We start from the raw sequence: 57,671 nt of genomic DNA, 5'->3' as shown, positions 1-57,671 counted from the left end.
ACTACTGCGGGATCGACCGCGTCCGAAAAAGCGACAACACCCGCTGCCGCGCCGAGCGTACCGGACGCCATTTTCCCCACAGGATCCGACACCGAGGCGACAGCCGCACCGGCCACCCAGCACTCGCCACAGCCCGGAATACTGAAGCTTCCCTCAACAGACAGCACTCAAACGCACTAATTTACGCCTTTCATCATGCTGTGATGAGCACGTGTCTGTGTGTACTGCGACGGCCTCAGTTAGGAAAAGTGCATCCTTTTTGTAAAACGACTGTTTCCATATTTTCTATTATCCAGAGAAACCTATGCCTCCCATAAGGCCGCCCGTTTCGCCACGGTTTCGTAAAAGGGCTTCTTGGAACCACATGGAGGATTCGAAGAACCGTTAGTTGATGTTCCTTGTTTCTGATCTTTAGTTTTAGCGATTTGATTGACGGTTCTTTGTGTCACTTTCGCTCTGCGTTCTGAACAGATCGGGGGCTGTTATCCGCTTGATAGCTGCGCTGTGGCGCTGATCCGCTCCAGGCAGAGGACGCGGCGAATGTTGTAGACGATATTGGCCAGCCCGATTTTTATGGTGACCTGAATGATACCGACAATTTGGATGAACCAGAACTTCCGGTCGATGGAAATATGGGATTTGTAGCCAGAGAACGGAATGGCAAGATCCGTTGACGGGATCGTCCCATCATCCTGCCGTTTTGCTTTGGTGAACTTCAGTGTCCAGCGCGCATGGCGCTCCTTGTGGGACAGCTTTGCCGAATTGTCTTGCCAGACTTGCGAGATCCGTCCCTCTCGAAGATTCGCTTTCCCGGTGATCGTGTTGCGCTGCTTTGGCGTGGCTATCAGTGTGACATCGAGGATCTGTCCAGAGATTAGCAGATAGCCCGCGTTTCGCAGGGACGCGTCAAAGCAGTCAAACAATCTTTCAATGGTCGCTGACCAGATACTCCGTCTGTTCATTGGACAGATTGTTCAGCGTCTGGATCGTCAGGCTCCTGAACATCGGCACCTGATCAAAACGGCAGCCGCCCGCCTTTACTGCCGTCTGAATAGGTCAAATCCTTCTCCAGAGCAGGGCGAAACACTTCAAAAATCCACATGCAGGGAAAAGGCTTCGAGCTGATCACTAAGCCCACTCAATCACGCAAGCCGCTCTTCAGCATCAAAAAAAAACGAGCCTGCTTCATGAGTTCCGCTGTTCTGCACGGCACACAGAAACTGACCGACAACGTCCTGCACGCTATCAGTCACAAAACAACCGATCACCAGATTACCAATATCGTGACTTTCATCCGCCATGCCAGGGGCAACACACCTCTCCTGTTTCAGCAGAATCCGTCAAACAGTTCAGCAAGACCATGCCCACCAGATATGGCAGATAATGCCGTCTCAGGGCAGGAAACGATAAAGCACACAGCCCTGATACCCAGCCCCACCATTGGAAGACACACCCTCAGCCGTCGCCGAATAGGAGCCGCCGCCGCCTGCGCCGTACCGCGTTGCAAGGCGCCCCCCCTGGTTGCCACAACGTCCCGCCCCCCCCCAGGGGCCATCCCCACCATATCCGGAGAACGTATAGGCGTTACACTGCCCGTCCCCACCAGAGGTTCCGCTCTGGTTCCAGATCGTGCCGCCAGAAGCATTGCCACCCACACCGCCCGCAGATCCGATCGTGGAATAAAAGGCTCCGCCCTGTCCACCTTCGGCCTGTAGTAGCGTCTGCCCGTTGTAACTCACCAGGGAGGTTCCGCCCGTTTGCTCGGACCCACCGCCACTTCCGACAGTAATCGCCAGACCATTCCCCTGTGTAGGGCTGACGGCATAGATACCCCAGGCATCCCCCCCACCGCCGCCACCGGCACCAGAAAACGCACCGGCGGTCGTCATCGACTGAGAAGCAGCCCCACCGCCGCCACCGCCAATAACACGCAGTTCTACTCGGGATGCCCATGCCGGAACAGGCACCGAGCCATTGACTGTCACCAGCGTCATGGGTTCTGTGCAGGCCTTGAGGAGAGCCTGGGTCGCCAATTCCGGGATGGTCGGCCAGAAAACCTGTCCCGGCTGAACAGTCACACCTGACAGGCTGCTCGCCCCCTGTGGAACCGCAATCGTGTAAAGCGCCACAACACATCCGCCAGAAGGAGCGGAAGGCGGATTGGCCGCGGCCACCAGAGAAAGCACACCTGCCCGTCGCACGGGCAGCGCGCCACCGTCATTCTGGATTCCTGCCTGCGTCTGCGACGGATTGCTGGCATTGAAAAACGGCAACACGGTTGGATCAACATCCTGCTCGGAGCAGACTGCATAAACAGTATAGGTATTTCCACTCCCCGGAATCGTAACGATCTGCGACTCCGTGCTGATATACTGGCATGTGAGAGCCGTTGTATCCGCCGCAAGCCCCCCGCCATTGCCGCCCAGACTGGTGGCGTCGATGACGCCCGGTGCCAGAATCGAACCCGCCTCAACCGTGAGGCTCAGATCGCTGGAGGATGCAGAATATCCCAGTCCTGACGCAGCCATGACATTCGGACCGTACAGCATAGACGCCAGGTTTCCGAAAGCGGCCTTGGTATAACGCCCGGCCTGCAGAAGATCCGTGTCGAGCGGGATGGATCCCGCATAAACGATTGCCCGGTCCATTAATTTTTCACCTTGATCCAGCCGGTAACGCCCATGGCCGCCGTCTGATCGACAGCGCGGCAGACTGTCGCCAGATCTGCAGCCTTTCCCAACTGTGTTTCCACAAAGAACTGACCACCCTGGAGACTGCCGTAACGCAAGCCCCCCGCACCATAACCGTACCCCCCACCCAGAGCAGGTGTCGTCGCGCAGCCAAGGGCATGGCAGTCAGAAGCATTCAGGGTTTCAATGATAATCGGCTGCACACCGGTCACCGCAACAATCGCATTCGTCACAGCCTGACGTGTGTTGCGTTCGGCAAACAACGAGGCACTGATGCGTTTGCGATAGACAGTATCTGTTTCGGAAGCTTGGCGGACCAGACCGCTTGCACCGAAATAATCGTCCGCAGCCATGTCCAGAAACGCGCCGCTCATCGTCGCAAGACGCATCTGGGGGGAACACTCCAGCATCAGTTGCCAGATGCCAGCCAAGACAGTGCCAAACCCGCGCAGAAGAGCCGCCAGTACTGGTGCGGCTTCCTCATCCAGCCCCTGAGGGTCCGCAGGAAACCATCCCTTGGGCAAAAGCCGCCGGAGCCGGCCTGCGAAATCATCTATCGAACCGGGAACCGGTCCCGTATCGAAAAGGATGCTTCCATCCGATGCCCGGAGAATATCCCGACCTTCGTCATAGAGAATACCCATCCGATCATCCCCCAGCCTGGCTAGGACTCATCAGCGGAATACGATAATCGGCACCATTGACGTTAATATGAAGAAAACCACCATCTGCCACAGTCGGCATCGTACCTCCGGCTCCCGTGACCGGCGACGTGATCTGAATTTCGCCCCCGTTTGCGGGGAAAAGTCCTAGGTTTCCGGAACCTCCCGTCCCTTCCTGCACATACAGACCCGCTGCCTGCGTCCCGGCTCCCGCCTGAACCTGAAGAGCATTGGTCGGGCTGGCCATGCCGGCAATCGAGAAGAGTGTTTCGCCCTCGATATTACCAAACAGGATTCCGTCATTGGTAAATTCCTGTCGCGTGCCACTGGTGCGTTCCGTCACCGTGGAACGGACAAATGCTCCCACATTGGCACCTGCCACACCAGAAACACTCTCAGGCGTATGCCATTCGACAGCATGATTTCGCGCCAGCGACACAGCAGACGCATATCCCGAGTCCTTCCCATCCGTTCCCGTCAGAGACTGAGCGCCAAAAACGATACCCGTCTGCCAAGAGTTCGGATTGGCAACAAATACTATTCCTGCTGCAGCATCGGACGTCCCAGACGTCTGCCCCCCACCTGCGCCAAGTTGGATTCCATATACGCCACCACCGACATTGGGCGCATAAGGGGTGGATTGACCCACCGCAAGGCCACCGAAGTTGACTGCCTCAAGCTCCATTCCGAAAGTCGGCTGGTAATTCACCCCTGCCATTCGCCACGCTTCACCATAATAGGCATAGGCGGTCGTGGTAGTAGGGTTGGACGTATCGTCGGAAATTCCCCAGGATGCCACTCCGATGGAGCTTGGCTGGAACCCCAGAACCGAAGAGCCGATCACCGCATCAGACGTCCGCGACCCCGCAACAAACGCACTGTTACCGAACTGCGCAACCGACGCGCACTGGGCATCCTGCAATGCCCATGGACCAATGGACGTCGCCGCCATGGCTTCCGACAACCAGTCATTTTCCGAAGAACTGGCCCGGTCACTTAGAGCAGGATTTTCCGCCGCAACACCAACCAGAAGCCGGTCCGCAAAACGTTTTACCTGCGCTCCCTTGTCAGCATAGAATTGACCACTGGCCGAAACGCTGACAGGAGCCTCAATTACCTGCGCTACAGTCGCCGTCACTGTCCGTGTTCCGCTGGCATCCGCCAGAACAAGGACCTCTTCTCCCGTCAGAGATTCGAGTTTCGGATATGTATTAAATACCGCCATGAAAATTCCTCATCCCTGCCGATAGATCCAGCTTCGGGATCCTCAGCCCTGGGTGACATTGATCTGAATGCTTCCAACCACGAGCGCCTGATTGCCATTGGCGGGAATATCGGCCTGCCCTCCATTAAGACGGACATTCAGAACTGACGTCACGGAGATCCCCCCGCCCGCATAGGCCAGGTAGGAAAGACGACTATACGGATATCCGGCCCCGACGGTCATCGCGGCAATATCTTTCGAAACGACAGACTGAATGGCGCTTGCCGCCGCCAGAACCGAAACGGAAGACGGCACCACAACATCCATGGAAACATCCACCGTCAGAACCTGTGGCGCTTGCACACCAAACCCAACCCCCAGGGCCCGAACAGAATCAATGACCCCATAGACATTCGACAACAGCTGATCCGAAGGCACCCCACTTCCGTCATTGACCACAGCAATAAAGTATCCGCTACGCACAACACCCGCCGCATCCAAACCATCCCGGAGCGCATAACTCAGATCCGTCTGTACGTTAGCAATGGCATTCCCCACTGCGGCCCGACTGGCAGACGCCTTCGCCGCCAGCCAGAGCGGAAAACGTGCCCTCAGCTGACTATCCGTCTCCTGTTCGGAACCATTCAGGAAAGGAGCCGTATTAGTCACGGTATCCAGCCCTGAAACCGCCGTGCCCATCAGGCAGATCGCACCGACCGAGACATTTCCGACTGTTCCCGCCACCTGACATGAAACAGGCACAGACAGCGTCGTCGCACCGGCTTCACGAACATATCCACCGGCAGATGCGGACCATGTCGACAAGGACTGATCCTGCGTCACAACAAAGGATATTCCCCCCACAGTCCGCACGATCACTCCCGGCGGAACAACCGCCGACTGCTCGTTGGCCGTAAAGGACGTAAACGTCACAAGCCCCGTCGCTGGCGTTCCAGGCAGACGGATCATACCAAAATCATTGACGAAACTGTCACAGTCCGACCCCGTCGATGTCGCCAGACGAGTCCGCAACAACGACTGCAATACCAAATACTGCAACCACAATCCTACACCGCCGACACCTTCCATAAGCGCCCGCACAGGCGATCCGATGGAAACGTCCAACAGTTGAGAACATGAGGACTGCGCTGTTGTCACTGCTGCCGAAACAGTCGTGGAGAAAGAACGTAAGGAGAGAGACATCGCATCCTCTTGGAGCGGTTCAATACTGTGCCGCTCTCATCATTTCAGTAGGAAAAAGACAGGCTCTGCTGCTGACTGGATGCCGCATCGACATAGGACACATCACATCTGCAGACACCACCGCTCTCATCCGTCACAGTCACTGTTACAGCCTGTGATGAATCCACCCCGGCATCTGCCTGAACCTGCGCCCGGATGACAGATTCCATCGCTTCCGGTGTAATGATCTGACCGACCATGAGTGGCAGCCCCACCCCATAATCCAGCTGCCAGATATAATTCCCGGGAACAGTCAGCAAACGCCTCAACAGACTCTGTCTCGTCAACTCCGTGCCAGAGACCGTCTGCAGCGTACCGGAGGTCAGCACCAGATCGTTCCCGAAAATATGTGAAAGAGCGATCATCCAAGCGGTCCTTCCGTCTTCTGACTTCCCAGCAGATGAACATGCTCATTCAGCGAATGCTGATCCGTACGCACATCCCCCCCCGAAACCGTCAACCCGGAAGATGTCAGAGTCATGTTTGTCCCAGCAACAGAAAGACTGATTTCCCCATCCTTCAGAACAATCCGTGCATTTCCCGCACCAACTGCCACACCAACAGGTCCGACATGCAACCAGCCAGCCTTCGAAGACGTCGCCCCGGAAGCACCTGACGAGGAAAGCGGCGGATAACCACACCCTCCTTTGACCAGAAGTTCGCCAGGCTGCGCGACGTCTCCCGTCAGAGGAGACACAGGCGCCATCACCACCGTGTCAAACACACATCCCGTCACAACAAGATGCTCTCCATCTCCCTCAACAGGCTGAAGAACAACATGCGTGCCGAGAGAAGACGGACACGCAATCCGCAGATCTCCCGCATGCACCCCACCAGCATCCGGAAGCCAGCCAGTTTCCACGTTTTCAGGCTGGATCCGGACCTTTACGGCATGATTAACGGGGTCGACAGCTGAGACGATTCCAAACATCGTATGCGCCGTCCTGCCTTGAAGGGCCGCCGCATCAAAACGGGCATCACTCATGTCCCACCTCCGCGATCCCTCAGAACAACCTGCTGAACAAATCCCTGCTCCACGGAAAACCGGGAGATCACCTGCTCAATCCCCAGGGTCTTTTCTCCATTTCCCGTTACGACAGTCATGTAATTTCTTGGCGCAATACCCGGCACACCCGGAATCCTGATCCGCACAGACAACGCATGCGCAACAATACGTGCATGCTTACCACGCGCCAGCCTTTGCAACTCGTCCAGCCGACGACCTGGCACACGAAAGGTATGGATACTGGCATTTTCCGACGGGGCATCCTGAGAAAATGAAACGCCATCATAATAAATCTGCGTCATACTTCTCTGACGGGAATCCCACGACGCCATGTGCACAACCACACCAGACAGAAGCTGTAGATCCCGCGCAACACTGGTTTCAAGAACAGCGTTCCGCACGTCTGTCACCTGCACACCCGCATCGGAAGAGGAGCCCAGTGGCTGGCAAACAAGAGATGCTCCACTTGCGTAAAGATCGCAAAAGGAATCCCGGGCAATGGTGAACGCAAGATCCGCGGCCGTCTGAAAACGATGCTGCCCCATGAGAGCACCGCGCTTATGCTCGATCTGCCAGAACTGACCCGCCATAAGCGGCGCCTGATCAGAGGGGAGCGCAATCACCGCATCCAAACCTGCGGCCTGCGCCATGATTTCGAGCAATTCCTGCTGGGTATGGTTGAGCCACGCATCCTGAATCCGCAGATCCATCAACGCCGCCAACGCATCCCGGCATTCCATTTCCAGAACGGCATGCTCGGCCGCATATTCAATATGGTCGATCTGCCCCTCAAACAGCGTAATCCACGAAGACGAAACACCCTGCGCATCGCGCATCTGAAGGATTACCCATTTCCGAGCGGGCTGCTCCGTTTCAAACCACAAAACCTGCTGCGCCTGCCCCCTGACGGCAAAACGAAGTGATGCGACATCACAGGCTTCATACCGGTTCGCATCAATCTCGAACTGCAGAAGCGCCAGAACCGGATCAACCTGCCCATCAAAAAAAACCTGGACTTCCAGTTTTCTGACACTCATTCCGACACTCCGTCAGGCAAGCCCGATATCAAATCGCTCTCGACCGCCGGCACCTTGAGCATAACAGTTTCAGAAATCCATCCCAGATCCGGATCCGTCATTCCGTTGACCTGCGCAATCCTCCACCATTGAGAAGCATTCCCAAGTTCCCGCGCGGCCACATGAAACAGGGAAATATCCGCAGCACTGACAATAATATCCTGCATCATGTCCTCACGCGATAACGGACGGCAGAGACGTCGATTGCCCCTGCGCCACAGCAACATTCGCCGCAGAACGATTCACCAGACTGCCCGCATCGGCCGCAGCGCTCAGCAGCGCCGCGTTCTGCCCCAAAACGTTCAGTGAAAAACTGTTGACCGGCTGAATGGCTTCAACATTCTGCCCGGCTCCGGTCAGAATGGATTGCAATCCACTTCCCGCATTTTCCAGCCCTCCGGCAACAGAGGTCAGCGCAGAAGGCACGGTAGCGAGATTCATACCACTCTGCGCCACGCCGTTGACCGTCCCCAGAGCATCCGTCACCTTCGAAGCAACCCCCCCAGCACCCACCAGCGTCGCAAGCGGCATGACCTGTCCGACAACCGAAGACACCTGTCCCACAGCCGTAAAAACCCCTTCGGAAACATCCGAAACCACGCTGGAAAAACTGTCGAGAGCGCTTCCGACATCATCTCCCAGAATTCCGGACAAGGTACGGGAAGTCTGTACGGCCGTTGTTTCCTGTGGTCGCTCAAGAACCAGCGTATAGGAACAGACGGCACCTTTTGCCTGATAGACATAATAGAACTGAGCGATCCAGACCTGAACAGAAAGACCCGCCGCTGAAAAGGCGACCTGCTGGCCTGCCATCCGTATGCGTTCAACGGCCTGCGCCCGCATCTGCGCATCCGGACCAAGAAAACGCCCCTTCAGCTCCAGACGCCCCGGATCGTTACCCAGCGCATCAACAACACGCCTGCCCCCCGGAAGACGATGCACAACCAGCATCTGCCGGCCGCCAACCTGCAGCGTATCGGGAACTTCAATTCCCGTCAGAACCAGATTTCCCAGTATGACAGGAGATGATGATCCCAGCCGTCCTACGGCACCAATGGCATTTTCGATATCGGAAAAACCAATACCCATCGGGGAACATCTCCTCTGTCAGAAAAATCCAATACTTCGGCCCGGATACTGAGGCTGCATGATTTCATCCACGCCACCGCCAGAACGTCGCGCCGCCAGACGGGACTTGCGATTACCGAACGAAAAATCATCGCAGCGCATCTCGTGATCCGCATCACCACTCACAGTGTTTCTGTCGTGATAATTCCGGAGCGCCGGAAAGGCTGGAAGCGCATCATGTCCCCGTCCGGCTCTTTTAGATGATGACGCGTGCACAGTCTGCCTCGAAACTGGCGGAATACAGATTGAACTTTCATCCGCCCGTACTGCTGTCCAGCGAACAACAGGAGACATCCCCGCCGTACCAAGCCTGCTACGACCCACAGGAGATATGCGTTCGATGATTCCCCTCCGACCGAGGGATATCGTCACTCGTCCGACATCAGCAGAAGCCCGTTTCCGCGCTTCCACAGTCCGCCCCAATTTTACATCCAGTCGCCCAAATCGTTTTTTAAAAGAAATAAATTTATGCACACCCACACGTATTCCCGCTGTTTCTGCACCCTCGGAAAAAGGCTTCAACAGCGGAAGATCTGGTCGCAGGATCCGCACCACCCGCTCTTTTTTCCGCACAGGAAACAACACCGAACGAAATACTGCATCCGATTTTCGAACAGGTGCAATTTCCTGGATGCCCTCTTTTCTTTGAAAGCCGCCACCCCGTACCGTACTCTCAGACACCACAAGCTTCCTGATGGGAGATGGCACAATCCCAACCGGTTTTTTCAACCGAGGCACAGCTGCAACCGGAAACGACCGATGCGTCCACGCCAGCCCTCTGGAAGAAGAGACAAAAAAAGTCCCGGCCGAGAGAAGAGACCGCCAGATGTCCTCTCGCATCATATCTCTCCCCGATAACCCATCATGTCCCAGTCAAAACAGTGCCCTTCCCGCTCTGCGGTAATGACACACGCGGCCAGACGCCGCGCGCTCGACCACCCCCGCAATACGTCCCACGGCACCCCGTGATCCAGCAGATACAGCATCTCCTGAAACCCGGAGTGCCGACTCAGTTTTTTGCGACGTCCCGCAGGCCTTCATCCGCATCACGCTCGAACAACGGCGTCAGCGCGGCAATCCCGACCTTCCCGACCCGACGCGCCAGATCACGGATCTCGTCCTTGCTCTGCGGCATCTGAACCGGAACGCCATCAATTGCCGTCACCGAACAAATCATTTCCGCATAACCAAGCCAGGCGGCTGCCGATGCGCCATTAATCGCACTGCCCGCCGCCTCGATCAGGTCCAACATATCCGCCGGATCGATCTCACGCAGCGTCAGGCGCCGATTATCAGCCAACACAATTTCTTGCGGAAAATCACTCACGAAATCTTCGTCCTCGTAGAAGCAAAGAACTGAACCGTCTGATGGATCATGTGATCCGCCTGCCAGGGATCACTCTTCAGCTGCATGGAGACATTGCTGAATTCCCAGGTACTGGTCGATCCATCCGGTTCAGTCACGTACTGATAGATCGTCCCGCTCCCGACCGTACCGGCATTCCAGTAAGCAGCCTCAACAGCAGCCACCAGATTATCCAGTGCCGCACTGGCACGGGCAATCTGGAACGCACCCCGCCAGCCATTCGGAACATTGAACTCCAGCGGCACCCCGTTCAGCGGATTAGCACGCAGGGCCTGCGTTTCCTGAGCTGCACTGAAGGACGTGACATCCCTCAAATCAACCCGTTGACCATTCCACAAAACGGTAATCCGGCAATCCCGGCCAATGCTGTATGGATTTGCCATTTAGCCAACACTCCCCGACGCAGAAGACACAGTAACCGACGCGCCGCCCTGCAGATTGACGATGAATTTCTCGTTGATGCCCTGGTAGCGAACCGCCACATCCGCCTGCACATAGCCCAGCGCCGTTCGGGACTGCGGATTGTTACTCGAATCACAGACCACGCTGTACGGCAGCTCACCATTCTGAACACCCAGAATACCCTGCGACAGCAGCGACGACAGAAAGCCCAGAAGCGTCGACCGGATATCACTGAACAGCGTGTCGTTGATCACCTCACCAACATAACCGCCCATGCCACCGGCAAGAGAAGACGCAATGTAGTTCGTCAAGCGTGTGTAATTGTCACCATTCATGGTGCTTTTGCTGGACGAATTATGCCCACACCGCACCGCCCAGTACGTCCCACCCGGCGCTGGATTGCAGATCACGTCAATTCCGGCCGTGAACAGCACGGACAGTTCAGCCGTGGAATAGGTCGCGCTGCTCCCCGTCAGCCCGGCCTTCTGGCTCCCCACAATCCCCGACAACGCCTTGTTCAGGCTGGACTGCTCCGGCGAAAGGGCTACCAACCGGCCACCCACAAAAGCCTGCGGACTAACCAGCATCATACCATTGCTGTCATCATTCCACCACAGCCAGTCACCAAACATAAGCTTGACCGAAGGCGCATCCAGACCACTCGCAGCCTTAACCGCAATCGCATTCGTCACCGTATCGGAGGCCGGACCGACAGCGATCATATAGACCCCTTCGGACGTCCCAAAAGCCGCCTGCGCCGTATAGGACGTGCTATCCGTCACACCATGCAGCAACGCCACCGCACAACCCTGCCCGCGCAGCGCATACATGCCATTCCGCACCGTGCTGTCCTGCCCCAGGAACTGCGCCGTCGTCGGCACACCACCATCCGTACCCCCAGCAAGCGTCACACTAGCAGCAGCCACAGCCGGCACCGTCTTCGGCAGGACGACCTTCACCAGCGCACCCAGATCCTGCGTCACAGCCGCGGCAATGGTAGACCAGTCCGCCCCCGCATACGTCGCGGCCCCAAGCTCCGCATGCGTGACAGCCAGCGCATAGCCAGAACCCGTCGCCGTCACCGCAGCCACGATCCCGTTGCCAGCGCTGCCGGTGCAGGCAGCCTGAACCGTCACCCCATCCAGCGTGCCGGAAGCCGCCACGTCCGTCCCATCCGTCACACGGACAACAACGAAAGCCGAAGCCCCCTGCATCACTGCAATATTAACGGCCAGACCCGCATCCGTCGTTTTGTTCTGTTTGGCACCGAACGCCGAGACATAATCGCTCATACCTCCGATCGGCAGTGGCATCCCTACAGGGCCCCAACCCGCAGTTCCCACAACACCCAGTTGCGACGACGATGCTCCCGCGAGGGCCAACGTCTGCGGCTGGGCAATCTGCACATAAAGATTTGGCACGGTCAGTGCCGTGGTATTCAACGTTCCCGCCTGATAGACCAGAGACATCCCCGGATCGCTCTCCAAAATGCAGAAAGCGGGCGCCTCCTGTAGAAGCAGCCCGCTTTCCTGATAAAATTTCAGCCCCTTGACTCAACTTCTGCCTCAGGCAGCGGCGACCACTGTCCCGAACTGATCAACCCCCAGCCCTGGATAAGCGGTTCTGGCAGCCTGAGCCGCAACCACAGCCTGCATGGCATCCAGAGCCGCCGTCACCGTCTGGTTCGCGGCGCCAGGAGCCAGAACACCAAAAGACGCTGCAACCTCATCCTCTCCGGACAGATCCCCGATGCCACACAGCATTTCGGACGCCCACTGCACCTGAAGGGTGTCAAAAACCAGCTCATAGAAATAATCCCGCCGATACAACGCCTCGTTCTGCATCGTGTCGACATCTTCCACGCTCTGGAACCGAAGCTGAGCCTCCCGCCCATCCAAAGTACTGATCCAGCTCTGCTCCGCCAGCGCCGTATCCAGAACGGACGCCAAGATTTCTCGCGCCGTCGCATCCGCAGTCCAGATCGAAACCCGATAAAGCTGCGCCTGCCGCCGCGTCACCCGAACTGACTGCCCATATCCACCGGCATGAGCATTCAGGACCCGACCCGGCACACTGACAATCGCACCATTCGCCATCCCCCCCGTCAGCGCAACCGCCAGAGCCGCGGCAACCGTCGCGGGCGTATCCTGCGCCGTCACCGCATAAGCTGCGGAAGGAGCGCCCCCACGCGGCATATCATCCAGCCAGACCGCCACCACACCCGTAGGCGTGGATGTTCCGGAAAAGACGATCTCAACCGTCCCATCCGTAACCACAACACCGACCGTAGGCTCGACTTTCTGCTGCACACGCCAGGGCCGCCCCAGAGGTTCCGCCCATTCCGGCATCTTCCGGGGCGCCATGGTGACCGTGACAAAATCGATGTTGTTACGGATGTTCTGCGCCGCGAAAAGATCGCTCGGCAACAGCCACCCCCGCCGCAGCACCACCTGCCGTCCCGTCACCGAAGCTCCCGAAAGACCATCCGGATAAAGGACCTGCACACAGTTATAGGCCAGCGCCAGCCCGACCCTGGAGGCATCTGTCATTCCTGTCCTCCCTCAGACCTGCTGAAGCGACATAGTGCACCGGACACCAAATCCGGAAACCTCCACCGCATTGACCGTATAAGTCGTTCCCAGATCAGTCGTGACTGTCATGTAAGGCGTCAGCACCACGCCGGGTAGAAGCGGAAGATACATCACCGACTGTCCCGGCCGCGTCGCCCCCGGAACACCGCTGCCCGAAGATTCCCCCTTCGCCCGCATGATAATGGCCGCCGGACACTCCGAAACCAGCGTCTGCACGGTTCCCGTAACACCGCTGACCGACACCATCCGACTGCACACCACACACAAAGGCGGCCGCAAAGGCTCCACGGACGCCACGAAATACGTCCGCCCGCTCGCCACCAGAATATCGGCAACCTGCGTATCCTCCCGACGGTCGGTCAGAACATATTCGGTCGGTATGCCCCAGCCGATCGGCCGCACGAACGAAAATTCAGCGTCCACATCAAAAGCCAGCATGGGCTGCTCATAAAGGGTTCCCATCGGCAACAGACCGCCCGAAGGACGATACTGCTCCCCCGAAGCCCCCAGAACAGCCGCAGCCCTCGCATATCCCCTGGAGAGCCTGGCCGCGATCATTGCCTGCTGCACATAGCCCTCCTCAGACCACGATCGCCCGACCGTCCTGCAACTCCAGGCCGCCGGCCACACCCAGAAACGCACACAGCCGCCGCCGCCACAACGTAAACAGCATCACCCGGTCCTGCACTTCCCGACCATTGTGATACCAACTCGCCGCCTGCGCCGTATCCAGATTGTCCGAAGCCCCCGCAATCGCAGTTTCCAGCGGATACAGCTGCGACAAATAAAGCCTGATCTGCTGAAGCTCTGCCCCGGACAAACAGTTCATCCGCCACTCCAGCGCCCCTTCCACCTGAAAGAAGCGCCAGGATTCCTGGTTTCCTTCCCGCGATCCAATGGCGGGATAACCGCAAAACCGGCGAATATCCATTTTCTCTCCTTCCGAGAGAATATCCGTCGATAAGCCAACCGTTCCGGACATATCATTCTCCCCCAAGAGAGGCCCCCGCCTCATGGACAGGGGCCGTAAAAAGGTCAGAACGTCAGACCGAGAGCATCCGTGCCAAGGCTCTCGATCACGACACCACGCTTGAGATAGCTGTTTGTGGCCGTCGGAATAACGGTCATGTCCGCCGTCACGTCCGTCGGCAGAGCGAAACCGCCAATCCAGTACCAGGACTGAGCAATGATCTGGCGCAGACGATCCAGCGGCTCACGCGTCACCATCGCCACACTGTCCACCATCTCGATCAGCGCACGCTCGGAATCCGGAATATCAGAATGCCCCGTCAGCGCGCAGTCACCCTCAATCAGCGCCCCCTGGCCCAGCAACAACGCACGATGAATGGACCCAGCACCCAGAGAGGCCTGCTGCGGTGCTTCCGTCGTCGGGATGAAACGCACACCCAGAAGTTCTATTACTTGACCGGAACGATACTCTTCCGAACCATAAGCACCCCGATACAGATGCTTGAAATCCGGATCACGGAAGAGCGAAAGAAGCTGCAGATCATCAAGATAGCAGTGATACGCACCGTTAATCATCGGCACGTTATTACGTCGCAGCGTCGCCACACCAGCCAGAACCTGCTGAATTCCCAACGTATCCGCCAGACCGCTCGTGCTTGCCGTCTGCAACGCCGCAGTCGTCAGACGACCATTCGGACGGATCACCAGCGGCGCCGTGGACGCTACAACGGCCTGACCTTCTGTGCCATCTGCAACCGAAACAGTCGCAGAAAACGTCATCTGCCCCGAAACACCGCCCGGCGCCGTGGACACATTCGTCGCATCAGCCGTCACACTGACGAGTGTGTAAACATCCCCGCCCACCGTCACGGTCATGCCATTGGTCGCGCTGATCGGCGTCACCTGACCATTCACGATCACGGACTGGAAACCACGAATATCGTCCACCGCGATGGTGTCTCCAGCGCTCCCCAGCGTCGCCGTCACACGCGTGTTGCCACCCAGATAACCGCCCACACCATTCTGCGCACCACCGAACAGCGTATTGCGTGCCAAACGGTCAAGGGACTGCATGGCCTGCACACCATTGGTATTGGCATTGGCCAGGAACTGCGACGCAATCCCCACACCACTGGTGACCATGTTCAGATCGATCGTATCGCCATACTGGTTGATGGACAGCGTATATTGTTCAACCGACCAGCCGGACGGGCTCAGACCATTATCAAAATTCGTATTACCCGTCGGGTTCAGCGGCGTAGTCACCGGCGCTTTGAGGCTCTTGCGGGTTTTCGTCAGCGTCTCACCGATGGCATTCGGGAACACTTCACGATCAGCAACCTGACGGAAGCCCAACCGGGATTTCAGGCCATTCTCAAATTCACGGGCCAGAAAACCCTGCTGAATGGCGGCCTGAAGCTGAACAGGAAAATTATCAATGCTCATGTGTTTTTTCCGTAAATGTGTTTTCTGAACCCGGCCTGCCATCAGACCCGCTCAAATATCGTCCCGGGCTTTAGCCCTGGGCCAGAAACTGCCATTTGCGCGTTTCGTAATCCGCCTCACTGGCGGCGCGCGCATTGAACGGTTCGATCCCACCCGGCCGCGGCGCTGCCTGCCCAACAGTAGTGCCGCTCGAATATCCGGGCCGGAGCGCCTCGCCGAACAGATAGGCCCGCTCCTGACGGGCCTGCTGCAAAGCCTCAACCACACCGACCACTGAGCCGTCCTCGCCCCGATCGATCCCCTTCAGGTCAATCAGCCGCACAACATCATCAGGATTATGCGCGCCATTACGGATCGCCTCCGCCCGAAGCGCCGACACAATAACCTCCCGGTCACTGTCTTCCCGCACCCGGGCCAACGCCTCCTCATGACTGCGCTGAAGCGTCTCCTGTCGCGTCACAACATCCGTCATTTCCTGACGGACCGCCTCAACCTCACTCCGCGCTTCATTCAACGCCCGACGCAGAGCCTCTACATCCTCAATGGTGTCATCAGTTCCGGACATCATTCCCCCGTCAACACTCATGCTTGTTCAGAAGCACACCATTGCTCCAGCATTTTCCATTCCGTATTCGGATCAGAATTTCCCGATGCCATCGCAAACATCCGAACCGCCGTTTCGCGGCTCAGAATTCCATTGGAAACAGCCGTCACCAGACCCTGCGTCAGCGACAGAAGCTCCGGATCCGTGGACGGAAACCACGCCGGCCACAGCAAACTCATGCGGCAGTACGGCAGGTCCTTGACCAGCGTTCCCCCGATCCGAAGTCCGTTTTCCAGAACACAGGAAAACCGGCAGGCCATCCGGTAAATCGAAATCAGCGCGCCTTCGCCGTAGGAATGACGCAAACGATCTACCAACCAGATCAGAGGCTGACACATCATCTCCATGGCCTTGCCCGACTGCGCGCCGCCCACCCGGTCACCATGGGCCCGGTTGCCATGCAACTGCTCCAACACCACCAGACGCAGTTCCCGATAATGATCGAGCACCGCCCCCGCTGCGTTCCCGTTGATTTCCAGCAGTTTGGCATCACCCTCGGGCGGAAGCGTCAGTGCCGAAGCGGCGCCCCCCTGATGCGCAATCCCGTCGGAAAATCCACCTGTCTTCAGAACCAGCGTCGGATCTGAGCCATATTTCAGCCCCCGACCTGCCTGTGACAGCAGATAATCCGCCTCGATCACCGTATCGATGGCCCGCTCGAACGTGCACTCACCTTCCGGATCACGTCCACAAGGTCCACCCAGATTGCGTATCCACACAATGGGCACGAACCCCAGCCCATGGCGAACGGAGCGGCTCTCGTCCCGAACCCCGCCATCCATTCCCACCAGCCAGGGCACGGAAACCGCACAATCCAGCGGCGTCCAGACCCGCTGCCACCAGAACTGCGCGCCCAGCAGCTCATCTGCAATCGGATAACCCTGCGCCGCCAGATCCCGGCCCCGGACCAGAAACCGCTCCTCAACCCGAAGCAGCTCCCCCGTCGCATCATCCCAGAACGGCGTCAGATATGCCGTTTCCAGCACGGACAACTTCGGAACCCCGGCCGAGACCTCGAACAGGATCGCAACCGACCCCACCGACCCCAGCCGCGCCGCTTCCATCAGCAACGACGCTAGCCGGGCCTGCGAAGCAAACGCACTCAAAGCATGCGCCACCCGCGCATCATCCGTCACCAGACCAGGCCAGTGCGTATCCCCGAACAGCAGCGAAACCGACTCATCCACAACCGTCCGGCACAAATTCGTGCGAACAGAAGGACGCCGACTGGACAGCGGAATATATTCTCCCGCCCCAGACTTCTCCTTCGAGAACGGATGCGGCAACGCATCATACTGCGTGCCGTCCAGAACACGCTTAAGCGCCAGCAGCCGCGCCGTCCGCGCGGACGCACCCGCGGGAACAGCATAACGCTGTTGCAGGGACAACCAGTCCATGTGTTCTCCATTGTTTCAGGCCACATCCCGACCCGCAAAGATCGGTTCAGCGCGCCAGCGAAAATCCAGACGAGCTCCAGCCCGTCATGCCGCCACTTCCGGCAAGCATCAGTTCACTCAGCCCCCAGACCATCGCATCCGCCCGATCCGGAGACCGTGGCCCACGATATCCACTGACCGAGAAGTGACAGAGCTGATCCTCCAGAGCCGCAAACCGGCCATGGTGAACAACCCTGCCAACCTCATAGAGCGCTGCGACCGGCTCTGCGCGTGCCGCCTTGCCCCGCGCCGCCGTCACCAGTTTGACGGAAGCATGCGCCCGCACACTCCGGATCGTTCCCTCTACCAGAGCCCCCCCGAAGTTCCGCTCCGCAACAATGCGTTCAGCACCCCATTCATCAAATGCCCGCAGGGCCCTGGCAGCCCAGCCCGCCGGACTATCCCTGGCAGACAGATCTTCCAGCACATGCCCCACACCAGCCGCATCAACGCCGCAGACCACAATCCCGATCTCGTCGGACCTGTAATCTTCCGGTCCCGCAGCCCCCGAAGGATCAACAGACACCAGAATACGCCGCATCCGAGCAGCAACATCCGAACGGCTCTGCGACGTAATCGCCACCTCGCGCCGGAATATCTCCAGCCGCCACAGCGCGCCTTCAACAACCGATTGATATTCACCATACAGAAACCGCCGCCTTTCCCGCTCAGGGAGCACTTCAAGGCTGGCGAGATAATCCTCGCTCAGATTATCCCGGTTAGCCTGCGGATTGAGGATCATCGTCGCATAGAGCGACCTGTCTCCAACCGGTTCCCCCGACTTGGGCTCGATCCCGTTTTCGAAAAGCGCATAGAGCCAGTGCCCCATGCTCGGCGGGTTGGCATCGATATATTCCTTGACCGCCAGATCCGTCTTCTGCGCCAGACGCGTCAGAAGCATGTTTCGCGCGCCATAACTGATCTGGCTGGCCTCGTTCAAATAAACGGTCGCAAATTCCAGACCCAGAATTTTCTCTGTCCGCTGTTCGTCATCCAGCCCCCCGAAAAAGATCGTCGATCCATTCGGGAACGTCACAACACAGTCCTGCCGGTCCAGCTTCCACCCGACCTGCGGAAAACACATCCGCATGACCTTCGGAAACGTGTCCCGCAAAACCGACGCCTTCAGCGCCGTCAGCCGATAACGAAAAATGCCATGCCGACTGTCCGGTGCCTTCAGCGCCCGGATCACAACGGCCCGAACCAGAACAAAGGTCTTCCCGGACCGCGAGCCACCCCTCAGAAAAATATGCCGCGCCGGCCCACCCAGAAGCCGCACCGCCTCACGTTGCGAATCATTCAGTCTAAAGGGCGTTGTCATCACTGCTGATGCTAATCGAAATCATCCCCGACCGCCCTTCGGATTCCATACCCCCCCTGAAACGGGACGGACGATGCGCCCGAAGCAGAAACGCCATCAACCCGTCACTGTACCGTTTACGAACAATCGGATTGCCCGTATCCGGATCACAGACGACACGCCCCGCATACGTAACAGGCTCATCGTATCCCTCCACGGCGCGTCGACGCGCTTCCGCTTCAAGAGCATCCACAGCCTCTTCCAGAGCCTCCTCCCACTGGGAAGAAAATTCCTTATCCGTATCTTTCCAGAGGTATAACGTACTGCGCTGAACTTCAGCGACACGCCCGGCTTCAGAAATATTTCCACTCACAGACAGATGTTCGAGAAATCTCTTCTTCCGTTCCCAAGACTGTTCCCGCCGCAAAGAACATTTACCAGATACGTCATCATCCATCTGCTTCAACCCTTTCCCCCAGATCGCCCTGAGCACCAACCATCAGATGGCTTTCAACGAAGCCTCCCTGCGGCTCATCATCATGCCACTCTCGAGCCAGACAGCCCGAACCGGCTTGTGCCGAGGCCGATCCCTGTGACTCGTCCCTCGCCGCGCCAGGGTTTCCACATTCCGCTGCGTCTGTTCTCGTTCAGCCTGCACCGCCACACGGGAGAGGGTTTCCGGCGCGATCTCTCCAATCACCCGGGCAGAAAGAACCGACCGCTGACAGGAAATGGACCGGCACCGAACATCCAGGCGAGAAAGACCTGCATCCACCAGTTCATGCCATTCCAGAACAACATCTGCCCGATGAACCGGCTCGCCTTCATAAACGAGAGGACATCCGACAAATGAACCTGCATTTTTCCGAAGAACAATGAATGTCTGTCTGCCAGACAACACAACGCTACCAGAAGAAATTTCACATTTTTCCATAAATCAGGAAACTTCCAAAATAAAAGCCGACCTTCTTTTGAAAGGTCGGCTTCAGGTTTTCATGTCGTAATTCTTCAGTATGTATTTTTTATACCAAAACCGCGTTCATATATCAAGCGGTAATTTATCGTTAACCAGATTTTTACTATTTTTCTTTTTGGATAACACCTCATAGGCATGCGCCAACTGTTCCAGAAGCAGTGCACACTGAGCCGACACCTTCATCCGCGCACGCCCTTCTGACAAAGCTGGATAGAGATGCCGCGCCATAACCGAAAACGACATTTCCCGCGCCAAAAGCATCTCGAGACGAACATGCGCACACAGCCCCAGCATGTCACGAATCTGCGTAATCCGCGCAGAACACTGCCCGCGCCCCATCATCCAGGTGTGAATATCTCCCCGCTCCCTGACACGACCATCAGAAGATGGAGTTTCCACCACCCCCAGAGAGGCAAAAACATATTCGCGATACCAGCGATCCGCAGCAGCCAGTTCATCGTCCCCGATATCGCCGGCGTCGTACATGGACTGCACCGCGTTCACGACCCGGAACGTATTTCCAACCCCGCGGATCTCAGAATGGCGATATCGCTCCCCAGTCGGCCTGACCACACCCTCGGGCAGTCCCGCAACAGCGACTGGTATTTCCCGCACCATCTCGAACATCAGTTGATCTCCAGCCCAGTCTCACGACCACCCATCGGCTGCAGTCCCGGAAAGACCGGTACCAGATCCGCCCCCCACAGCGCACTCCAACTTACAGGATGACCCGCAGGTAATGTTTCGGCGGTCTCCCGGTCCGTCACCGTCCGCATACGTGAAGCCGACGCCTCAGATGTTTTTCTCGCAGAACGTCCCCGCCCCTTGCGTGCACTTCCCTGCTCAGGTAGCCAACCATCGGACGCCAGCATGGCGGCGAGAGCGCTTGCGGATACCCGCCGGGGTGCGGAACCTGACTTGACCTGCCTCATCTCAACATCCTTCATCAGTACAGAATTGTTGCTAACTTTGGCAAAATGCCACAGTGTGTGATAAAAAAAACTTCTTCTGGATTTGGCATAAAGCCATTGCTAAAAAGGCCTCATGGCCAAACACAAGCGCCCGGACTCTCTGACTGCACTCCAACGAGCCATCGGAACTCGCATTTCCTGGGCTCGTGAACTCGTCATGCCCAATCAGAGCGAGTGCGCCCGCCTGCTGGGCGTTGACGCTTCGACCCTCAACAAGATCGAACGCGGTGACCGCGCACCCAGCGTCTTCCTCATTGCTGCACTGTCGAACCGTCTGCGCGTCTCGACAGATTTTCTTCTAAAAGGCGTCCTGAACGGTCGTACCGACGAAGAACTGGCTTTGCGGCTGGCTGCCCTGCACCCAGAACTGGTGCTCCAGCGACAAGACATGGCTCCGAACACGGACAGAAACACATCTTCCGACACACCTGATCCGCCCAAGAGACCAGATGAGGAGATCCATTAGTGACTGTTTCACTGGTTTCCATACGCTTTCAGGCGCCCCCCATTCGATACGACACGATAAGCTCGCCTTATCGATGGAATGAACAAATCGGAAACATTCCCGGTCATCAAAACATCTAAATTCATTGACCGGCTCCCTTCCTTCCCCGTTAGCTGCCCCCATGACAACCTCCGATTAACGATAAATTAATGGCACTATGCCATTGGGTCAAGGAACAAATATGGCTTTAAGCCATTAAGACAGCTTTTGAGCACCACCAATTTTCCGAATTGCAGCCACAATCCGGCATAGCAGACAGGCATCCTCAACCGCATTTCACAGAGGAATCGCGCTGAAGAGGCTCATATTACAGCTTTTTTCTGACTGTATATTTTAATGAAATTTGTACTTTTGAAGCACCAATTCAATTATCGAGACATTCTATGTCCGCCCACGCAGACGCTTTCCCGAAAAAAAATTACGGCGCTTTTTCACAATCCCAAGCACCAAACGGCCCTTCCCCTCAGACAGGAGCGCCTGAGGGGTATCTGCATCATTCAAAGTACTCACCCTGTCCTCAGAGCTACTCGTGAATGACGTCCAAATCTCCGAACCGGGTATATTCCCCTTCGAAATACAGCTGGATCATTCCGGTAGGGCCATGCCGCTGCTTCTCAAGAATCAACTCGGCCTTGTTGTGCACCAGAGCCATCTTGCGCTGCCACTCCTCTGTCGCAGCCTGGAACTTGTCATTGCTGTCATAGGCACTGTCTTTGGGCTGGCGCTGCTGCAGGTAATATTCGTCGCGATAAACGAACATGACCGCATCCGCATCCTGCTCGATCGAACCCGATTCGCGCAGATCCGACAGCATCGGTCGCTTATCCTCACGCGACTCGACCTGACGTGAAAGCTGGGACAACGCAATCACAGGCACGGAAAGCTCTTTCGCAATCGCCTTGAGCCCCTGCGTAATCATCGAAATTTCCAGAACACGACTGTCAGGCTTCGTTCCGATGGCCGGACGCATTAGCTGCAGGTAATCTACCACCACTAGGCTCAGGCCCTGCGTCCGCGCCAGGCGGCGGCATCGCGTCCGCATGGCAGACAGGGAAATCGCCGGCGTATCGTCGATATAGAGCGGCAGTCGCTGAAGCTCACGCGCGACCCGCACAAACCGGTCAAATTCCTTCTGCCCGATATCACCGCGCCGGATCTTTTCACCCGAAACTTCAGCCTCACCCGAAAGAATACGGGTCGCCAGCTGCTCGGATGACATTTCCAGCGAGAAAATCGCCACCGCCCCTTTGGGCTTCTCGCCTCTGTCTTCGGCATCCCGCAGGATCGAGCGTGCCGCTGAGAACGCGATTTTGGTCGCCAACGCCGTCTTGCCCATCGCAGGACGCCCGGCAAGGATGATCAGATCGGAAGGATGCAAACCACCCGTACGCTTGTCAAAGTCCCGCAGACCCGAAGTCAAACCAACCACGTCGCCAGTACGCTGATAGGCCTGGGTCGCAACACTGACAGCTACCGTGAGCGCCTTGGTAAACGAGACAAACCCGCCTTCTTGCCCCCGCTCCGTCGCCAACTTGAACAATGCTTCTTCAGACGCCGCAATCTGATCGGAACCATCCAGATCCGGCCGCGCCCCAAAAGCATTGTTAACGACAGTTTCACCAATATCGATCAATTGCCGACGGACCCAGGCATCATGGATCACCCGTCCATAATCACCCGCATTGACGATACCCACCATCGCCGTCAGCAGCTTCGCCAGATAGGCCGGGCCACCTGCAGCATCCAGAACACCGGTATGCTCGAATTCCGCACGCATGGTCACGGGATCGGCCAACTGCCCCCGCTCGATGCGGCGGGCAATGGCCTCGTAGATCCGTCCATTGAGCGGATCAGAAAAATGAGCCGGCTCCAGAAAGTCCGAAACCCGCTCATACGCCTTGTTATTGGTCAGAATGGCGCCCAGAAGCGCCTGCTCGGCCGCCGTACTGGACGGCGGACTGCGCCTCAGCAGGACACCCAGATCTCCGTCGTTCGAGGAAGCATCAGAGACGGTCGGAGAAGAATGCGATTCGATCATGTTCACGCTGCCCTTCTACCATCCTGCATCGCGACCAGAAACGGATTACCGCGCGACCCAACCATCCTCAGCCAGAACAACACCCGCCAGATAAAGGCTACCACAGATCAGTACGCGTGCAGGCGCACCCCCTCCAGCCACCAAACGCTCCAGAGCGTCCCTGACGGTGGGACCGGCAATCGCCCGCCCCCCCGAAGCCGCAATGATCTCTTCGACTGGCATCGCCAGATGCTGTCCCGGCTCTGCCACCGCCTGAACCGAAGCCGCCCGCTCAACAATCGGCTTCAAAAACCCAGAAGCATCCTTGGTCTGCTTCACACCCGCGATCACGTGGACCGGCCGGTCTTTCCAGCCATCAAGAACCATTCCCAACACCTGCCCCGCATCAGGATTGTGCCCACCATCCAGATAGAGTTCCCACCCTGCAGGAAGCATCTGCGCCAGCATGCCATCCAGTTTCTGCAACCGTGCAGGCCAGAAGGTCTTGGAAAGACCCTGATAAACCGAAACCGGCAAAGCCAGCCCAGAAACCCGTAATGCGGCCACAGCCAGCGCCGCATTCCCCGCCTGATGCTGCCCTTTCAGAGCCGGCACGGGCAGAGAGAGCACACCATCCACATCCCGATATTCCAGACCATCCGCACTCTCGGCAAAGACAATATCCTTCCCGATCACTCGAAGCGGCGCATTCAGTTCCGCAGCCCGACGGCGAATGACATCCAGCGCCTCCGGTGCCTGGGCAGCCGAAACAACCGGCACACCCTCCTTGATAATCCCGGCCTTCTCTCCGGCAATAGCCGCAACCGTACTGCCCAGAAACGCCTCATGATCCAAACTGACCGGTGTAATCACGCAGACCGCAGGCTTCGGCACGACATTGGTCGCATCCAGTCGCCCCCCAAGTCCGACTTCCAGCACCACCAGATCAGCCGGAACCTGCGAAAACAGCAGGAACCCCGCCGCCGTCAGAACTTCAAAAACCGTAATCGGAGCGCCGGCATTGACCTGCTCGACCTTCTCGAGCGCGGCAACCAGAACATCCTCATCCACAAGCCGTCCCGCCAACCGAAAGCGCTCGGTCACACTCACAAGATGCGGGCTGCTCATGACATGCACGCGCAGACCTCCCGCCTCGGCTATGGCCCGCAGATTGGCGCAGGTACTGCCCTTACCGTTCGTCCCCGCCACATGAATGACAGGCGGCAGATGACGCTCGGGATTACCCAGCTTCGCCAGAAGCGCCTCAAGCCGCCCCAGAGAAAGATCAATCAGCGCCGGATACAACTCCTGCAACCGCGCAAGAACAGCCCCCGGACGCCCCTGATACTCGCCGGACAGCCGAACCGGCGTCCCACGCTCCACAGTCATTAGGCCGCCGCGTCGGAAACGGTTTTCTGGCGCGTCATGATGCCTAAAATCCGCCCCAGCAGTTCCGGAAGCTCGGAGCGCTTGGCCACAATATCGACCATACCGTGCTCACGCAGATACTCCGAACGCTGGAAGCCCTCAGGCAGCTTCTCACGAACGGTGTCCTGAATGACACGAGGCCCCGCAAACGCGATCAGCGCATTGGGCTCGGCAATATGCACATCGCCCAACATAGCGAAAGACGCCGAAACACCACCCGTCGTCGGGTTCGTGAACACGACAATATAAGGCAGACCCGCTTCCTGAAGCATCTGCACACCAATCGTCGTCCGCGGCATCTGCATCAGACTAACAACGCCTTCCTGCATCCGCGCACCACCCGAAGCCGTATAGACCACCAGCGGTGACTTCTGCAGAACAGCCAGACGGCAGGCGGCCACAAAAGCCTCGCCCAGCGCAGCCCCCATCGTCCCCAGCAGGAACTCGGGCGCCATGACCGCAACAACAGCCTTCTGCCCCTTGATCATGCCATGAGCAACGACCAGTGCCTCATCGAGATGCGACTTGTTCCGCGCATCCTTCAGACGGTCCGTATAACGCTTGGAATCCTTGAATCCCAGCGGATCGACCGGCATCTTCGGCAGCTCGATGGTGGTGTATTCCCCCCCGTCGAACGTCCATCCCAGACGCTCCTTTGCCGTTGCCCGCATGTGATGGCCGCAATGCGGACAGACTTTCTCAGACCGTTCCAGCTCCTTGGTGAGCATCATCTGCCCGCAGGATTCGCAGTTGGTCCACAGATTGTCCGGCACGTCCCGCTGAAGCAGGCCACGCAGCTTGGGTCGGACGTAGTCGGTCATCCAGCTCATGTCGTCTCGTTACTTTCTGCCCGCCTTCAGGACAAAGGACGGAGTGGGGTTAAAGCCCGGCGAAGGGCTGCATTCTCTGGCGCGTTTTAACGCCCGAAGGCCAAATATGCCAGCCCAACCATCAGAGGCCCGTCTTATCGCTCACGCCTGCATCACAAACCATGCCATCTTCTCCAACATGACCCGTCACAGCGGACGTCATACCCGGGATCCGGCTCCTTTACCGAAAAGGCCTACCCGACAGAGCATGTTCCTGAACGGAGAAGACCATGTCCGACAGTTTCAACACCATCCGCTTCCCCAGTCCGCAGGGCCTCAAACCCGGCTGGTTCATCGGCTTCGGTGCCTTCCTGATCATTCTCGGTACCCTAGCCGCCCTAGATGCCATCACCACCACTCTGACCAGCATGGTCATTCTCGGCGCCCTCATGATCATCGGCGGCGTCGCCCAGGTCATGCAGAGCTTCGCCCATCGCGGCCTTCCCCTCCCGAACAAGTGGCTGTCCGGACTGATCGGTGCCCTCTACATTTTCGGCGGCCTGCTTTTGATTGAAGAGCCCGCAACCGGCTCGATCTTCCTGACCGCCATTCTCGCTGGCTGCCTGATCTTCGCCGGCCTCGCCCGCACCTTCTGGGCTGGCGGTCATCGCAACAACCGAAGCTGGCTCGCCCTTGCCATCAGCGGACTCATCACGCTGCTCATCGGCATCATGCTCTACATGACACTACCTTGGTCCGGCCTGTGGCTGATCGGGATGTTCATTGCGGTAGAGCTTCTGATGGCCGGCATCGCCACAGTCCTGTTCGGACTCTCCCTGCGCGACAACGCCTGACACTAAACACTCCGGCAAGCGACAGCCTGCCGGAACATCAAAATCAGGCCCTGACGGCCGCCGCCAGACCTTCAAGCTGTTTCAGAACTGCCGGAACCGTGCGGTCCGTCGCCTGGTCATTCTCCAGCGTGGACGCCATGGTCTTGATCAAGGCCGAAGCCACCACAGCCGCATCCCCGATCCGAGATGCCGTCCGCGCCTGCTCCGGAGTAGAAATCCCGAAACCAACGGCCACCGGCAGGTCCGTCGCTTCCCGGATCCGCGGCAACGCCTGCTCCAGATCCTCCGCACTCGCGCTGTTCGTCCCGGTAATCCCGGTAATGCTCACATAATAGACAAACCCGCTTGCGTCCCTCAGGACGTGAAACAAACGAGAGTTCGACGTTGTCGGTGCCACCAGCGAGATGATATCGAGACCTGCTTCCCGCGCATGCGCATCCAGAAGATCAGCCTCTTCAGTCGGCATATCGACGACAATAATCCCGTCCACACCCGCCTGAGCCGCATCAAAGCAAAATTCGGCCGGACCATAACTGTCAATCGGGTTGAGATACCCCATCAGCACGATCGGCGTTTCACTGTCGCTCTCACGAAACGCCCGGACCATTTCCAGCACACGCCCCAGCGTCGCACCAGCCTTGAGACCACGAAGCGCCGCCGCCTGAATCGTCGGCCCATCCGCGGACGGATCGGAGAACGGCACACCAATCTCAATCAGATCAGCCCCCGCCGCCGGCATCGCCCGCAGCAACTCCAGCGAAGTATCATAATCCGGGTCACAGGCCTGAAGATACGGAATCAGGGCGCCACGCCCTTCCTTCTTCAGGGCCGCAAAACGTGTCTGAATACGGCTCACAGCTTCACTCCCAGATGATGCGCCACAGTAAAGATGTCCTTATCCCCACGCCCGGAAACATTCAGGACAATGATCTGGTCGTTCGCCATGATGGGCGCAATCTTCATGACATGCGCCAGCCCATGCGCACACTCAAGCGCAGGAATAATACCCTCCGTCCGCGTGCAGACCTGAAACGCCTCAAGCGCCTCCTCATCCGTTACGCCGACATATTCGGCCCGACCGATATCATTCAGCCAGGAATGCTCAGGCCCGATCCCCGGATAATCCAGCCCCGCACTGATCGAATGAGCCTCCTCAATCTGTCCGTGCTTATCCTGGAGCAGATATGTCCGATTGCCATGCAGCACACCCGGCCGACCACGGGAAATGGACGCTGCCGTCTTCCCGGAATCCAGCCCATGCCCTGCCGCCTCGACACCAATCAGCCTGACGGACGCATCATCCAAGAACGGATGGAAAATCCCCATCGCGTTCGACCCGCCCCCGATAGCCGCCACGATCACATCCGGCAGACGTCCCTCAGCCTGCGTAATCTGTTCCTTGACCTCCATCCCGATAACGGACTGAAAATCTCGAACCATCTCCGGATACGGATGCGGCCCCGCGACCGTACCAACGAGGAAATACGTGTCGGCAACATTGGCCACCCAATCACGCATGGCCTCGTTCATCGCATCCTTGAGCGTCCCTGCCCCAGCCGTCACCGGCTTCACTTCCGCGCCCAGCAGATGCATACGGAACACATTGGGCTTCTGACGCTCAACGTCCGTAGCACCCATGTAAATCGTGCATTTCAGCCCAAAAAGCGCACAGACCGTCGCCGTCGCCACACCGTGCTGCCCCGCACCGGTTTCCGCGACAATCCGCGTCTTACCCATCCGCCGGGCAACAAGAATTTGACCCATGACGTTGTTGAGCTTGTGGGAACCGGTATGGTTCAGCTCTTCACGCTTGAAGTAGACTTTCGCGCCGCCAAGCTCTTCCGTCAGATGCTGCGCAAACCACAGTGGGCTCGGACGACCAACATAATCCTTCAGGTAATAGTCCAGTTCCCTGCGGAATTCCGGATCGGCCTGCACCGCGCGATAGGCTTCATCCAGCTCAAGCAGCAGGGGCATCAGTGTTTCCGCAACAAAGCGACCACCGAAAATCCCGAACCGTCCTCGGTCATCAGGGCCGGAACGAAGAGAATTGGACAGGGGGGAAGATGTGTTCGTCATACCGCACTCGGTTCCACTTCAGAGCCCCAATGCGATACCAAGGGCAGCCCCCGCCGTCCATCCATCTCGCTGATTTCGGACTTATCCTGCAACAATTCCGGGACAGGACCTTGCGATCCCGCTGCAGTCAGGACATGAGAGAGCCTCACAGCCATTTCATTTATTCCAAGGATCTGCCTGATGTTCCTCGTGCGCCCCGCTGGCGTTCCGGCCCGGGAAATCGGACCGGATATCGACATTTCGAAAGCGGTCTGGCTCGACCTCATCAATCCGACCCCGGACGAAATCACCCGAGCTGAAAAGGCCCTTGGTACCCATATCCCCCGCCGGGAAGAACTGGAGGAAATCGAAAGCTCGTCCCGCCATCACGAAGAAGATGGAGTCCTCTATCTCTCAACCCCCCTCGTCAGACGAGCAGAAGGCACGGCATTTTCCCTGCCGATCGGCTTCGTCCTGACCGACAGACGCCTCATCACCGTCCGTTATGCCGACTATTACGGGTTTGACATCGTCGGACGCCGTCAGGCCGAACGCGACCCAGCCAAAGGCGAGCCTTCCGCCAACGAAGTCCTCGTCGAGATCATTGAGGAAGTCATCAACCGTCTGGCAGACACCTTGGAAGGCCTTGGCCGCGACCTCGACGCCATCTCCAAACGGGTCTTCAACACCGATCGTCCCCGAGACCCGGCGCGCGCGGGAGAAATGCTGCGTGAAACCCTGCGCCGCCTCGGCCATGGCGGCGATCTCGCCTCCATGATCCGCGACAGCTTGCTCGGGCTGGACCGGATCCTGATCTATATCAGCGACAGGACAGAAAAAGATCCACAGGCCCTGAAAACGCGCATCAAGGTCGCAGGGCGCGACATCGCCTCTCTCAACGACTTCGATGCCCAGACCGTCAATAAGGTCCAGTTCCTGCTCGACGCCACACTCGGCTTCATCAGCATCGAACAGAATGATGGCATGAAAGTCCTGACCGTCGTCAGCGCCATTGGCATCCTGCCAACCCTGATCGCAGGCATTTACGGCATGAACTTCCACAACATGCCCGAACTGTCATGGAAATACGGCTATCCCTACGGCCTGACCCTCATGGCACTTTCGGTCATACTGCCGCTGCTCTGGTTCTGGCGTCGAGGATGGTTCGGCGCCCGTTAGGAAGCCTCTTCCACCCGCAATCCCGGCCCCACGGACCGCTCCAGCAGAACCGACCGCTGATAAGCAACCGGAAACTGCCGCAGCTGCTTCTCCCAAAGCGCCGGATCTCCATTACCGTTCTTCGGCAAAACAACACTATCCACCCCACATCGGCGCAGAAACGCCGCCTGATCCGGCAGAATATGCCCCTCCGCGCGGATCTCACCGGAAAACCGCAGATATTCCCGCAACTCCCGGGCCTGCGTGAACCCACGCCCATCCCTGAAAATCGGGAACCGCAGCACCACGAGATCCAGCCGGTTCAGATAAGGCCGCAAAAGCGCCGGATCGTCCGCACTCTCCAACAGGACAGCCCGCGCGTCATCCCGTTCCGCCAGTTCTCCAACCGTTACCAGCACTTCATGAACCTGCGCGGTCCGCTCACCAAGTTCAAACAGTTTCATATGCCGCCTCCCTGAAAGGCTCATGCCCCAGCCGCGTCAACGTATCGAGGAACGTCTCGCCGTTCTCCCGGCGCCCGAGATAGCAGTCTACAAGCCGCGCAATCGCATCCACTGTCTCATCTTCCGGCAGAGCGGCCCCCAGAATCGTCCCGATCGCCGCACCATTCTCAGCCTGGCCACCAACCGTCAGCTGGAAGAATTCTTCTCCACGCTTGTCCACGCCCAAAAGTCCGATATGCCCGGCGTGATGGTGTCCACAGGCATTGATGCAGCCCGAAATATTGATCCGCAACGCCCCAATTTCCGCCTGAAGCGCCGTATCCGCAAAACGCGCCCCCAGCTTCTGGGCAATCGGAATGGACCGCGCATTCGCCAGCGCACAGTAATCCAGCCCCGGGCACGCCACGATATCGCCGATCAGCCCGATATTCGCTTCCGCAAGCCCGACTTCCGACAGTCCAAGCCACAGATCCCGCAGCCGGTCCTTGCGGACATGCCCCAGAACCACATTCTGCAAATGCGTGATCCGGATTTCCCCAAACGAATACGCATCCGCCAGATCCGCCAGACGCCCGATCTGCGCCGACGTCGCATCCCCTGGAATCCCGCCAGCCGGCTTCAGCGAAATGGTCGCAATGATATGCCCAGGATCGCGATGAACATGCGTATTGCTCCGCACCCAGCGATCAAACAGCGGATCATCCCTCCGCTGCTGCGTCAGCACAGCATCCGCATCGTCCGGCGCCTCAAGCAATGGCACGGCAAACCGCGCCCGGATCGCCGCAACCGCCTCCGGCGTCAGCCGGTACCGATCCAGCTCCATCTGACCCAGTTCGGCTTCTACAGCCTCCCGATAGGCCTCAACCCCGATTGCCTGAACGAGAATCTTGATCCGCGCCTTGTAGATATTATCGCGACGCCCATGAGCATTATAGACGCGCAAAATAGCCTCAAGCGTCGCCAGCAGGTGCTCCTCGCGCACGCTGTCAAACAGCTCTTCGCCAATAACCGGCGTCCGCCCCAGTCCCCCGCCCACAAAAATCCGGAACACCGGAGCCCCATCCTCACCCGGACGAGCCAGAATCCCGATATCATGAAAGCGTGCGGCCACCCGGTCATTCGGACTGCCCGAAATCGCAATCTTGAACTTGCGTGGAAGGAACGTGAATTCAGGATGCAGCGTGGACCACTGCCGCAGAACCTCCGCATGAACCCGCGGGTCCACCAGCTCATCCGCCGCCGCGCCCGCATACTCATCCGCCGTCACATTGCGGATGCAGTTTCCGCTGGTCTGGATGGCATGCATGTCCACTTCAGCCAGCTCACGCAGAATATCCGGCGTATCTTCCAGCCGGATCCAGTTGAACTGGATGTTCTGCCGCGTCGTGAAGTGCCCATAGTCGCGATCATAACGCCGGGCGATCTCGCCCAACTTGCGCAACTGCCGACTGTCCAGAATTCCATAAGGAATGGCCACACGGAGCATATAGGCATGTAGCTGCAGATAGAGCCCGTTCATCAGCCGCAGCGGCTTGAACTCATCCTCACTCAGCGTCCCGTCCAGACGACGGTTCACCTGTCCCTCGAACTCGGCAATCCGCGCCTGAAGGAAATCCCGGTCTACCCGGTCATACTGGTAATGGCCGACAGGAATGCTCACTGTTCGGTCTCCACTGCAAATTCGGGATGAACTGTCGGGCCATGAGCCCGGATCTTTTCACGAACCGTAACAGGCTCCGGCGGAACAGCAGCCTGCACCGCCGTATCATAGACGCCCACCACCCCATCACGCTGGGCCTCTGCCACTACGCGCGCAAGCACTGCTTCCGCCTCATCCGCATCCAGAAGGGCCGCGCGTCCAATGTGCAGATCCCACGTCCCGCCCTCACACCACCAGACGATCCGACCATCCAGCAAGCGATTGGCAGTCAAAACCAGCTTCTGACCAGGTTCAAGTCGGACAGGACGTTTCATCAGCGCTCACCTTCCTGATGAATCCCGACCTGACCTTCAGACCGAACCCATCATGAATCCATCCCTGCTCCCACGCCTGAACAGCAGAACGAAGGCATACCTGAGACAGAAAATTCACCACAACAGATCAAACATTGATCCATCATGGTAGGATATCCAGTCCTGTAAAACCTATTTCGTGATTTTTACAAAATACTTTTTTTATTGGTTATATGGAGAAGGAAATCGGTGCCCGGCTTGGACGCTGCATTCCGGCTTCTTCCGCATGCTGCAGCAAATGCTCCAGCGTGACGGACGCCATCTTTTCCGAAACCTCATGATCCACCGACTGCCATAACGGCTCCAGAACCTTGCTCCGCAGAAGATTGCCCCCATCCCCGGGCATTTCCTGATCTTCCGTCACAGTCCGGACGATCTCGTTCAGCGTGATGGTCCGCGGCGGCCGCCCCAGGCGATAGCCACCCTTGGGCCCACGGACACTGGAAAGCAGCCCGACCCGGGACAACGCCTGCAGCACGGGCTCAATCCCCCGACGCAGCATGTCACCACGCCGGGCAATATCCGCCCCACTCACAACCCCGGATCGGCCTGCATGGAAAGCGACATCCAGCATGATGGATATGGCGGTCAAAGCTCTATCACGACGGAGATACATGAGAATTCCGATTTGCTGCGACAGACGATATCATCATGACATAGTCCGATTTCAGTTCGTCTATCTCGTTTTCCATGCTGGAATGTCAATCACCCCTTGAGGAGTTATCCAGACTTCCAACATATTCACGATGAAAACGGTGCCCCAGAGACGTGAGAACCTCGTATCCGATCGTTCCCGCCGCTTCGGCAACATCATCGACACTCCGTCTGGGCCCAATCAGATCCACCATCATGTCTGGGCCTAATTTTCCTTCCGCCACATCTGAAATATCCACGATCAGGGAATCCATCGAGACCCGTCCCAGGATCGGCAGACGGATATCCTCGAACCACGCACAGCCCTGCCCAGCGCCATGCCGGGAAAAACCATCCGCATACCCGACAGCCACCGTCGCAATCCTGCGCACCCGATCAGGCCGATAGGTCAAGCCATAGCCAACCCCCTCACCCGGAAAAATCTCACGGATCTGCAGAATATGAGCCTGAAGCCGGACCACCGGCAAAAGCGGATTAGGGCCAGTCCGATTAGGTGCAATTCCATACAGCGCGGCACCCGGTCGCACGACATCCAGATGATAGTCCGCCCCAAGGAAAATCCCCGATGATGCAGACAGACTGAGCGGCGCAGACGGCAACCGCACGGACATCTGCAACATTCGGTCTTTCTGGGCCTGATTGGCAGGATGATCCGGCGTATCGGCGCAGGCCAGATGACTCATGACAAGACCGATCTTCAGCCCATCCACAAGTCCCTTATCCGTCTGCAAGGTTTCAAGATCGGCGTCGGAGAGTCCGAATCGTGACATCCCGCTATCAACCTGAAGCGCCGCTTCCGGGAGCGCGCCGGTCCGCAATCCTTCATCGCGCCACAGCGCAATCTGCTCAAGACTGTTCAGGACAGGCCGCAGACCATAACGCACACAGTCTGCAGACGCCCCTGGGCGCGGTCCATGCAGCACCGTAATCCGGGCCTGTTCCGAAACAACTGACCGCAGCCTGATGCCCTCATCGACATGCGCGACAAAGAAATCCGTGGCTCCGGCATTCTCCAGAACCGGAGCAACCCGTTCGATTCCCAGCCCATAAGCATCAGCCTTGACGACCGCAGCACAGGAAGCACCTGAAGCCAAAGTCTGAAGATACCGGTAATTGGAAACAATCGCGTCCAGGTCCACCGTCAGGCGGGCACCGGCACGATAAGAAGGCCACAGAGGGTTAGGACATGCGCTCATCATGAAAAATTAGACTATCCTTTTCCCGATCAGAATATCCTACCGGACAACCGCATAATCTTTCAGTTAACAAAAAATCCATGATCGAAAATGCGAAAATAGACCGATAATTCCATCATGATCTTCGACCGCATCACCGAATCCATCCTGCGCATCCTCCAGCACGACGGACGCCTCAGCAATGCCGAACTTGCACAACGTGTGGGCCTTTCCCCGTCGGCCTGCCTCCGACGCGTCCGCCTGCTTGAAGAACAGGGTGTCATCCGGGGTTACCGAGCCGTCATCGACGAACGCTCGGCCCACAAGCTCACCACCGTTATCGTTCAAATCACCCTTGAGCGCCTGACGGATGAAACGCTCCGCCGATTCGAAGCCCGTATCCGCGAGTGCCCCGATGTTCGGGAATGTTACCTCATGACGGGTGAAGCCGATTACCTGCTCCACGTCGCCGCGCGGGATCTCGCTGATTATGAACGCATTCACAAAGAAGAGCTCTCCCGCCTCCCCGGAGTCGTCCGCATCCAGAGCAACTTCGCAATCCGCCCCGTCGTCCAACGCTGGATCAGTCAAGCCCCTTCCTGATTCACCAAAAACCAAAAATGCGTTTGCGAACCATTTGCATTTGAACTAGGTTCTCTTCATCGGTCCCTGTGAACGGAAGCCTGCTTCTCCATGATCGTCTGCTCATGCAACGCGCTGTCCCATCAGGACATCGAAATCGCCATCCACAACGGCGCATCCCGGCCAGCGGAAATCTATTCAGCCCGAAAATGCAAAGCCAAGTGCGGCAACTGCGTCCCCGGCATCGTCTGCCTTCTGCGCTCCGCCCTTCAAAAAACACAGATGGAACAGACGCAGCTCAACGCCGCATAAAAAACAACCCGGACTAAGCCGGGTTGCTGGAAGTCATACTGTAAACGCAGCTTCAGTCCTGATCAGGCGCCGAAGCAGAATTCTTCTGGATGTAACGCTCGATGCCGACCTGCTTAATAAGGTCGAACTGTCGGTCGATAAAGTCTTCGTGTTCTTCTTCATTGACGAGGATTCTCAGCAGAAGATCACGCGAGACATAGTCCCGGACGCTTTCACAGTAAGCAATTCCGTCCCGCAGATCCTGAATGGCCTTCTCTTCAAGCTTCAGATCGCATTCCAGGATTTCCTGAACCGTCTGACCAATCAGAATCGGGTTCAGACGCTGCACATTCGGCAGACCACCCAGAAACAGGATCCGCTCGATCAGCCAGTCCGCATGACGCATTTCCTCGATGGACTCGTCATACTCCTTCTTCCCCAGATGGGTCACGCCCCAGTGCCGGAGCGTCCGGGCATGAAGGAAATACTGGTTGATCGCCGTCAGCTCATTCGTGAGCTGCGTGTTAAGATGCTCGATCACAACAGGATCTTTGATAGCCATGGTCACAGACTCTCCGAAAAAAGCTGAAGATATCGAATACGGGGAACAAAAGAAAATCATATTCCCGAAGACTGGCGGGACAAGCCCGCAAAGCTGTCGCACCCAGATCGTTATGCACGATAGCACCATACCATCCAGCGGGTGACAGCTTTTGATCTGCTCAAAACGCAGATCAAAAGCTCCCCCAAGAACCGTTAATCAAATCACCAAAAGCCCGAAAATCACGTGCCAAGCGCATCAATTAATGGTTCTTCGATCCCTCCACCTGCTCCAGCCCCGTTTCCGGATCAACCAGAAGACCGTTACGGATCACGAGATCAAACACGTGCGCGCCCTTTCACGACGTCCGGACTACCTTCAGTGAGACAAGTCCGAAAACAGCACTAGCAGATCCTCAATGGCAGGCGCGATACTGGCCACAGGAGTACGCTCGTTCAGACCGTGCATAAAGGAATCCGAATTTTTGATAAAAATCGGACTGATCCCGTAGCTCGGCACATCATGGGAACGGAACCACATACTGTCACTGGCACCTGAAGACAGCGCAGGGAAAACGGCCACCCCCGGATAGGCAACCTGCATCCCATGCTCGATCGCCTTGATCACATCCGGACGCATCGGAGACGCGGCAGTCTGAACCGACCCTTCTGTCGCATCCTCAATCTTCATGGACGGATCCTGCGCAGCCTGACGAAGTTCGTCCATAATGGCTGTCCGCGGATGACCCGGGAAAATCCGGCAGTTGATATCGGCCGTCACCTTCTGCGGCAAGGCATTCAGCGCATGCCCCCCCTCGATCATGGTCACGACGCAGGTCGTTCCGATGCGACCAATATAGGACGGGTCTGAAGACAGTGTACGAATGGCTTTTTTATCCGCAGGGTTTTTCGCAAAAGCCTTCATGGCAGCTGCCATCTCCGGCTCCTGCCAGCGCGCTGCATTCAGGAAATAGCTACGGCTGAGCTCGTTAACTTCCGGTTTGAAACGGTGCTGCTGGATCCGCAGAAGATCAGCCGCAAGCTCATCGATCGCATTCACCGGACGCGGTTCGGAGGAATGCCCCCCCGGATTGATCACAGTCAGGCGGAAATCGGCATAATTCTTTTCCGCACCTTCCCAGGTGAAATAATCCGGCTTCCCCGTCTTCTCATCAAGCGTGCCATTCGCGCCGTCCATGTTCAGCACCAGTTCGGCATGAGAGAGCTTGTCCGCGATGATGGCGCCCGTCGCCATCGTGGTCTCCTCATCCCCCGAAAACTCGATGATGATATCGCGCCGCGGCTTGTACCCCTCGCGTTTGAGCTCCAGAAGAGCAGCAATCGCCAGCGTGTCATCCAGCTTCATATCCGTGGAGCCACGGCCCAGAAGATAGCCGTCCTCGATCTGCGGCTTGAACGGATCATGCGTCCAGTCCGACGCCTTGGCTTCCACAACATCCATGTGCCCTGAAATCACAAGAGGCTTGAGGGACGGATCCTGTCCCGGCCAGCGGGCGATCAGATAGGCCGTGTCCTTGTAGGGCGTGATCGTAATATCGGACAGAGCAAAACCGCCCTTGACCAGCGCATCGCGGAACAGCGCAGCGACTTGCGGCGTCTGGTTTCCCGGCCCCGCGACCGAGCGCAGTGCAATGGCTTTTTCAGCCAGATCCAGAGCCTGGTCCGCCGCAGCCTGATGATCCGCCGGCGCACTAAACGCCTGGGCCACCATCAGATCGCCAGCCAGCAGCAGAAAGCCGCTTTTCAGCAGGGCCTTGCCCATCCGCTTCCGAGAAAGCCGCGTCCGCTTGAATACGTTCATGCCTTACCCCTTTTAATGCCCTGAAAATCAAGAGACGAAACCACGATCAGACGCCGCCTTGCTACTCCCGGAGGGAACATCATTTCGCAAGAAAACGTTTTTTATCCAAATCGTTCCTCGCTGCGACGACATCGATTTCGACCAACCAGTGCGGATTTGTCAGATGCGGAACTTCGATAACGGTCCGGGCCGGAAAACCGCTGCTGAACCTGGAACGATAAGCCTGCATCATGCCGTCAAAATCCATGTGGCCCAGCCGCGGATCAGCCACCAGATAGACATGCATCTGCACAACATCCTGCAATGTCATCCCGAAATGCCCGAGCGCCCCCGAGATCTGATCCAGCGCACTCCGCGTCTGCTCCGCAGTTGTCGTGCCGGACGCCCTGTCCGGCGCAGGCCCCAGACCGGAGACATAAACCGTCTCTGCTCCTGCCGGGACCTGAACAGCCGCCGAAATCGGAAAATTATCCTTCGGATCGGAATAGCGCTGCACGGTCTGCGCCGACGCACCCTGCACACTCCCCGCCACCCCGACCGCAAACAGACCGATCTGACAGCTCTGACACCACACACGCCGCAGCATGTCAGCAGGAAGAAGGACGCGAGACATCGTCGACACGGCTCCTTCGGGATACGGCCGCATAAAACAGACTGGTTACAACCAGACTGACCAGCCAGGAAACGTCCACTTTTTGAAGATATGGAACAAAAAATCCCGTAAAGAATTCATTTTTCAAAAAAGGAATTTCGACAAGGACACCCAGAACATAACTTCCCACAGCGGCCCAGTTTACATACCCGTATATACCGCCATCTTTTCGGAAGAATGAATCAACATCATAGTCTCCATGACGCAGAACATAATAATCATACAGATTGATTGCAGTCCACGGCACCATGACAGCCATCAGGATATCCAGAAAAGCCGCATAGGATTTCATGAAGGTATCCGCCATTCCCAACGCGAAGAACAGCGATAGCCCCAGCAGCGCACATGTCAGAACAACGCGGCTTCTCAAAGCTGCCCGCCATTCAGGCAGAAAGGTCTGGATGATCGTGATACTCGACAGCGCCCCGCAATAAACACTCATGGCATTAGCCAGAGCAATGGACAGAGACAGAACCACCAGCACCGGCGCGCCCCACACTCCCGCCAGATGCCCCAGCGACTGTACCACGCTCTCGCCAGGCCATTGCAGGACCAGAAAGGCGCCCAGGATCATCGGGAGGATCGTGCCAAGCACAGTCCCCCCATAACTCGCCCAGAACGTATTCCGGACGGACAGACTGTCCTCGGGCAGATAGCGAGATGAGTCGGAAACATACGGCGCATAGGCAATCTGCCAAAGTGCCGCGATCGAAAACATACCACAGAAACCGGCGACCGAACCATGAAGCTCCATAAGAAGCGTGATCGGCATGTGCCAGAACCCGACCACCAGACAGTACATGACCGCAATTCCGGACAGCCATGTCACAGCCTTTGAACACGCATGGATCGCCCCATATCCCAAAATACAGGGAACGAGACTGATGAAGGCCAGCAGCAGAACCGCCGGAACCCGCCCCAACACAGGCAGAGCATCGTCCAGCGCCTCACCGCCCACAACACAGTTCGAAGCCGCAAACCCGATATACATCAACACGACCAGTACAATGATCGGAACCGCACCCCAGACTCCGAACTGACCGCGACTCTGCACCATCTGCGGCACACCCAGAACCGGACCCTGCGCGGCATGGAGCGCCATGAAAACCGCGCCCACCAGATTGCCTGCAATCACGGCGACAATCGCCCAAATCAGGGACAGATCGAAAATCTTCGGTCCGAGCGCCCCGGTTACAATCGTCAGGAGCGTCATGTTCGTACTGAACCAGACCGTAAACAGGTCGCGGACACGTCCATGCCGGTGTTCCGTCGGGATCCGATAGATCGTATGAACCTCGACGGACTGATGGAATTCAGCCCTGCGCACCTGTTTCGTCATCAGAATTCCGCCTTGAGCGTACCATAGTACTGACGCGGCGCACCCACGAGGAAGGACTGGTAGTCACCCGACATCGGCACACCATTTTCACCCATCGTAGAAATATATTTCGTGTTCGTCAGGTTATAGACATTGAACTCAAAAGTCAGGTTCTGCACAAAACCCAGGCTTCTGGAATATTTCCCAAGGCTACCAAAGCGATACCGCGCACCCAGCGTCTCGATCCAGTAAGAAGGAATTTTCATGTCCCCTGTATAGCTGTAATTGCGTGTGCCAAGGAACTGGGTATCGAGATGCGCGGAGAAATTCTGCCACTCATAGGCCAGACTCGCCTTGTACATAAAGCGCGGATAAGCAACGATCTGCTGCCCCTTGGTGTGATAGGTCGTTCCGGCTTCCGTAACGTTGTTGTCATAAGTCGCGTGATTGTAGCTGATGCTGTTATACAGCGAGAGCCCCTTGACGGGCATCAGCGTCAGACCGGCATCCACACCGTTCATGGTCACGCCACCCACATTCGCAACCGTAGAAATCGGATTGACGATCGACCCCGACGTCACCTGCTGCAGACGGTTGTGGAAATTCGTTCTATACGCATGCACGGACGCCAGAGCATATTTGTGCGTAAAACGATAACCGACCGCAAAATTCCAGTCCGTCTCAGGCTTCAGACCACCATTTTGCAACAGCTGATTATACGCGGACTGTGAAACGGAAAAAGGCGATGCCCCTTCCTTGAAGGCCTGTACAGGATAGGACTTCACGTTCTCCGCGATGTCGAAATACAGCTCGTGATGTTTCAGGAAATGCCAGTCTCCGCTGAAATGCGGCAGGAACGCCCTGGCCGTCGTAATGCTGCCACCTGCGATCTGACCAACGCCCGTATAGCTCTCATCATTGGCATACTGCCCACCCCGCACCGTCTGCAGAAGCGACTTAAAGCCGAAATGCAGGGAAAGGTTGGGCAGAACATGATACGTGTCCTGCACGAAAGCCGTAAAGCTGTTGGAATTAAGGTTCTGCCCCCACAGCGTGGCATAAGGGTCAGGAAGTTCCCCAACCGAATTGACAGGCTTGGCCTTCCCGGATTCCACATCCGAAAGCAAGGGTTCCTGATAAGCGAAACGCCCTACATCGGTATGGAAATTCTCATACCAGACGCCACCGCTGATATCGTTATGCGCGATCTGATAATGAAGCGCGGACGTAAAACCGAAGCGCTGGGAATGCGTCACGGTCGCCTGGTCGATCAGCGGCGCACCATTGGGAGAAGAAACATACGGATTGGCCCAGGTTCCGCGCAGATACTGCCCATGACCGTACACAACACTTTCCCAACGCAAACGATCCGTCAAAGCCAGATTTGCTTTCAGACCACCCAGATAATCACGCTCAACCAATGCACCATCGTAATAGGATGCATCCCACGGATCGGACATCTTGGAATAACCCGCCGGCAACGCACCACCCGGAAGACCATTTGCTGAAAGTGCGGACAGATAGGCTTTTTTGTAGGCGTTGGGCGTACCGTAAAAGTTGTCGAGCCGGTATCCACCATTCTTGAGCATGTCGAAAGACATATCCTGATACAGATAGCTTTGCGTCAGGTTGTAATCAAAGAAAGAAGAAATACTGCTGTGCTCACCAATCGGCTGCACAAACTTGGCGTTGACCTGCTGACCGAACTGGTCCCCGCCCCCTTTCCACTTATTCTGCGAATTGCGCATGTAGGAGACGTAAAATCGGGTGCCGCTCTTATTCAGATCGCCACTATCCATCCGCAAAAACGTATGAAATCCACTGTTTGAGCCAAAGGTCTGTGACGCCAGACCACCCGCCTTGTGTTTGGGGTCGGAAGAGACATACTCGACAGCACCACCCAGATTGCTGGTACTGGCAACAGATTCAGCCCCTGCTCCCATGGAGACATCCATCCGGCCGACATTCTCGGCAGAAATTGCGTTAACGGAGTTCAGACCGTTGAAGGTATGAAATTCCTGATCACCCAGCGGAATACCATCCAGCGTCATGCCGATCTGGTTCTGCAGGAATCCGTGCATGTAAAACTGGGTAGACCAGGTATCCATCCCCTGCGGATCATCTGACTGGAACATGATGCCCGGCTGACGCGCCAGAACCTTGAGCGGATTAGTGCCTGGCACCGCGTCCGCCAGCGCTTCGGAAGATACAGTCGTAACGGCACCGTGAGGAACGTGGCGGGCTGTCACCTGCATGCTCTCGCTTTCCAGCGCCTCACGCGCTGTAGCACGACGGGCCCGCACGGCCTTCGAGTGAACAGGAGCTACCTTGCTAGGATTGTGATGGACGACGGGACGGGCCTGCTTCCTGGGATCTGCGGCCTGGGCCGCACAGCAAGAAAATGCCGTCGATGCGAGAACCCAGACCAGAAACGAAGATGCACCCTTTCGTTTCAGATCCGACTGAATTCTGCTTCCTGAAACGGGAAAACAACAGGCATCCTGATCCGGTAATGGAATGTTATTCTTGGACATCATATTCCCGTACTTTCCCAAAGCAGTCGTTTGAAGGAGACACCATCAGTCACTGACAGGCTACAGAGGAAACCGAAAGGCATGCAGCCTTTTCGCAAGAGACCATGTCATTACGGAAAAAGGTTGTCTATATCTATTCTGATATCGAACTGGTTTTTTGGAAATTTCTCACCCCTAGCAAAGACTATACCGGCATCATTTTTCGCCCGAAATTCCTCAAAATATATCCTTTTATCAATATTCTATTCTTTCCGATTCTACCCTTTTCCGAAAAGAAAAATTCCCCTGCAAAAAGCGCATGAGAAGGTTTGAAAAACACATCTGAAGCCCCTCCGACCTCTGGATATCCCAAAGAATCTATGGTTGTATTTACAAGCCGAATAACTCCCTCCCCACACAGCCCCATCCCATTCTTCCCGTGGAGCCATCGCATGAACACCGCCCCTGAATGTCGAACCTCCCCCCTCTCCCTGGCCCGGGCTGAAGTCCGTCAACTGCCGGTCTATAATGCGGGCTTGTCAGAAGACGCCGTGCGGGCAAAATACGGAATTCCCCAGATCACCAAGCTGGGAAGCAATGAAAACCCTTATGGGCCATCGCCCGCGGCTCTAAAGCACTGGACAGAAATAGCCTCCAGCCTGTTCCGCTATCCGGATGCTTCCGCAGAGGGGCTTCGGGAAGAGCTGTCACGTCAGACCGGAATCGACACGGACCGGATTGTTATCGGAAACGGCTCCGAACAGATCATCCGTATGATCTGCGAGGCCTTTCTGTCCCCCGGAGACCGCCTCGTCACGGTCCTGCCGTCTTTCGGGCTGCATCTGATCTGGCCTCAGATGATGGGGGCCCAGGCAGAGGCCATCCCCATGACGACAGATGCCCGCTTCGACTTGCCACAGCTGCATCAGGCTGTAGCATCCGGCCCCCTCAAGATCCTGATGTTCTCCAACCCATCTAATCCGGTCGGCTGCCTAATGACAGGCGACGCCATGCAGAAACTCATCGACGCCTGCCCCGCAGACACGCTGATCGTCATCGACGAAGCCTACTGGGAATATGCGTGTTCCAGTCCAGACTATGCCGACAGTCTCGCCATTCTCCAAAACCAGTCCCGCCCTTGGATGGTCCTGAGAACCTTCTCAAAAGCCTATGGTCTGGCCGGACTGCGCGTCGGTTATGCCCTGACATCTGATCCCGGCCTCACCGCCGTCATGACCCGCGTCCGCGATCCCTTCAACAGCAACAGTGCGGCGCTGGAAATGGCCCGACTGAGCCTGCTCGATCAGGAACACATGCACAAAACGGTGGACGCCACCCTGACCGAAGGCAAAGCGCTAAAAGCGGCTCTGGAAGAGCGCGATTATTTCGTCGCACAGTCCTTCGCCAATTTCCTGTTCTTCAACGCCCACGAATCCGCGTCAACTCTCGCCGAGCGCCTGCTCGAGCAGGGCGTCATCGTCAAACCCTGGAAGGAAAAGGGTTACGAGACCTGGATCCGTGTCAGCATTGCGCGCCCCGAAGACAGCCAGACCTTCCTTGCCGCCCTCGATCGCGTCCGTCAGCCCTTACACTCCTCCGCAGCCTGAGAAGGAACGCGTCATGACCGGCCCCTCTGCCGCCGAACGCGCCGCCCGGCGTCTCGCTCCTCTTTTCGGAGATCGCCTGACCGCCAACGAGACGGTCCGCGATCATCATGCCCACGGTGAAGGATGGCGCCATCCGAATCAGACCCTGCTGCCGGCCTATGTCCTGTTCGCCCGCACAACGCAGGACGTATCCAACGTCCTGCGGATCTGCCACGAAGAAAACGTTCCCGTGATTCCCTTCGGCGGCGGCACCTCCCTTGAAGGACAACTGACGCCTGTTCCGGACTGCGTCAGCCTCGATCTGTCCATGATGACGGATATTCTCGACGTCTCGCCCGAAAACCTGACCTGCCGCGTGCAGGCCGGTGTCACGCGGCAGGACCTGAACCTCCATCTGCGAACACAGGGCCTGTTCTTTCCGGTCGATCCCGGCGGCGAAGCAACATTTGGCGGAATGTGCGCCACCCGGGCCTCCGGCACCGGAGCCATGCGTTACGGCACCATGCGCGCCAACGTGCTGGGCCTAACAGCAGTGCTGGCCGACGGACGAATCCTCCATACGGGCGGTGCCGTCCGCAAGGCAGCCACAGGCTACGATCTGACAGGGCTGCTCATCGGCTCCGAAGGCACATTGGCCGTCATCACGGAAGTCCAGGCCCAGCTCCATCCCATCCCCGAAGCCGTGGGAGCTGCGGTCTGCCAATTCCCGACACTGGCCAACGCCGTGGAGACAGCCGTACTCGTGATCCAATGCGGCCTGACAGTCGGCCGGATGGAACTGCTCGACGACGTCCAAATGGATGCCTGCATCCAATATTCCCATCTTACGGGCTACGAAGCCCTCCCCACCATGTTCTTCGAGCTAACAGGCTCACCCGCCAGTGTCGCGGAGCAGGAAACAGTGCTGCGCGATCTCGTGGAAGGCCAGGGCGGCCAGTCCTTCCGTTGGGCCACCGCCACCGAAGAGCGCAACACACTCTGGAAAGCACGCCATGACGCCTTCTGGGCCTGCATGGCTTATCGCCCCGGCTTCAAGGGTATCACCACAGACGCCATCGTCCCTATCGCCGCACTGACGGAACTCATGACCGGCGCCAGAGCTGATATCGACGCCTCCGGCCTTCTGGCCCCCATTGTCGGCCATGTCGGCGACGGCAATTTCCACACCGTCATCCTAATCCCACCCAATGACGCGGATGCCGAAAAGCGCGCTCTTGAACTGGACCATAAAATCATCCGCCGCGCGCTATCGCTCGGCGGTTCCGCGAGCGGCGAACACGGGATCGGGCTCGCAAAACAGATCTTCATGACCGAAGAGCACGAGCCTGCTGCCCTCTCCGTCATGCGCGCCATCAAAACCGCACTGGACCCAAAGAACATCCTCAACCCCGGAAAACTCGTTCCCGCGGACGTGCCATGAGCATGCGGCACATCCATCTGCACACCGTGCCGGCAAGCCCATGGAAAAATGGAGCCGGCACCACCCGCCTGCTGATCGAACAGCCGGAATGGCGCCTCAGTGCCGCCAGCATCACCCGGTCCGCACCATTCTCCAGTTTTACGGGTCTGTTCAGACAGATGGGGCTTCTGACAGGAAACGGCGTCCGACTTCATCCCGTTTCGGGCGCTCCACCCCTTCTGCTGGATCAACCCGGCAGCGTGATCCGGTTCAGCGGCGAACTACCCCTAACAGGCGCACCTCTGAACGGTCCGATCGAAGTCCTGAACCTGATGCGCCCCGCGAACAGGACAGGCCCGGACCTGACTGCCGTCACGTCGGAAGATCTTCCTTCAGATGGCCTTCTGGGTTTTGTCGTCGCAGAAGGTCACTGGGAGGTCATGGCAGGAGAGCAACATTACACGCTCGCACCAGGAGACATTCTCCTGAGCGAAACTCCCTTTAAACTCACCGTCCTGAAAGCGGGCCAGATCGCCTACGCCATCAACTGACCGGCCGGAGCGCTGCAGGTCCTTGTGCCCGAAGCGACGCAAGATCCACCATTCCGCCCAGACGCAGGACATCGCGGATTTCACCGCCCAGCCCGTCCACCAGACTGCGAACGCCTCTCTCGCCATCTGCAGCAAGCGCCCAGGCCCAGGGACGCCCGATCCCCACGGCCTTCGCACCCAGCGCCAGCGCGCTGACAACGTCGCCACCCCAACGGACACCGCCGTCAAGAATGACGTCCGTCTCCCCCTTCAGGGCTTCGACAATCTCCGGCAGGACGGAAAGCGACGACGGGGCCGGGTCCATCTGCCGTCCTCCATGATTGGAAACAATCACGGTCTGCGCCCCCGCCTTCTGGCAAGCCAGCGCGTCCCCAGCATCCATAATTCCCTTAACGGCAAGCTGCCCCGGCCAGACAGAGCGCAGCCAGTCCAGATCTTTCCAGGTCAGGGTAGGATCAATCTGAGACGCAGCATTTCTTGCCTGCTCCATCAGGTTACTGCCCATGCCGTAGGGCGCCAGATTACCGATTTTCGGCATCCCGTTCCGCAGCATCCCCGCCGTCCAGCGCGGATGTGCGGCCATGGACAGCACATGCCGCAGAGAGGGGCGCGTCAGATTGCGAAAACCGTTACGCACATCCCGCAGACGAAGCGGCGTAATCGGCGTATCAACCGTCAGGATGATGCTTCGGATGCCGCAACTCTCCGCCCGGCGCAGCATGTCGCGGGTGATGCCTCGGTCCCTGAAGACATAGATCTGTGCCGCGAGCGTCACGCCCGGCACCCGGGAGAGCGTTTCCAACGATTGAATGGCGAAAGTGGACACCGCCATCGGCAGACCCACCGAAGCCGCAACCCGCGCAGCCCGGATTTCACCGTTTGGACACATCAGACCGCCAAAACCCAGCGGTGCAAACATGAACGGGAGCCGATGCGTGGCTTCCAGAAACGCCCCGGACAGATCGCACTCCGCAACATCCACCAGACATTTCGGAACAACCGCCCAACGGTCAAAAGCCCGGCGATTGGCCCTAACGGTGCGCTCGGAATGCGAACCACCGTTTACATAGTCCCGAAAAATACGGGGAAGAACCCTATCAGCCCGACGATGCAGAGCCGCGATGCCGTGATAATTCATTCCCCGTTCTTCTTCCGTCCCGATCAGCCCTCAAGAACAGGCAAGGCAACACCCGACCCGACACAGTCTCCCAAAGCGCCATCGATAATGAGCGCGCGGGCAGCTTCCATGTCCGGCGTAAACAGCCGGTCCTGAGCAAAGAAGGGCACAGTTTTCCGCAACGTCTTCGCGACTTCAAGCAACGGCGCGGATGTTTCCAGCGGTGCGAGGAAATCAAGTCCCTGCACGGCCGCCAGATATTCAACTGCAATGATCGTCCGGACATTGTCCACGATATCGCCCACGCGACGCGCGGCAAACGTCGCCATGGAGACGTGGTCTTCCTGATTGGCCGAAGTCGGCAGACTGTCCACACTTGCCGGATGGGCCAGTGTCTTGTTCTCGGATGCCAGAGCCGCAGCCGTGACCTGCGCGATCATGAAGCCGGAGTTCAGCCCGCTATCCTGCACCAGGAACGGCGGAAGGCCGCTCATCTGCGCATCGACCAGCAGCGCCAGACGCCGCTCTGCAATCGCCCCGACTTCGGACACGGCAATCGCCATGAGATCCGCGGCAATCGCCACCGGCTCGGCATGGAAGTTACCACCCGAGATCATCTCATCCGTGTCCGGGAAATGGATCGGATTGTCCGAAACCGCATTCGCCTCGATCACCAGAACCCGCGCCGCCTGACGCAGATTATCCAGACAGGCGCCCATGACCTGCGGCTGGCAGCGTAGGCAGTACGGATCCTGAACCCGCTCGTCATCTTCAAGATGCGATGCCCGGATGGCCGACCCCTGCATCAGCGTGCGATAGACCGCAGCGCATTCGATCTGCCCTTTCTGACCCCGCAATTCATGCAAACGCGGATCGAACGGCGCATCAGTGCCGCGCGCAGCATCAAGCGTCAGGCCACCCGTAATGAGGGCGGCATGAAACAGCCGTTCGGCATCCAGAAGGGCCGCAATCGCCAGCGCCGTGGAAGCCTGCGTACCGTTCAGAAGGGCCAGACCCTCCTTTGCACCCAGAACCAGAGGCTCAAGCCCGGCGGCTTTCAGAGCTTCATCGCCTTTGAGGCGCTTACCCTGATAGAATGCCTCGCCCTCGCCGATCACCACGGCCGACATATGCGCCAGCGGAGCCAGATCGCCCGAAGCCCCAACCGATCCCTTCTCTGGAATAACGGGCACAACACCCCGGTTCAGCATGTCCAGCAGAAGCTGCACAATCTGCGGACGCACACCCGAATAGCCGCGCGCCAGACCATTGGCCTTAAGCAGAAGGATCAAGCGCACCACACGCTCCGGCATCGGCTGACCAATTCCCGCCGCATGACTCAGCACCAGATTGCGCTGAAGATCGCGCAGACGGTCATCGGGAATCCGGGTCTTCGCGAGTTTTCCGAAACCCGTGTTCACACCATAGACAGGCTCGCCACGTCCAACGATGCGCTCCACGGATTCCGCCGCACGCTGCAGGACCTCAAAGGTCCCGTCGTCCAAGCGGACATCCTGCTGGCCGAAATAGAAGTCCCGCAGGTCGCTGAGCGTGATCTTGCCGGGCGTGAGGGTAAAAATACTGATTGTCATGATGGTCTCAGGCTCCGCGCGTAATCATGGGAAGGTCGAGGCCCTTCTCGCGGGCACAGTCAGTTGCAATGTCGTAACCGGCATCGGCATGCCGCATAACACCCGTAGCCGGGTCGTTCCACAGTACCCGCTCCAGACGTCGCGCCGCATCCGGCGTACCATCTGCCACAATCACCATGCCGGAATGCTGGGAAAAGCCCATGCCAACGCCACCACCATGATGCAGCGACACCCAGGTCGCGCCCGACGCCGTATTAAGCAGCGCATTCAACAGCGGCCAGTCAGACACAGCGTCAGAACCGTCACGCATACTCTCGGTCTCACGGTTCGGGCTGGCGACTGATCCACTATCCAGATGGTCACGGCCGATCACAATCGGGCCCTTGAGCTCGCCGCTGGCCACCATTTCGTTGAACGCCAGTCCCAGACGGTGACGGTCCCCCAGACCGACCCAGCAAATACGCGAAGGCAGTCCCTGGAAGTGGATCTTCTCCCGCGCCATATCGAGCCAGTTGTGAAGATGCTTGTCGTCCGGCAGCAGTTCCTTGACCTTCTGGTCCGTCTTGAAGATGTCTTCCGGATCCCCCGAAAGCGCTGCCCAGCGGAACGGCCCGATACCCCGGCAGAACAGCGGGCGGATATAGGCTGGCACGAAGCCCGGGAAGGCAAAGGCGTCTTCAAGCCCTTCGTCAAAAGCCATCTGGCGGATGTTGTTACCGTAATCGAAAGTCGGAATGCCCTGACGATGGAACGCCACCATGGCCTCGACCTGAAGACGCATGGACTCCCGGGCCGCCTTCTCAACCGCCGCCGGATTGGTGATCCGCATTTTCTCGGCCTGCTCCAACGACCATCCCGCCGGCAGATAGCCATTCAGCGGGTCATGGGCGGACGTCTGATCCGTCACACCATCCGGACGGATACCGCGCCGCACCAGTTCCGGGAAAACTTCAGCCGCATTCCCCAGAAGCCCCACGGAAACAGCCTCGCCCTTCGCACAGGCGTCCTGAATGATTTCCAGAGCTTCATCGAGCGTATCGACCTGACGGTCCAGATACCCCGTTTCGAGACGCTTGCGGATGCGAGACGGCTCACATTCAACCGCCAGCATGGACGCACCGGCCATGACAGCCGCCAGAGGCTGCGCCCCGCTCATGCCGCCCAGACCACCCGTCAGAATCCAGCGCCCTTTCAGGTTGCCACCATAATACTGGCGCCCCATTTCCACGAAGGTCTCATACGTGCCCTGAACAATGCCCTGCGAGCCGATATAGATCCACGATCCCGCCGTCATCTGCCCGTACATCATGAGCCCTGCCCGATCGAGTTCGTTGAACTTCTCCCAGGTCGCCCAGTGCGGCACGAGGTTGGAGTTCGCGATCAGGACACGCGGCGCATCGGCATGCGTCCGGAACACACCAACCGGCTTGCCGGACTGCACCAGAAGCGTCTGGTCGTCTTCCAGATCACGCAGCGCCTCGACGATCCTGTCATAGCAGTCCCAGTTCCGCGCCGCGCGACCGATGCCACCATAGACAACGAGCTCAGACGGCTTTTCCGCCACGTCGGGATCCAGATTATTCATCAGCATCCGGAGCGGCGCTTCCGTCTGCCAGCTCTTTGCCGAGAGTTCAGGCCCGGTCGGGGCACGGATGACACGATCATTCGAAAGGCGGTTGCCGGGATCACTCATGGGCTTCATCCTGTATGAACTTGTATATACTAATACTCAAATTGCTCTGCGGGATTGTCAATCCATTTATGAAATGACATCGGGATTTATTTTCCCGAACACGTTGCTTCTGGCCGCCAACACAGCGCAGTCTCCAACAAACCATCGATCATCCGCGACAGACGCACCGCCTTTTCCAGATCGATCGGCCAGGGCGCCTCTTCGCTTCGCAAATAGGTGGACTGCGCGATTTCAAGCTGGATGGCATGAATGCCACGCTCAGGCTGGCCGTAATGCCGCGTCGTGTATCCGCCCTTGAAACGACCATTGACGACATGACTATAGGCCACGTTCCCAGCCAACCTCTGCGCCAAAAGAGCCTGCAATTCCCCGTCACAGGACTGTCCGCTATTAGTCCCCAGATTCAGGTCCGGAAGTGCCCCCTCGAACAGGCGGGGAATGGTCGACTTGATGGAATGCCCGTCCCACAGAACCGCCCATCCCCATTTCTGACGAAGCCGCTCCAACTCTTCCGCAACAGCCTCATGGTAGGGACGCCAATAAGCCTCCCGCCGCTCGGCGATCTCGCTTTCGTCCGGCGCCTGCCCCTCACGGTAAATGGGCTGCCCGTCAAACGTCAGCGCCGGCACAAGCCCCGTACTAGGCCGCCCCGGATAAAGCGCCGCATCATCAGCACCACGGTTCAGATCCACCACGTAGCGGGAATGCTGCGCCTTCAGCACCCCCATGCCTTTCGACAGTGCTCCGGCATAAAGATGTTCCATATACCAGTCGGTATCAGGTAACTGACGCCCCCGCTCCGTCATCCGCTTTTCCATACCGGGCGCCAGATGGCAGCCGGAATGAGGAAGGGTCACAAGCACGGGCATGGTCCCGCGAACAAAGGAAAAAACATCCGTCATGGTCAGGATTTCCTTGTAAGATCAAAGATCAAGAAGAGTGCGCACGGTGCGCCGGAACGCAGCCGTCACGGCATCATGATTGACGTGCCTTCCATCGCGCACGCGCCACTGACCACCACACAGCACATCCTTCACGGGAGGCTGGCGTGATCCGAAAATAGCCGCATCAAGAACGGCATCGTCCTGCAGATACGGAAGTGGCAACAGATCCTCGTCCAACACGCACAGATCTGCCCGAGCCCCGGCAAGCAGCCCCCACGACTCAAGCCCACAGGCCTGCCGTCCGCCATCCAGAACCTGCCGATAGAGCCATCCGCCCGTGGACCCCAGCGTTGCCACCGGCAGAGCCGCACATCGCGTCTGCGTGAAAAGCCTCTGCCCATATTCCAGAGTGCGCAGTTCTTCCCAGGGGCTGATCAGTACATTGCTATCGCTTCCAATCCCGAAGCGTCCTCCGTCATTCACATACGGCACAAGCGGGAAAAGACCGTCCCCCAGATTGGCTTCCGTGATCGGACAAAGCCCCGCCACAGCTCCGGAACGTGCCATAGCCGCAACCTCGGAAGCGGACAAATGGGTCGCATGCACCAAGCACCAGCGCTCATCCACATCCGTCTGAGCCAGCAGATATTCCACAGGCCTCGCCCCCACCGAGGCGACGCACTCCTCCACTTCCTTCTGCTGCTCCGCCACATGGATATGAACGGATCCTGTCTGCGCAGACAGAAGATCCGAAGTCGTTCTCAGATCAACCGCCCGCAGCGAATGCAGACCCAGCCCAACGGAGAGCAGTGGCATTTCCCCCCAGGCCGACCGTGTCTCGCTGATGATCCTACCGATAAGTTCCGGCGTCGTCGCAAAGCGCTCCTGCGCCTCCTGAAGCGGACGCCCGTCAAAGCCCCCGCGCTCGTACAGCGTCGGCAAAAGCGTCAGACCAATGCCGACCGACTGCGCCGCCTCGCCGACACGCAGGGACATCTCCGCCACCTGCCCGTAAGTCGCTCCACCCGGCGCATGATGCAGATAATGGAATTCCGCGACCTGCGTATATCCGGCCGTCAGCATTTCCATATACAGATAACTTGCAATATCCTGCATCTGTTCGGGCGAAATGCGATGCGCAAGCTGATACATCAGCCGCCGCCAGGTCCAGAACGTATCCGCCGGATTCTGACGGCTCTCCGCCAGTCCCGCCATACCCCGCTGAAAAGCGTGGGAATGCAGACTCAGCTGCGACGGAACAACAATCGCTTTCCGCTCGGAACTTGCAGACATCCGGGCGTCCGGGATAATCGATTCGAAACACCCGTCAGAAGAAACGTTAATCCGTACATTCCGGTGCCAACCGTCCGGCAGCAGGGCCTGCTCTGCAAACAGTTCCATAACCTCGACATTCCCTCCCTCATCACGCGGAAAGTCTTTGCTTTTCCCGTTGGTTGCATGATGATAATGGAATTGTAAGACTTGTATATACCACCACGACAGATTTGATGGCGCAAGGAAGAACGCGAATGTGGGATACTCTCTGGACAGACATTCATGTTGCGACTGCCGACCCGGCGCTCATTTCGGATCAGGACGGCTATGGCTGCATCCACAACGCCGCCATCGGCATTGAAGACGGACGGATCAACTGGATCGGGGCGGCCCATGACCTGCCAGACGCTCCGCACAATCTGGCTCATCAGGTCCACTCGGGAAACGGTCTGTGGATGACGCCGGGCCTCATAGACGCCCACACCCACGTCATTTACGCGGGCGACCGCAGCCTGGAATTCGCCGAACGCCTCAATGGCGTCTCCTATGCGGAAATCGCGCGCAAGGGCGGCGGAATCATCTCTACAGTTAACGCCACCCGCAACGTCTCAGAAGACGAACTCTTTGACGTCACAGCGCGCCGCGTACGACGCATGATCGCCGAAGGTACGACGACCCTTGAGATGAAATCGGGCTATGGCCTGACCCTGCAAGACGAGCTTAAACAGCTCCGCGTTGCCCGCGCCATCGGCACCGCCTTGCCCGTACGTGTTCACGCAACTTTCCTCGGTGCCCACGCCCTGCCGCCGGAATTCAAGAACCGGCAGGACAATTATGTCTCTTACCTCATCACCGATATTCTCCCTCAGGCCGTGGAAGAAAAGCTGATCGACAGTATTGACGGCTTCTGTGAAAACATCGCCTTCACCCCGGATCAGATCGAACGTCTCTTCATCGCGGCAAACGACCTGAAAATTCCCGTCCGCCTCCATTCCGAGCAGCTCTCAAACAGCGGCGGCACCAAGCTGGCCGCACGTTACGGCGCCCTCTCGACCGACCACTTGGAATATGTCGTGGAAGACGATGTCATCGACCTGGCCCGGGCTGGCACAGTCGCGATGCTGCTTCCGGGAGCCTTCTACTTCATCCGCGAAACGCGGATGCCGCCCATAGACCTGTTCCGAAAACACAACGTTCCCATGGGACTTGCCACAGACTGCAATCCCGGAACCTCACCAAGCGTGAGCCTTACGGGCATCATGAATATGGCCTGCACCTTGTTCCGCATGACTCCCGAAGAAACCTTCTCGGCCGCAACCCGGATTGGCGCTCAGGCTCTGGGACTTCAGAACGTAACCGGCAGCCTGGCGCCCGGACAGGCCGCGGACATGCTTCTGTGGGACATCGCCGGCCCACACGAACTGTCGTACTGGATTGGCGGCAGAAGGCCTGTTCAGCGAGTTTTTGACGGTAAACTGGACCCTGTGATATAAATTTGCATATTCTTATCCATACAACCTCTTGTCTAAATAACCGTTTCGTCAGGATGTTTTTTGGATTGCCGCTTCCCAGCTGAAGGACAGCCCGCGACATGAAAATGGACGCCTCCCGGGAACGCTCTCCCGCTCGGTACGAACAGGTCAAACTCTACATTACCGAGCGCATTCAGGACGGCGAATGGAAAGAAGGACAGAAACTTCCTTCCGAAAGCGAACTGGTCGAACTCCTCGGCGTCTCCCGCATGACTGTCCATCGGGCCCTTCGCGAACTGATGACCGAAGGCGTCGTGGTCCGCGCGCAGGGAGTAGGAACATTCGTCTCGCGCCCTTCGCCAAAGGCTGATCTGCTGGAACTTCACGATATTGCCGATGACATCCTGAGCTCAGGACACGTCCATACTGCCCGCGTCATCACACTGGAAGCCATCCGTGCCGACATCGATCTCGCATTTTCTTTCGACATGCGCCCTGGCAGCAAGCTGTTTCATTCCGTGATCGTCCATTTCGAAGACGATATTCCTCTTCAGGTGGAAGAGCGTTTCGTCTCTCCGGCATTCGCACCCGAATACCTCCAGCAGGACTTCACCCTCACCCATCCTCACCGACACCTTTACCATATCTCTGGCCCAGACGAGATCGAACACATCGTGTTCGCCGTCTCTCCAACTCCAGAGTTACAAGCGCTACTCGACATCGGTCCTCACGAGCCCTGCCTCCAGCTCGTACGCCGCACATGGGTTAAAGGCCGCGTCGTCATGAAGGGTATCTTCACCTACCCAGGCAACCGTTACAGCCTGGGTGGCCGCCGCAAATCCTCATCAGACCATTTCTAATTGTTTAGTTCCGGACTTCAATCCACTTGAGAATGCCTTTGCCAAATTCAATGCTTATCTGCGCAAAGCGGCCGCCCGGAGCGTCGAAGGCCCTTGAGACAGCTATGCTCTCAGTAACCTTCCCCCAAGCCGAGTGTACCAACTACTTCACTGCCACAAGGTACGATCCAAACAGACAGGACTCCGATCAGGCCCGAACCTTACGACTTTCCCATGTCGGGATTATCCCGATGGTCGTGCGCAGCGCTGCTATGACAACGCGCAAACGGGCCGACGGCTGAGCCAGTGCGCGCAACAACCAAATGCCATCACAGTGAGTGTTCCACGTTTCGCTCAAAAAACGAATACGCGTAAGGGCGCCGGCGTTGACATCCGGCCCAACCACCCAATCTGGCAGCAGGGCAATTCCCATCCCCGAACGTGCTGCCAACCTCATAGCCTCAAAATCGTCACACCGGAAAACCGGCTTGATGTCGTTCCCGTCGATAAGGCGCTGTCCCATAATATCTGCCCAACCTAGCAGATCATTGCCATGCAGTTTGTCGATCAGCTTGTGTTGACGCAGTTGCGCCAAAGTTTCTGGTTCGCCGTAACAATCAAGATAATGCTGGCTGGCAACAAGGAGGCGCTTTTGGTCGGCCAGTTTGGTTGCAATCAAAGTGCTATCCGCTAACTGTCCGATCCGGATAACCGCGTCCAACCGCTCAAGCACAGGATCCGCGAGACGCTCTGTCAGATCCAGTTCAATGTGGAGATCAGGATGTTCTACGAGCAAACTCTCCAGTGCTGGAATGACATAGCGCTTGCCGAAGGTCGGAAAGCACGCAATCCGCACTGTTCCCGTCACGGCACCGTCGAACGCAGCGACTTCTGCGTGCATGTCTGCCAGTTGATCCAGCAGTGGCTGGGCACGTTCAAGCATACGCTCACCCGCATCTGTCAGCGCAAGCGCCCGGGTGGAGCGGATCAAAAGCGGGACCCCTAGGGAATATTCCAATGCGTCGATCTGGCGAACGATTGCTGAAGGTGTCTGTCCCCGCCTCCGCGCGGCAGCAGAAAAACTCCCTTGGCGGATCACATCGACGAAAACGCCAAGATGTTCGGCGAAGCGGGGGTCTTTCATCCAACAGGCCCATCTTTGCTAATTCGGCAAAAGCGCTCCCTCAAATCTATGCGTTATCATGGCCCTTCTGTCGAGGCATCCCTTGGGCACAGACGCAGCACGACGTTGCATCGCATAAGAGGGAAATCGGACATGAAAATTCTGAATCAAATCCTGTCACAATCAGCCTATTCGCATGAGATCGATGTGCCGTTCACTCAGGTAGACATAGCAGACTGGCTGTTCACGGTGTCGGAGGCCGAGTACCTTCGCTGCTGTGAACCGGATCATATTGCTGCGGGCATCACGACCACTGATGACGGTCGGCGAATGTCAATCAATGTTGAGATGGTCGGAACGGGTCTGGTCGTACAGCATTACGTCGCGGATGAAGCAACGCCCAGCTATTGCCGTATGAACTCAATCTCGGACGTCTTTACGGCCAACGGCCGCACCCGTGTCAATGTCCTCTGGGAGTTGATTGCGGAAGATATCGGCAACGGACGAACCCGTTATACAAACCGTGTAACAGCCCGACCGACCGACGATTTCATGGCGTTTATCGCCGCAAACGGAATTGCATTCGAAACGGCCGCCGCTGCTCGTCAGGCGGCTGGTAGCGACCATAATCGTCGGGAAACACCATTGTTTGCCGAGAGTATTGCACGTCGCGCCCTGTCTCGTCAGGAGAGCGCACAATGAGAGCCATTCACTATGCCGATTTTGGCTCTGCGGATGTATTGCGTATCGAGGAGGCTCCATTTCCGATTTTGAGGCCGGATGATTTGATCGTTCGTGTTCATGCGGCAGGCGTCAACCGGGCGGATCTTCTACAACGAAACGGATTTTACGCAGGGCAACATTTTGGAGACAGCCATCTGCTGGGTCTCGAACTTGCGGGAGAAGTCAAAACGGTAGGCAGAGACGTCACAGGGTTCCAAACGGGAGACCGTATCATGGCAATCGTGGGCGGCGGAGCTTATGCAGACGATGCACGCGTGGATCAGGCTATGGCAGTCAAAATCCCAGATTCCCTGACGTGGATCGAAGGAGGAGCAATCATGGAATCCTTCGTGACAGCAGTCGAGGTGTTGCACCATCTGGCGAACATTACGGCTGGTCAGACGGTCCTGATCCATGCAGCCGCTGGTGGCATTGGCTCTGCCTGCGTTCAGTTGGCAGCTGCACTCGGAGCGAGGGTGATTGCAACCACAAGCGCCGTACGTGCCCCAGACGTTCAGGGGTTAGGTGCGAACGTGGTTCTGGATCGCCAGCCTGAACTGTGGGAAGTCGGCGTCAAGATGGCAACGGAGAGTAAAGGCGTCGATGCTGTCATCGATTTTGTCGGCGGCAGCTATCTGGCGCCTAGCCTGCGCAGTTTGCGTCAAGGCGGGACGCTTGTGCAGGTCGGTGTACTCAGTGATGATGCGAACGTAGTAATCCCCTTGAACCTCGTCCTGCATAATCACCTGCGCCTCCTGGGAACGGTGATGAAGTCACGCACCATCGCAGAAAAGCGCGAGATGATAGAGCGATTCAAAGAAATTGCTCTCCCGCTCTTTGCAAGCGGCGCGCTCAGGCCAGTGGTCTATGCTACAGTCCTTTTACAGGACGCCAGCGAAGCCCACCGTATGATGGAAGCCGGAGGCGGGGTTGGGAAAATTGTTCTCACGTGCGACTAAAGCATAATCTGACCTAACTGGTTCATTCTAGGATTTCCTTATTGGGCGAAATCTGGTTCATCCTGTTTTTTGGGATGCAGGCTGGCGGTCATGATGCGAGCTCTATTGTCCGATCTGCGGCGGCAGGCGAGTCATTGCGGCTGGTTGTCTCCGTCATGACCCGGCGAGCTGCTGTCGGAGGCTTTAATGTGTCTGCGTCGAGCATTATATCCGCAGGGGCTCGGCCCGACCTCGTCGCCGGGTGACATTTTCATTCTTCTCATCAGACTACCCACCCATAAAGGAAGCGAGCCCACGAGGCTATGAAGACAGTCCGGGCCAGGATGTTGTTCCTGCCTCCCTGCAGTCCTGATTTCAACCCGATCGAAAACATTTTCGCCAAAATGAAAACATGGATCAAACGGGTAGCACCGCGAACCCTCGACGCTCTTCAAGATACCACTTGTAGAACAATGGACGATATCTCTCATTTTGGTCTTTATGGTCTCAAAACCAGAGGCTTCTTTGAATCCTTT

Annotated in this window: 60 protein-coding genes and 1 pseudogene (1 of these 61 running past the window's edge); 14 read left to right on the top strand and 47 right to left on the bottom strand. The window is 57.6% G+C overall.

The window, feature by feature from the left end; translation table 11 throughout:
• Positions 1–180, top strand: the end of a protein-coding gene (locus GSP01_RS06825; protein ID WP_141352047.1) for a hypothetical protein. 639 nt of this gene lie to the left of the window's left edge; the window shows 180 of its 819 coding nt (coding positions 640–819); its start codon lies off the left edge, out of view; its stop codon occupies positions 178–180.
• Between the two features lie 419 nt (positions 181–599).
• Here the strand turns inward: GSP01_RS06825 and GSP01_RS06820 are convergent.
• The 26 genes and pseudogenes from GSP01_RS06820 to GSP01_RS06700 all read right to left on the bottom strand — a co-directional run.
• Positions 600–1,142 (bottom strand): annotated as a pseudogene (locus GSP01_RS06820) (IS5/IS1182 family transposase); the annotation flags it as partial.
• Positions 1,143–1,301 carry a hypothetical protein gene (locus tag GSP01_RS15125; RefSeq protein ID WP_228123862.1) on the bottom strand — a complete coding sequence of 53 codons (159 nt, stop codon included), beginning with the start codon at positions 1,299–1,301 and terminating at the stop codon, positions 1,143–1,145.
• A 90-nt stretch (positions 1,302–1,391) separates the two neighbouring features.
• On the bottom strand, positions 1,392–2,648 hold the full coding sequence (locus tag GSP01_RS06815) for a glycine-rich domain-containing protein (RefSeq protein ID WP_141352045.1): 1,257 nt from the start codon (positions 2,646–2,648) through the stop codon (positions 1,392–1,394).
• On the bottom strand, positions 2,648–3,334 hold the full coding sequence (locus tag GSP01_RS06810) for a hypothetical protein (protein WP_141352043.1): 687 nt from the start codon (positions 3,332–3,334) through the stop codon (positions 2,648–2,650). The genes GSP01_RS06815 and GSP01_RS06810 overlap by 1 nt, the downstream gene beginning before the upstream one ends.
• 4 nt (positions 3,335–3,338) lie before the next feature.
• Positions 3,339–4,577 (bottom strand): hypothetical protein, encoded by a 1,239-nt coding sequence (locus tag GSP01_RS06805; protein WP_141352041.1) that lies wholly within the window; start codon positions 4,575–4,577, stop codon positions 3,339–3,341.
• A 42-nt stretch (positions 4,578–4,619) separates the two neighbouring features.
• Entirely contained in the window at positions 4,620–5,759 is a 1,140-nt protein-coding gene (locus GSP01_RS06800) for a baseplate J/gp47 family protein (RefSeq protein ID WP_141352039.1), read from the bottom strand.
• 44 nt (positions 5,760–5,803) lie between these two features.
• Positions 5,804–6,163, bottom strand: coding sequence for a phage tail protein (locus GSP01_RS06795; protein ID WP_141352037.1), 360 nt, complete (start codon positions 6,161–6,163; stop codon positions 5,804–5,806).
• Positions 6,160–6,783 carry a baseplate assembly protein gene (locus GSP01_RS06790; protein WP_141352035.1) on the bottom strand — a complete coding sequence of 208 codons (624 nt, stop codon included), beginning with the start codon at positions 6,781–6,783 and terminating at the stop codon, positions 6,160–6,162. Before GSP01_RS06790 ends, GSP01_RS06795 begins: the two co-directional genes overlap by 4 nt.
• Positions 6,780–7,841 (bottom strand): hypothetical protein, encoded by a 1,062-nt coding sequence (locus GSP01_RS06785; protein WP_141352033.1) that lies wholly within the window; start codon positions 7,839–7,841, stop codon positions 6,780–6,782. The genes GSP01_RS06790 and GSP01_RS06785 overlap by 4 nt, the downstream gene beginning before the upstream one ends.
• Positions 7,838–8,050, bottom strand: a complete 213-nt coding sequence (locus GSP01_RS06780) for a hypothetical protein (RefSeq protein ID WP_228123861.1) — start codon at positions 8,048–8,050, stop codon at positions 7,838–7,840. The genes GSP01_RS06785 and GSP01_RS06780 overlap by 4 nt, the downstream gene beginning before the upstream one ends.
• A gap of 4 nt (positions 8,051–8,054) precedes the next feature.
• Positions 8,055–8,969 (bottom strand): hypothetical protein, encoded by a 915-nt coding sequence (locus GSP01_RS06775; RefSeq protein WP_141352031.1) that lies wholly within the window; start codon positions 8,967–8,969, stop codon positions 8,055–8,057.
• Between the two features lie 18 nt (positions 8,970–8,987).
• Positions 8,988–9,689 (bottom strand): hypothetical protein, encoded by a 702-nt coding sequence (locus GSP01_RS06770; RefSeq protein WP_141352029.1) that lies wholly within the window; start codon positions 9,687–9,689, stop codon positions 8,988–8,990.
• A gap of 328 nt (positions 9,690–10,017) precedes the next feature.
• Positions 10,018–10,311, bottom strand: a complete 294-nt coding sequence (locus GSP01_RS06765; protein ID WP_237469065.1) for a hypothetical protein — start codon at positions 10,309–10,311, stop codon at positions 10,018–10,020.
• A gap of 20 nt (positions 10,312–10,331) precedes the next feature.
• Positions 10,332–10,757 carry a hypothetical protein gene (locus GSP01_RS06760; protein WP_141352025.1) on the bottom strand — a complete coding sequence of 142 codons (426 nt, stop codon included), beginning with the start codon at positions 10,755–10,757 and terminating at the stop codon, positions 10,332–10,334.
• The gene (locus tag GSP01_RS06755; protein WP_141352023.1) at positions 10,758–12,245 is read right to left on the bottom strand and encodes a phage tail protein; all 1,488 of its coding nucleotides are present in this window, start codon (positions 12,243–12,245) and stop codon (positions 10,758–10,760) included.
• Between the two features lie 96 nt (positions 12,246–12,341).
• Complete coding sequence (locus GSP01_RS06750) at positions 12,342–13,325, bottom strand: hypothetical protein (protein WP_141352021.1); 984 nt, start codon at positions 13,323–13,325, stop codon at positions 12,342–12,344.
• Positions 13,326–13,337: 12 nt separating this feature from the next.
• Positions 13,338–13,937, bottom strand: a complete 600-nt coding sequence (locus GSP01_RS06745) for a hypothetical protein (RefSeq protein WP_174787560.1) — start codon at positions 13,935–13,937, stop codon at positions 13,338–13,340.
• 10 nt (positions 13,938–13,947) lie between these two features.
• Positions 13,948–14,349 carry a hypothetical protein gene (locus GSP01_RS06740; protein WP_141352019.1) on the bottom strand — a complete coding sequence of 134 codons (402 nt, stop codon included), beginning with the start codon at positions 14,347–14,349 and terminating at the stop codon, positions 13,948–13,950.
• A gap of 53 nt (positions 14,350–14,402) precedes the next feature.
• Positions 14,403–15,782 (bottom strand): DUF4043 domain-containing protein, encoded by a 1,380-nt coding sequence (locus tag GSP01_RS06735; RefSeq protein ID WP_141352017.1) that lies wholly within the window; start codon positions 15,780–15,782, stop codon positions 14,403–14,405.
• A 70-nt stretch (positions 15,783–15,852) separates the two neighbouring features.
• Complete coding sequence (locus GSP01_RS06730; protein WP_228123859.1) at positions 15,853–16,368, bottom strand: phage scaffolding protein; 516 nt, start codon at positions 16,366–16,368, stop codon at positions 15,853–15,855.
• A complete protein-coding gene (locus GSP01_RS06725) occupies positions 16,365–17,783 on the bottom strand; it encodes a phage portal protein (protein WP_141352015.1) in 1,419 nt (472 codons plus the stop codon). Before GSP01_RS06725 ends, GSP01_RS06730 begins: the two co-directional genes overlap by 4 nt.
• Before the next feature lie 46 nt (positions 17,784–17,829).
• The gene (locus tag GSP01_RS06720; protein ID WP_174787559.1) at positions 17,830–19,143 is read right to left on the bottom strand and encodes a phage terminase large subunit; all 1,314 of its coding nucleotides are present in this window, start codon (positions 19,141–19,143) and stop codon (positions 17,830–17,832) included.
• Positions 19,127–19,495: a hypothetical protein gene (locus GSP01_RS06715; protein ID WP_237469038.1), complete on the bottom strand. Its 369-nt coding sequence runs from the start codon at positions 19,493–19,495 to the stop codon at positions 19,127–19,129. Before GSP01_RS06715 ends, GSP01_RS06720 begins: the two co-directional genes overlap by 17 nt.
• Before the next feature lie 323 nt (positions 19,496–19,818).
• Positions 19,819–19,950 carry a hypothetical protein gene (locus GSP01_RS15120; RefSeq protein WP_255320877.1) on the bottom strand — a complete coding sequence of 44 codons (132 nt, stop codon included), beginning with the start codon at positions 19,948–19,950 and terminating at the stop codon, positions 19,819–19,821.
• 211 nt (positions 19,951–20,161) lie between these two features.
• A complete protein-coding gene (locus GSP01_RS06705; protein WP_141352009.1) occupies positions 20,162–20,725 on the bottom strand; it encodes a hypothetical protein in 564 nt (187 codons plus the stop codon).
• A complete protein-coding gene (locus GSP01_RS06700) occupies positions 20,725–21,030 on the bottom strand; it encodes a transcriptional regulator (RefSeq protein ID WP_141352007.1) in 306 nt (101 codons plus the stop codon). Before GSP01_RS06700 ends, GSP01_RS06705 begins: the two co-directional genes overlap by 1 nt.
• Positions 21,031–21,142: 112 nt before the next feature.
• Between GSP01_RS06700 and GSP01_RS06695 the strand changes: the two genes are divergently transcribed.
• On the top strand, positions 21,143–21,535 hold the full coding sequence (locus GSP01_RS06695) for a helix-turn-helix domain-containing protein (RefSeq protein ID WP_024717025.1): 393 nt from the start codon (positions 21,143–21,145) through the stop codon (positions 21,533–21,535).
• 562 nt (positions 21,536–22,097) lie between these two features.
• Here GSP01_RS06695 and GSP01_RS06690 read toward each other — a convergent pair.
• Genes GSP01_RS06690 through accD form a run of 3 tightly spaced genes read right to left on the bottom strand, consistent with a single transcriptional unit; the run spans position 22,098 to position 25,849 of the window.
• Positions 22,098–23,612 (bottom strand): replicative DNA helicase, encoded by a 1,515-nt coding sequence (locus tag GSP01_RS06690; RefSeq protein WP_141352005.1) that lies wholly within the window; start codon positions 23,610–23,612, stop codon positions 22,098–22,100.
• 45 nt (positions 23,613–23,657) lie between these two features.
• The gene (locus tag GSP01_RS06685; RefSeq protein ID WP_141352003.1) at positions 23,658–24,980 is read right to left on the bottom strand and encodes a bifunctional folylpolyglutamate synthase/dihydrofolate synthase; all 1,323 of its coding nucleotides are present in this window, start codon (positions 24,978–24,980) and stop codon (positions 23,658–23,660) included.
• On the bottom strand, positions 24,980–25,849 hold the full coding sequence (gene accD, locus GSP01_RS06680) for an acetyl-CoA carboxylase, carboxyltransferase subunit beta (RefSeq protein WP_141352001.1): 870 nt from the start codon (positions 25,847–25,849) through the stop codon (positions 24,980–24,982). Before accD ends, GSP01_RS06685 begins: the two co-directional genes overlap by 1 nt.
• Before the next feature lie 269 nt (positions 25,850–26,118).
• On the opposite strand from accD, the gene GSP01_RS06675 reads away from it, so the two are divergent.
• The gene (locus GSP01_RS06675) at positions 26,119–26,682 is read left to right on the top strand and encodes an HdeD family acid-resistance protein (RefSeq protein ID WP_141351999.1); all 564 of its coding nucleotides are present in this window, start codon (positions 26,119–26,121) and stop codon (positions 26,680–26,682) included.
• A 43-nt stretch (positions 26,683–26,725) separates the two neighbouring features.
• Here the strand turns inward: GSP01_RS06675 and trpA are convergent, their stop codons facing one another.
• Complete coding sequence (gene trpA / locus GSP01_RS06670; RefSeq protein ID WP_141351997.1) at positions 26,726–27,538, bottom strand: tryptophan synthase subunit alpha; 813 nt, start codon at positions 27,536–27,538, stop codon at positions 26,726–26,728.
• Positions 27,535–28,761 carry a tryptophan synthase subunit beta gene (trpB, locus tag GSP01_RS06665; RefSeq protein ID WP_141351995.1) on the bottom strand — a complete coding sequence of 409 codons (1,227 nt, stop codon included), beginning with the start codon at positions 28,759–28,761 and terminating at the stop codon, positions 27,535–27,537. Before trpB ends, trpA begins: the two co-directional genes overlap by 4 nt.
• A 180-nt stretch (positions 28,762–28,941) precedes the next feature.
• Between trpB and GSP01_RS06660 the strand changes: the two genes are divergently transcribed.
• A complete protein-coding gene (locus GSP01_RS06660) occupies positions 28,942–29,919 on the top strand; it encodes a magnesium transporter CorA family protein (protein ID WP_141351993.1) in 978 nt (325 codons plus the stop codon).
• Here GSP01_RS06660 and GSP01_RS06655 read toward each other — a convergent pair.
• The 5 genes from GSP01_RS06655 to alr form a co-directional block, all read right to left on the bottom strand.
• Entirely contained in the window at positions 29,916–30,362 is a 447-nt protein-coding gene (locus tag GSP01_RS06655; protein WP_141351991.1) for a DUF934 domain-containing protein, read from the bottom strand. The two genes, GSP01_RS06660 and GSP01_RS06655, sit on opposite strands and share 4 nt — an antisense overlap.
• Complete coding sequence (locus GSP01_RS06650; protein ID WP_141351989.1) at positions 30,349–32,022, bottom strand: nitrite/sulfite reductase; 1,674 nt, start codon at positions 32,020–32,022, stop codon at positions 30,349–30,351. Before GSP01_RS06650 ends, GSP01_RS06655 begins: the two co-directional genes overlap by 14 nt.
• Positions 32,019–32,336 carry a DUF2849 domain-containing protein gene (locus tag GSP01_RS06645; protein ID WP_141351987.1) on the bottom strand — a complete coding sequence of 106 codons (318 nt, stop codon included), beginning with the start codon at positions 32,334–32,336 and terminating at the stop codon, positions 32,019–32,021. Before GSP01_RS06645 ends, GSP01_RS06650 begins: the two co-directional genes overlap by 4 nt.
• A gap of 208 nt (positions 32,337–32,544) precedes the next feature.
• The gene (locus GSP01_RS06640) at positions 32,545–32,991 is read right to left on the bottom strand and encodes an RrF2 family transcriptional regulator (protein ID WP_141351985.1); all 447 of its coding nucleotides are present in this window, start codon (positions 32,989–32,991) and stop codon (positions 32,545–32,547) included.
• Between the two features lie 85 nt (positions 32,992–33,076).
• On the bottom strand, positions 33,077–34,228 hold the full coding sequence (gene alr / locus GSP01_RS06635; RefSeq protein ID WP_373320009.1) for an alanine racemase: 1,152 nt from the start codon (positions 34,226–34,228) through the stop codon (positions 33,077–33,079).
• Positions 34,229–34,342: 114 nt separating this feature from the next.
• On the opposite strand from alr, the gene GSP01_RS06630 reads away from it, so the two are divergent.
• Complete coding sequence (locus tag GSP01_RS06630) at positions 34,343–34,807, top strand: Lrp/AsnC family transcriptional regulator (protein WP_141351983.1); 465 nt, start codon at positions 34,343–34,345, stop codon at positions 34,805–34,807.
• 90 nt (positions 34,808–34,897) lie between these two features.
• Entirely contained in the window at positions 34,898–35,098 is a 201-nt protein-coding gene (locus GSP01_RS06625) for a (2Fe-2S)-binding protein (RefSeq protein ID WP_141351981.1), read from the top strand.
• A 52-nt stretch (positions 35,099–35,150) separates the two neighbouring features.
• On the opposite strand, the gene bfr is transcribed toward GSP01_RS06625, so the two are convergent.
• The 5 genes from bfr to GSP01_RS06600 form a co-directional block, all read right to left on the bottom strand.
• Complete coding sequence (gene bfr, locus GSP01_RS06620; protein ID WP_141351979.1) at positions 35,151–35,639, bottom strand: bacterioferritin; 489 nt, start codon at positions 35,637–35,639, stop codon at positions 35,151–35,153.
• A gap of 357 nt (positions 35,640–35,996) precedes the next feature.
• Positions 35,997–37,439: a M20/M25/M40 family metallo-hydrolase gene (locus tag GSP01_RS06615; protein WP_228123858.1), complete on the bottom strand. Its 1,443-nt coding sequence runs from the start codon at positions 37,437–37,439 to the stop codon at positions 35,997–35,999.
• A gap of 79 nt (positions 37,440–37,518) precedes the next feature.
• Entirely contained in the window at positions 37,519–38,052 is a 534-nt protein-coding gene (locus GSP01_RS06610) for a RidA family protein (protein ID WP_141351977.1), read from the bottom strand.
• The gene (locus GSP01_RS06605; RefSeq protein ID WP_141351975.1) at positions 38,027–39,430 is read right to left on the bottom strand and encodes a purine-cytosine permease family protein; all 1,404 of its coding nucleotides are present in this window, start codon (positions 39,428–39,430) and stop codon (positions 38,027–38,029) included. Before GSP01_RS06605 ends, GSP01_RS06610 begins: the two co-directional genes overlap by 26 nt.
• Positions 39,430–41,712 carry a TonB-dependent receptor gene (locus tag GSP01_RS06600; RefSeq protein ID WP_237469036.1) on the bottom strand — a complete coding sequence of 761 codons (2,283 nt, stop codon included), beginning with the start codon at positions 41,710–41,712 and terminating at the stop codon, positions 39,430–39,432. Before GSP01_RS06600 ends, GSP01_RS06605 begins: the two co-directional genes overlap by 1 nt.
• A gap of 662 nt (positions 41,713–42,374) precedes the next feature.
• Here GSP01_RS06600 and GSP01_RS06595 point away from each other — a divergent pair.
• The 3 genes from GSP01_RS06595 to GSP01_RS06585 are packed head-to-tail and all read left to right on the top strand — an operon-like array spanning position 42,375 to position 45,479.
• Positions 42,375–43,529 (top strand): histidinol-phosphate transaminase, encoded by a 1,155-nt coding sequence (locus tag GSP01_RS06595; protein WP_141351971.1) that lies wholly within the window; start codon positions 42,375–42,377, stop codon positions 43,527–43,529.
• Between the two features lie 13 nt (positions 43,530–43,542).
• Entirely contained in the window at positions 43,543–44,949 is a 1,407-nt protein-coding gene (locus tag GSP01_RS06590; protein WP_141351969.1) for an FAD-binding oxidoreductase, read from the top strand.
• Positions 44,946–45,479 carry a HutD/Ves family protein gene (locus GSP01_RS06585; RefSeq protein ID WP_141351968.1) on the top strand — a complete coding sequence of 178 codons (534 nt, stop codon included), beginning with the start codon at positions 44,946–44,948 and terminating at the stop codon, positions 45,477–45,479. The genes GSP01_RS06590 and GSP01_RS06585 overlap by 4 nt, the downstream gene beginning before the upstream one ends.
• Here the strand turns inward: GSP01_RS06585 and GSP01_RS06580 are convergent.
• From GSP01_RS06580 to GSP01_RS06560, 5 genes are all read right to left on the bottom strand, one after another.
• Entirely contained in the window at positions 45,472–46,617 is a 1,146-nt protein-coding gene (locus GSP01_RS06580; protein ID WP_141351966.1) for an alpha-hydroxy acid oxidase, read from the bottom strand. The two genes, GSP01_RS06585 and GSP01_RS06580, sit on opposite strands and share 8 nt — an antisense overlap.
• A 23-nt stretch (positions 46,618–46,640) precedes the next feature.
• Positions 46,641–48,191: a histidine ammonia-lyase gene (gene hutH, locus GSP01_RS06575; protein WP_174787563.1), complete on the bottom strand. Its 1,551-nt coding sequence runs from the start codon at positions 48,189–48,191 to the stop codon at positions 46,641–46,643.
• Positions 48,192–48,195: 4 nt separating this feature from the next.
• Positions 48,196–49,881 (bottom strand): urocanate hydratase, encoded by a 1,686-nt coding sequence (hutU, locus tag GSP01_RS06570; protein ID WP_011252719.1) that lies wholly within the window; start codon positions 49,879–49,881, stop codon positions 48,196–48,198.
• Between the two features lie 86 nt (positions 49,882–49,967).
• Positions 49,968–50,783 (bottom strand): N-formylglutamate deformylase, encoded by an 816-nt coding sequence (hutG, locus tag GSP01_RS06565; RefSeq protein ID WP_141351962.1) that lies wholly within the window; start codon positions 50,781–50,783, stop codon positions 49,968–49,970.
• A gap of 21 nt (positions 50,784–50,804) precedes the next feature.
• Positions 50,805–52,166, bottom strand: coding sequence for a formimidoylglutamate deiminase (locus GSP01_RS06560; protein ID WP_141351960.1), 1,362 nt, complete (start codon positions 52,164–52,166; stop codon positions 50,805–50,807).
• A 128-nt stretch (positions 52,167–52,294) separates the two neighbouring features.
• Here GSP01_RS06560 and hutI point away from each other — a divergent pair, with 128 nt between their 5' ends.
• Positions 52,295–53,533, top strand: a complete 1,239-nt coding sequence (gene hutI / locus GSP01_RS06555; protein WP_141351958.1) for an imidazolonepropionase — start codon at positions 52,295–52,297, stop codon at positions 53,531–53,533.
• 98 nt (positions 53,534–53,631) lie between these two features.
• Complete coding sequence (hutC, locus tag GSP01_RS06550) at positions 53,632–54,372, top strand: histidine utilization repressor (RefSeq protein WP_141351956.1); 741 nt, start codon at positions 53,632–53,634, stop codon at positions 54,370–54,372.
• A 187-nt stretch (positions 54,373–54,559) separates the two neighbouring features.
• Here hutC and GSP01_RS06545 read toward each other — a convergent pair whose 3' ends face one another.
• Positions 54,560–55,495, bottom strand: a complete 936-nt coding sequence (locus GSP01_RS06545) for a LysR family transcriptional regulator (protein WP_141351954.1) — start codon at positions 55,493–55,495, stop codon at positions 54,560–54,562.
• Between the two features lie 132 nt (positions 55,496–55,627).
• On the opposite strand from GSP01_RS06545, the gene GSP01_RS06540 reads away from it, so the two are divergent.
• The 3 genes from GSP01_RS06540 to GSP01_RS06530 all read left to right on the top strand — a co-directional run.
• Positions 55,628–56,176: a hypothetical protein gene (locus GSP01_RS06540; RefSeq protein ID WP_141351952.1), complete on the top strand. Its 549-nt coding sequence runs from the start codon at positions 55,628–55,630 to the stop codon at positions 56,174–56,176.
• Entirely contained in the window at positions 56,173–57,156 is a 984-nt protein-coding gene (locus tag GSP01_RS06535) for an NAD(P)H-quinone oxidoreductase (protein WP_141351950.1), read from the top strand. The genes GSP01_RS06540 and GSP01_RS06535 overlap by 4 nt, the downstream gene beginning before the upstream one ends.
• Positions 57,157–57,458: 302 nt before the next feature.
• Positions 57,459–57,671, top strand: a 213-nt coding sequence (locus tag GSP01_RS06530) for a transposase (RefSeq protein WP_174787558.1), incomplete at its 3' end; no start/stop codon positions are given.

Origin of the sequence: Gluconobacter sphaericus NBRC 12467, assembly GCF_006539125.1 — a bacterium.
Classification (GTDB): Bacteria; Pseudomonadota; Alphaproteobacteria; order Acetobacterales; family Acetobacteraceae; genus Gluconobacter; species Gluconobacter sphaericus.
Note: the sequence above shows the minus strand (reverse complement) of the source record. Positions and strands in the feature narration are given on the sequence as shown.

Bases quoted from the DNA above. Each gene is read 5' to 3' on its own strand.
- GSP01_RS06735 (WP_141352017.1), bottom strand. From the start codon at position 15,782: ATGAGCATTGATAATTTTCCTGTTCAGCTTCAGGCCGCCATTCAGCAG.
- hutU (WP_011252719.1), bottom strand. From the start codon at position 49,881: ATGAGTGATCCCGGCAACCGCCTTTCGAATGATCGTGTCATCCGTGCC.
- GSP01_RS06795 (WP_141352037.1), bottom strand. From the start codon at position 6,163: ATGATCGCTCTTTCACATATTTTCGGGAACGATCTGGTGCTGACCTCC.
- GSP01_RS06605 (WP_141351975.1), bottom strand. From the start codon at position 39,430: ATGACGAAACAGGTGCGCAGGGCTGAATTCCATCAGTCCGTCGAGGTT.
- GSP01_RS06800 (WP_141352039.1), bottom strand. From the start codon at position 5,759: ATGTCTCTCTCCTTACGTTCTTTCTCCACGACTGTTTCGGCAGCAGTG.
- GSP01_RS06545 (WP_141351954.1), bottom strand. From the start codon at position 55,495: ATGAAAGACCCCCGCTTCGCCGAACATCTTGGCGTTTTCGTCGATGTG.
- GSP01_RS06690 (WP_141352005.1), bottom strand. From the start codon at position 23,612: ATGATCGAATCGCATTCTTCTCCGACCGTCTCTGATGCTTCCTCGAAC.
- GSP01_RS06540 (WP_141351952.1), top strand. From the start codon at position 55,628: ATGAAAATTCTGAATCAAATCCTGTCACAATCAGCCTATTCGCATGAG.
- GSP01_RS06780 (WP_228123861.1), bottom strand. From the start codon at position 8,050: ATGATGCAGGATATTATTGTCAGTGCTGCGGATATTTCCCTGTTTCAT.
- GSP01_RS06595 (WP_141351971.1), top strand. From the start codon at position 42,375: ATGAACACCGCCCCTGAATGTCGAACCTCCCCCCTCTCCCTGGCCCGG.
- alr (WP_373320009.1), bottom strand. From the start codon at position 34,228: ATGATGAGCGCATGTCCTAACCCTCTGTGGCCTTCTTATCGTGCCGGT.
- GSP01_RS06775 (WP_141352031.1), bottom strand. From the start codon at position 8,969: ATGGGTATTGGTTTTTCCGATATCGAAAATGCCATTGGTGCCGTAGGA.
- GSP01_RS06700 (WP_141352007.1), bottom strand. From the start codon at position 21,030: ATGAGGCAGGTCAAGTCAGGTTCCGCACCCCGGCGGGTATCCGCAAGC.
- GSP01_RS06535 (WP_141351950.1), top strand. From the start codon at position 56,173: ATGAGAGCCATTCACTATGCCGATTTTGGCTCTGCGGATGTATTGCGT.
- bfr (WP_141351979.1), bottom strand. From the start codon at position 35,639: ATGGCTATCAAAGATCCTGTTGTGATCGAGCATCTTAACACGCAGCTC.
- GSP01_RS06815 (WP_141352045.1), bottom strand. From the start codon at position 2,648: ATGGACCGGGCAATCGTTTATGCGGGATCCATCCCGCTCGACACGGAT.
- GSP01_RS06730 (WP_228123859.1), bottom strand. From the start codon at position 16,368: ATGAGTGTTGACGGGGGAATGATGTCCGGAACTGATGACACCATTGAG.
- GSP01_RS06805 (WP_141352041.1), bottom strand. From the start codon at position 4,577: ATGGCGGTATTTAATACATATCCGAAACTCGAATCTCTGACGGGAGAA.
- hutI (WP_141351958.1), top strand. From the start codon at position 52,295: ATGTGGGATACTCTCTGGACAGACATTCATGTTGCGACTGCCGACCCG.
- GSP01_RS06695 (WP_024717025.1), top strand. From the start codon at position 21,143: ATGGCCAAACACAAGCGCCCGGACTCTCTGACTGCACTCCAACGAGCC.
- GSP01_RS15125 (WP_228123862.1), bottom strand. From the start codon at position 1,301: ATGGCGGATGAAAGTCACGATATTGGTAATCTGGTGATCGGTTGTTTT.
- GSP01_RS06760 (WP_141352025.1), bottom strand. From the start codon at position 10,757: ATGGCAAATCCATACAGCATTGGCCGGGATTGCCGGATTACCGTTTTG.
- GSP01_RS06675 (WP_141351999.1), top strand. From the start codon at position 26,119: ATGTCCGACAGTTTCAACACCATCCGCTTCCCCAGTCCGCAGGGCCTC.
- GSP01_RS06740 (WP_141352019.1), bottom strand. From the start codon at position 14,349: ATGTCCGGAACGGTTGGCTTATCGACGGATATTCTCTCGGAAGGAGAG.
- GSP01_RS06610 (WP_141351977.1), bottom strand. From the start codon at position 38,052: ATGTCTCGCGTCCTTCTTCCTGCTGACATGCTGCGGCGTGTGTGGTGT.
- GSP01_RS06790 (WP_141352035.1), bottom strand. From the start codon at position 6,783: ATGAGTGATGCCCGTTTTGATGCGGCGGCCCTTCAAGGCAGGACGGCG.
- hutG (WP_141351962.1), bottom strand. From the start codon at position 50,783: ATGACGGATGTTTTTTCCTTTGTTCGCGGGACCATGCCCGTGCTTGTG.
- GSP01_RS06615 (WP_228123858.1), bottom strand. From the start codon at position 37,439: ATGAACGTATTCAAGCGGACGCGGCTTTCTCGGAAGCGGATGGGCAAG.
- trpB (WP_141351995.1), bottom strand. From the start codon at position 28,761: ATGACGAACACATCTTCCCCCCTGTCCAATTCTCTTCGTTCCGGCCCT.
- hutC (WP_141351956.1), top strand. From the start codon at position 53,632: ATGAAAATGGACGCCTCCCGGGAACGCTCTCCCGCTCGGTACGAACAG.
- GSP01_RS06640 (WP_141351985.1), bottom strand. From the start codon at position 32,991: ATGTATCTCCGTCGTGATAGAGCTTTGACCGCCATATCCATCATGCTG.
- GSP01_RS06645 (WP_141351987.1), bottom strand. From the start codon at position 32,336: ATGAAACGTCCTGTCCGACTTGAACCTGGTCAGAAGCTGGTTTTGACT.
- GSP01_RS06580 (WP_141351966.1), bottom strand. From the start codon at position 46,617: ATGAATTATCACGGCATCGCGGCTCTGCATCGTCGGGCTGATAGGGTT.
- GSP01_RS06750 (WP_141352021.1), bottom strand. From the start codon at position 13,325: ATGACAGATGCCTCCAGGGTCGGGCTGGCGCTGGCCTATAACTGTGTG.
- GSP01_RS06705 (WP_141352009.1), bottom strand. From the start codon at position 20,725: ATGTTCGAGATGGTGCGGGAAATACCAGTCGCTGTTGCGGGACTGCCC.
- GSP01_RS06560 (WP_141351960.1), bottom strand. From the start codon at position 52,166: ATGGAACTGTTTGCAGAGCAGGCCCTGCTGCCGGACGGTTGGCACCGG.
- GSP01_RS06630 (WP_141351983.1), top strand. From the start codon at position 34,343: ATGATCTTCGACCGCATCACCGAATCCATCCTGCGCATCCTCCAGCAC.
- GSP01_RS06590 (WP_141351969.1), top strand. From the start codon at position 43,543: ATGACCGGCCCCTCTGCCGCCGAACGCGCCGCCCGGCGTCTCGCTCCT.
- accD (WP_141352001.1), bottom strand. From the start codon at position 25,849: ATGAGCTGGATGACCGACTACGTCCGACCCAAGCTGCGTGGCCTGCTT.
- GSP01_RS06655 (WP_141351991.1), bottom strand. From the start codon at position 30,362: ATGAAACTGTTTGAACTTGGTGAGCGGACCGCGCAGGTTCATGAAGTG.
- GSP01_RS06625 (WP_141351981.1), top strand. From the start codon at position 34,898: ATGATCGTCTGCTCATGCAACGCGCTGTCCCATCAGGACATCGAAATC.
- GSP01_RS06810 (WP_141352043.1), bottom strand. From the start codon at position 3,334: ATGGGTATTCTCTATGACGAAGGTCGGGATATTCTCCGGGCATCGGAT.
- GSP01_RS06660 (WP_141351993.1), top strand. From the start codon at position 28,942: ATGTTCCTCGTGCGCCCCGCTGGCGTTCCGGCCCGGGAAATCGGACCG.
- GSP01_RS06785 (WP_141352033.1), bottom strand. From the start codon at position 7,841: ATGAGTGTCAGAAAACTGGAAGTCCAGGTTTTTTTTGATGGGCAGGTT.
- GSP01_RS15120 (WP_255320877.1), bottom strand. From the start codon at position 19,950: ATGAAGGCGAGCCGGTTCATCGGGCAGATGTTGTTCTGGAATGGCATG.
- GSP01_RS06755 (WP_141352023.1), bottom strand. From the start codon at position 12,245: ATGTCTCTGGTCTATCAGGCGGGAACGTTGAATACCACGGCACTGACC.
- GSP01_RS06685 (WP_141352003.1), bottom strand. From the start codon at position 24,980: ATGACTGTGGAGCGTGGGACGCCGGTTCGGCTGTCCGGCGAGTATCAG.
- GSP01_RS06585 (WP_141351968.1), top strand. From the start codon at position 44,946: ATGAGCATGCGGCACATCCATCTGCACACCGTGCCGGCAAGCCCATGG.
- GSP01_RS06720 (WP_174787559.1), bottom strand. From the start codon at position 19,143: ATGACAACGCCCTTTAGACTGAATGATTCGCAACGTGAGGCGGTGCGG.
- GSP01_RS06725 (WP_141352015.1), bottom strand. From the start codon at position 17,783: ATGGACTGGTTGTCCCTGCAACAGCGTTATGCTGTTCCCGCGGGTGCG.